The following is a 56,570-nucleotide window of genomic DNA, read 5'->3' as shown; positions in this document are numbered from 1 at the left end:
CACGGCGCGGGTGGCGATCGCCGAGCTGAGCGACGGCTCCGTCTTCCGGGACGAGGGCGAGGGCGGAGACGAGGGGCTCTTCAAGGGGGTCTTCTACCGCTACCTCGGCGAGCTCGTCGACGAGCTCGGAGAGCCCGGTCGCGCCGAGTTCGACGACTTCGTGCGGCGCGGCACCGACCGGCTCTGGGAGACGGCGTTCGACGGCGAGTGGCTGCGGCCGGCGAACGACTGGTCGGAGCGGTCCGACGAGTCGATCCCCTACTCGACGCAGGTGAGCGCGATCATGGCGATCGAGCAGCGCGTGCGCGTCGAGCGGACCGCGACGGCCTGACACGCCACGACGGCCTCACACCCCACGACGGTCTGACACGCCACGACAGGGGCGAGACGCGAGGGGGCGTCTCGCCCCTGTCGGCCGGCCCCCGTCGTCAGTGGGCGGGCGGTGCGGCGGTCGAGGCGCCCTCGACGAGCTCCGTCGGCAGGAGGATGCGTTCGATCGAGCCGGGGGCGGCGATCTGCGCGCGCACGGCCTCGATGGCCCGCTCGCCGATCGTGGTCTGCTGCTGTCGCACGTGCGTGAAGCGGAAGAGGCCGGCGTCGAAGGCGGCGTCGGGGTGGTCGAAGCACACGACGGAGATGTCGGCGGGGATGCTCAGGCCGAGCCGCCGGCACGCCTCCCGCAGCAGCAGCGCGATGTTGTATTCGCCCGCGAGGTACGCGGTGATGTGGGGATGCGCCGCGACGAACTCCTGGAGGCGCTCGATGTCCTGCTCGGCGCTCGTCGTGCTGCCGGGGATCGTGGAGTCGAGCGTGCGCAGCTCGGCGGTGTCGTCGAGGGTGTGGTGGAACGCGGCGTGCGCGTGCACCCAGCCGTTCCGGCGCTCCTCGCTCGAGGACACGTGGCTCGCGGCGCTCAGGAAGCCGACGGCCTCGTGGCCGAGTTCGAAGAGGTGTCCCGTCGCGCTCATCGCGCCGGAGAGGTTGTCGGAGCGCACGGCGGAGACCGGGATGCCGTCGAAGACCCGGTCGAGGATCACGAGGGGGAACTGCTTCGTCACGAGTTCGAGGGCGGCGGGCGGGATGAACTCCGAGGAGCTCGGCTGGAGCACGAGGCCGGCGACGCCCGAGTCGATGAGGGAGCGGATGCTCGCGTCCTCGAGGTCGTGGTCGCCCATCGACCGCATGAGGATCACGGGGTCGTCGACGCCGGCCCCGGAGAGCAGTCCCTCGACGACGCGGCTGCCGAAGGTGTCGTCGAAGTTCGTGACGACGCAGCCGATGAGGGGGCGCGTGCGCTGCACGGCGGGAGGTGTCGCCGCGCCCGTCGGCGTCGCGCTCGTCACGAAGGTGCCGAGACGGGGGCGGCGCACGATGAGCCCGTCGGTGCGGAGCAGGTCGAGCGCGCGCTTCACCGTGATCGAGCTGACCGAGTACTCCTCCGACAGCTCCGCCTCGCTCGGCAGCTTGTCCCCCACGGCGTGATCGCCGTCGATGATGCGTTTCCGCAGGGCGTCGTACACCTGGCGATAGAGCACGTGCGCCTCCGTTCCGGCGGTCTCGGCGGCCCCGATCGCGGGGCTTCGAATGAATATATTGAATCTACATCGCCCGTGGATGGCGCATCGCCGTCGTGGCGATCGCCAGGGGGCTAGTCCCGATCGAGGGCTACACCTGGGAGTGGCGCCCTCAAGGCTCAATTGCCGCCCTCAATCGCCGGGACGCGCCGCTGTCGTGTTCCTCGCGGTACTGTGCAGTGCGTGGTACTGTCCATTCCAGGAGGCACCATGGACACCACCCAATTGCTCAAAGGAGTCCTCGACGCCGCGGTCCTCGCGGTGATCGAGCAGGACGACGGCTACGGCTACGACGTGGTCCGCCGGCTGCGCACGGCCGGGCTCGACGACGTCGGCGAGGCGTCCGTCTACGGCACCCTGCGTCGCCTGTACGCCGCGGGCGCGCTCACCACCTACGTGGTGCCGTCCGACGGTGGACCGCACCGCAAGTACTACGGCATCAACCGGGAGGGCCGCGAGATGCTCGCATCGCAACGCGCCGCCTGGGCCGAATTCTCGGCCACTCTCACCCGCGTGATCGACGGCCCGCCCGCCGCCGACGCCCTCCCCACGATCGGAGTTTCACGATGACGTTCACCGGTACCCGCGGCGACACCCTCGACGGCGACGGCGACGGCGTCGCGGCCGCGGACGACGAGGTCGTCGCCTTCGCGGCCGCGGTCCGTTCCCACCTGGACGACCTGCCGGCCGACGACGTCGAGGACCTCGTCGACGGGCTCGAGGCCGACCTCTTCGATCGGCGGGAGGACTCGGACGAGCCCCTCGGAGACGCCCGCGCATATGCGGACGAGCTCCGCGCCGCGGCGGGACTGCCTCCTCGGCGCGAGCATGCGAGCGGGGAATGGTTCGGAGCGTACAAGCGGCTGGGGCGGAAAACCTCGGCGTGGGTGCGCGAGCAGCGGGACAACCCGGTCGTGGCGAGGACGCTCGACTTCCTCCTTGCGCTCCGTCCCGTGTGGTGGGTGCTGCGTGGCTGGGCGGTGTTCCGGCTGACCATCGGGATGAATGCGAGCGGCGACGTGCCGGACACCGCGGCCGGTTGGGGTCTGCTCGGGGTGTTCGTCGTGGCGAGCGTTCAGTGGGGGCGTGGCCGCTGGATGCCGTGGCCCTGGATGCGGATCGCGAAGACCATCGTGAGTGGTGTCGTCATTCTGGCCCTTCCCTTCATGATCGCCGCACCCGTCCGTGCTCTCGCGATCGGGACGCAGTACTCGTACAGCGTGGAGCAGGTGCCGATGGAGCAGCTGAGCGCCAACGGAATGTCCGTCACCAATGTGTTCGCGTACGACTGCGCAGGGAATCCGATCTCGGGAGTGCAGCTCTTCGACCAGGACGGGAACCCGCTCGAGGCCGGCGAGGCCGGTTCTGACGACTGGTTCATCACATACGACGAGGAGGGGAACGAGACGGCGGTGGTGCCCAACCCGGACACCAATCCCGGTTCCGGATGGAACGTCTTCCCGCTGTTCGACGCCCGATTCGGTCCCGGGGACGTCCGCCCCGATCCGGCCACGTTCGAGCAGGCGGCGTTCCCCTTCGTCGCAGTGCAGCCCCTCGCAGACTCCGGCGACACGTGCAGCACGATCGAGAACGGCTCGAGCGCGGACGAGTCGAACGCGGACGAGTCGAACGCGGACGAGCCGAACGCGGACGGCTCGAACACGGACGAGCCGAATTCGGCCGAGCCCACGAGCTCGGCCGAGCCCACGAGCCCGGCCGAGCCCACGAGCTCGACCGACGGCACCAATTAGCTGTCGAGGGCGCCACCTCTATGTGGCGCCCTCGCTCGGGAGTAGGGCCTTCGGGAAGCGGACGGGTCGGGCGGGCGTGCGCAAGTCCCTCCGCGAGTGGGGCGTGAGCGGCAGTATGGGACGTGCATCCGCTCCGCTGCGGTGAGCACACCCTCTCGACCTCCCGAGGAGACCCATGCCCCGCCCCGTTCCGCAGAAGACGCCGATCTCGACGTACCGGCTCCAGATCCACGAGGGATTCGACCTCACGCAGGCCGCCGAGGTCACCGACTACATCGCGTCGCTCGGCGCCGACTGGGTGTACCTCTCGCCCATCCTCCAGGCCGAGAAGGGCTCGACCCACGGCTACGACGTGACCGACCACTCCCGGGTCGACCCGGAGCGCGGCGGTGAGGGGGCGTTCCGCGCGCTCTCCACGTCGGCCCGCTCGCACGGTCTCGGCGTGCTCGTCGACATCGTGCCGAACCACGTGGGTGTCGCCACGCCCGTGCAGAGCGTGTGGTGGTGGGACGTATTGGAGAAGGGGCGCGACTCCCGCTACGCCGAGGCCTTCGACGTCGACTGGGACTTCGGGAACGGCAAGCTCCGCATCCCCGTGCTCGGCGACGACGACCCCGCGGACGCCGGTGGGGAGCTCGGCAAGCTCGAGCTCAAGACCACCGCCGACGGCGCGCTGCGCCTTTTCTACTACGACACCGAGTACCCCGTGGCCGAGGGCACGGCTCCGGACGGCGCCGACTCCGATCCCGTGCGGGTGCACGCGGCGCAGTCGTACGAGCTCGTCAACTGGCGTCGGGCGGACGCGGAACTGAACTACCGCCGCTTCTTCGCCGTCAACACGCTCGCCGCCATCCGCGTCGAGGTGCCGTGGGTGTTCGCGGAGTCTCACGAGACGATCGTCGGGTGGATCCGCGACGGCCTCGCCGACGGCCTGCGCGCCGACCACCCGGACGGATTGCGCGACCCGGGCGCCTACCTCGACGCCCTCGCCGAGGCGACCGGCGGCGCCTACGTGCTCATCGAGAAGATCCTCGCCCGCCACCGCGGTGTCGCCGAGCGCATGCCGGCTCACTGGCAGACCGACGGAACGACGGGCTACGACGCCCTCGCGACGATCGACCGCGTGTTCGTGGACCCGGCGGGGGAGCAGGCCCTCGACGCCCTCGACACGCGCCTCCGCGGCACCGATCCCGTGGTGTGGGCCGACATGATCCACGACGGCAAGCGTGAGGTGACCGACGGCATCCTCGGCTCCGAAGTCGCCCGCCTCGCCCGCGAGGTCGCCCCGCTCCTCGACGCCGATGCCGGCGGCGGATCGGGCGCCGACGCGCACGAGGCGATCGCGGAGCTCCTCGCGTGCTTCCCCGTCTACCGCTCCTACCTCGCCGCGCCCGTCGAGGGCGAGACGCCGACCGAGACGTACTCGGATGGGATCGACGACCTCTACACGGCCGCCGACTCGGCGCGCCGCCGTCGCCCGGAGCTCGCCGACGCGATCGACGCCCTCGTCCCCGTCCTCTCCGACCCCACGACCGACGTCGCGAAGCGCTTCCAGCAGACGTCCGGCATGGTCATGGCGAAGGGCGTCGAGGACCGCTCGTTCTACCGGTGGACGCGGCTCACGACCCTCACCGAGGTGGGTGCTGAGCCCGACGAGTTCGCGGTGGACGTCGCCGAGTTCCACGCGCGTCAGGCCGATCGGCTCGAGAACCTGCCGCTCAGCATGACGACCCTCTCCACCCACGACACGAAGCGCAGCGAGGACGTGCGCGCGCGCATCAGCGTGCTCGCCGAGATACCCGACGAGTGGACGCAGGCGCTCGACGCGCTGCGCGAGGCCGTCGGCACGAGCGACGGGCCGTTCGACAACCTCCTGGCCCAGGCGATCGTCGGCTCGTGGCCGACCGCCGCCGTGCTCGCGGACGAGACGGCGCTCGCCGAGTACCGGAAACGCCTCCACGCCTACGCCGAGAAGGCGTCGCGCGAGGCCGAGACGTCGACGGCGTGGACCGCGGCCGACGAGGAGTACGAGAAGACGATGCACGCCTTCGTCGACGCGACCCTTGACGACGCCGGTGCCCGGGGCGTCGTGGAGCGCATCGTCGAGCGTGTCCTCGGCGCCGGTCGCAGCAACTCGCTCGGCGTGAAGCTGCTCCAGATCACCGGGCCGGGCGTTCCCGACGTGTACCAGGGCAGCGAGCTGTGGGACCTGTCGCTCGTGGACCCCGACAACCGACGCCCCGTGGACTACGCGGAGCGTCGTGCGATCCTCGCCGCGATCGACGACGGCGAGGTGCCGGCGATCGACGACTCGGGAGCCGCCAAGCTGCTCGTGACCGCCTCCACACTGCGGCTCCGCCGCGACCGCTCCGACCTGTTCGGCTCCTACACGCCGCTCGACGTGGAGGGGTCCGCTGCGGATCACCTCGTCGCCGTCGCGTACGGTGACGGCGGATCCGGCGCCATCGCGCTCGCGACGCGGCTCCCGCTCGGTCTCGCCGAGCGCGGCGGCTGGGGCGACACCACGGTGACGATCCCGGCGGGTTCCTACGTCGACGTGCTCACCGGTCGCGGCGTCGACGGCATAGAGGAGGTCGCGCAACTGCTCGACCTGCTGCCCGTCGCGCTGCTCGCGCCCGTGCCGGACGACGACACGAGCGACGACTCGGACTCGAGCGACGAGACCCTCGACGAGACCGGATCCGATCCCGCCTCCCACAGCTCCTCCACCCAGAAGGCAGACCACTCATGACCCGACCCATCCTCGACGTGTGGGCGCCGAAGGCCCAGTCCGTCACCCTCCAGCTCGACGGCGCGCGCCTGCCGATGCGCGCCGACGGCGACGGCTGGTGGACGCCCGAGACGCCCGTCGTCCCCGGTCCGGAGGGGCACGACTACGGCTATCTCCTCGACGACGCCACCACGCCGGTCCCCGACCCGCGGTCGCGCCGGCAGCCCGAGGGCGTTCACGGCCTCAGCCGTACCGACGACCCGCTCGCGTGGGAGTGGAGCGACACGTCGTGGACGGGACGTCAGCTCGCAGGCGCCGTCATCTATGAGATGCACGTGGGCACGTTCACCCCGCAGGGCACGCTCGACTCCGCGATCACGCGCCTCGACCACCTCGTCGAGCTCGGGATCGACGCCGTCGAGGTGCTGCCCGTGAACGCCTTCAACGGAACCCACAACTGGGGTTACGACGGCGTGCTCTGGTACGCCGTGCAGGAGACCTACGGAGGGCCCGACGCCTACCGCCGCTTCGTGGAGGCCTGCCACGAGCGCGGGCTCGCCGTGATCCAGGACGTGGTCTACAACCACCTCGGACCGAGCGGCAACTACCTGCCGCAGTTCGCCCCGTACCTGCACGAGGGCAAGGCCAACACGTGGGGCTCGTCCCTCAACCTCGACGAGGAGCACTCGGACGAGGTCCGTCGTTACGTCGTCGACAACGTGCTCATGTGGCTACGCGACTTCCACGTGGACGGGCTTCGGCTCGACGCGGTGCACGCCCTCGTCGATCACCGGGCCGTGCACATCCTCGAGGAGATCGCCGAGGAGGTCGACGCTCTCTCAGCGCACCTGGGTCGTCCGCTCACCCTCATCGCCGAGTCCGACCTCAACGACCCGCGCCTCATCCGGTCGCGCGAGGCCCACGGCTACGGGCTCACGGCGCAGTGGAGCGACGACTTCCACCACGCCGTTCACGTGGCCGTGTCGGGCGAGACCACCGGTTACTACGAGGACTTCGAGCCGCTCTCCGCCCTCGGGCACGTGCTCGAGCGCGGCTTCTTCCACGCCCGGTCGCATTCGTCGTTCCGTGGCCGCGACCACGGTCGACCGATCGACCTCGAGCGGACCCCCGCCTGGAAGCTCGTCGTCTTCAACCAGGACCACGACCAGATCGGGAACCGAGCGACGGGCGACAGGCTCGCGGAGACGGTGGACCCGGGCGGCCTCGCGATCGCCGCCGTGCTCACCCTCACCGCCCCGTTCACGCCGATGCTTTTCATGGGCGAGGAGTGGGCGGCGTCGACGCCGTGGCAGTTCTTCACCTCCCACCCCGAGCCCGAACTCGGGAAGGCCACGGCCGAGGGGCGCATCGCCGAGTTCGAGAAGATGGGCTGGGACCCGGACGTCGTGCCGGACCCGCAGGACCCGGAGACGTTCACGCGGTCGAAGCTCGACTGGTCGGAGCCCTACCCGAGCGAGGGGGCGCTTCCGCTCGACGCCGACGGCGAGACGCTGCACCCGGACGAGGCCCAGGTGTCGGATGCGTCGTTCGCGCATGTCGCCGGCCACACGATGCGGCAGCAGGACACCGCGCATACGCGCATGCTCGAGCTCTATCGCGCTCTCATCGCGCTGCGTAAGGCGCGTCCCGAACTCACGGATCCGCGACTCGCCCGCACGTCCGTGGAGGTGGACGAGGGCGCACGCACTCTCGTCATCCACCGGGGCGCCGAGCCGGGTGACCTGACCATCGTCGTGAACCTCGGCGAGTCCACGGCGACACTCGACGTCACCGGACGTGTGCTCGTCTCCACCGACGGGACCACGGGCGTCGCCCGAGGCGCCTTCGAGCTGGGCGGGCGTGCCGCGGCGATCCTCACGCGCTAGTCACGTTCGAGGCGGCCGTCACCGGAAGGTGGCGGCCGCCTTCTCGATCCGCTCGCGATGCGCCGCCCAGTTCTCGGCCGTACGCCCGGCGATGTTCGGATCACCCGCGCCGTTGCCGAGAGCGCCGTCGAGCAGCTCGCGGAGGATGTCCGCATGCCCCGCGTGACGCGCGGTCTCCACGCACATGTGCACGAGGATCTGCTGCAAGGTGACCGTGGCCCGGTCGGCCGGCCACCACGGCACGCGGCCGGTGGCGTCGAGCGGGAGCTCCTCGATCGTGGCGTCGCTGACGCGGGCCGAGTAGTGGTGCAGCTCCACGACGCTCTCGCGGCTCTCATGCTCCGTGACCCACATGTCGGACTCGGGCTCGGCGTCGTCGGCCATCCACGGCAGCGATCGGGTCGGTCGATCGAAGACGACGCCGAAGTAGTCGAGCTCGCAACTCGCGACGTGTTTCACGAGCCCGAGCAGATTCGTCCCCGACGGCGTCAGCGGACGGCGCACGTCGTAGTCGGAGAGGCCGTCGAGCTTCGCGAGCAGGTCGCGGCGCCTGACGCGGAGGTAGGAGAGCAGGACCGTCTTGTCCGACGTGGTGTCCATGGGGACGGCGGGGAGGACGTTCGGGGGTGAAGTGACCGCGGTGGCCGGTCCGCCGGTTGCATCGTCAGTCATGCTGCGAGTATGCCCGCGACCTCCGACACCCGCCAGGGGCGTCAGCGTTCGTCGTGCGCGACGGCGGCCGTCGCCTCGGTCCGCTCAGCGGCGAGAAGGGAAGCGGCCGGACTCGAGCGAGCGATCGAGCGTCGACGGTTCGAGCACCTCGTCGATGACACGCATCGCTGCCCCGCGGACACCGGCCGACTCGCCGAGAGCCGTGACGATCAGCTGGAGGTCCTCACTGGAACGAGGGAGCGCCGATTGGTAGAGCCCCTCCCGGATGCCTGCGAACAGGACGGACTCGGCCCCCGTGAGATAGCCCCAGGTCGAGATGACGGCAGGATTCAGGAGGTTGACGATCGTCGAGAGGGCCTCCCCGATGCGGCGGCCCGCCTCTCGGACGGCGAGCAGTGCCTCGGGCTGGCCGACGTTGACCAGGCGGATCACATCCGAGACGTGGGTGATGTCGAACCCGGCAGCCTGGAGCTGCTTCACGAGCGCCCCTCCGCCCGCGACGGCGTCGAGGCAGCCGATCCCGCCGCACGTGCACGGTTCGACCGATCCAGCGACCTTGAGGTGTCCGAGCGCCCCCGCTGCGTTCCCGACACCGCGGATGGGGGTATCGTTCACCACGATGGCGGCATCGATGAGGGTGCCGAGCTTGACGCACACGAAGACCTCGACGTCCGGCCAGGTCGTGCGCCGCTCGGCCAGGGCGAGGAGATTGACGTCGAGGTCGACGAAGGCCGGCGCGTCGTACCGGCGCGACAACTCGTCGATGATTCCGGAGTCGTCCCAATCCGCGCCGGTGACGCCGAGCGAGCGCGAGTAGCTCAGCATCTCGATGGAACTCGGCATCCCGAGGCCGATGCCGACGACCGCAGACGGCTCGCGACCGAGCTCGCCGAGGATGTCGTCGTAGGCCGCGATCATGTCGGCTGTGAGTCGAGCGGGTCCGAGTCGGAGATCGACGTCGATGTAACGCGAACCGAGGATCTCTCCGGCCAGGTCGGTGACCGCGAGTCGGCAGCCCGTCATCCCGAGTTGCGCAGCGAGGAGGGCGGCGCTCGAGGGATCGAAGACGTACGAGGTGGCCGGTCTTCCCCGTGCTCCGTTCGCCGGGGCCTTCGCGACCACGAGCCCCGCGTCCACGAGGGCCTGGAGGCGCACCATGACTGTGGAGCGGGATGCGCCGAGACCAGCCGCCATCTCGGAGACCGTCGCGGTCTGTGCCGAGCGGATGAGGCCGAGCAGGTGGCCCGCCCCGTCCGCGCGCGCGGAGGGAAGGACCCGTGTCGTCGTGAGGGGCGCGGGTTGACTGTGGGTCATGGCTCCCTTCCTGGTCGGCGTCTCGGAGTGTCCCTTGGATTATGCCCGAATCATCGGAAGGAGGCGTCTATTCATTCAGAATAGATCATCTTTTCGTTGACAGCCAACATAAAGCGTCTTACGCTCATCACAATCCGCCCGGGTCCGACCCGGCGGCACGCGTCATCGCCGACGGCTCTCGATCGTCGCGGTGCGCGTCGGATCCCGAGTGAAGGAGCAATGACGCCCTGATGAAGAACTCCGCACGGCGAACGAAAGCCGCCATCGCGATCGGAGCGGTCGCGCTCCTGCCCCTGACGGGATGCGCGATCTCGTCGAACCCGTCCGGCGATTCCGACGGGAAGACCACGCTCACGTTCTGGTCCTACTACCAGGGAGCCCAGAAGACCTGGCTCGAGGGTCAGGTGTCCGAATTCGAAGACGCCAACCCCGACATCGACATCAACCTCGTCGAGACCGTCGGCGATCAGCAGGACCAGAAGCTCCTCGCCTCGGTTGCCACGGGGACCACACCCGACCTCTTCATCAACAACATCGTCGTCGACTTCCCGACCCTCGTCGCCGGGAAGGTCATGGCCGATCTCACGCCGTATTGGGAGGACTACGCCGATAGCGACCAGTTCCCCGATGGCGCGGTCTGGCAGAGCGACGGGAAGGTCTACAACCTCCTCCCCGCTACGAACCTCCTCGGGATGTACTACAACGAGGACATCCTCGCCGAATACGGGATCGAGCCCCCCACCACGCTGAGCGAGATGGAGAGCGCACTCGAGACGGTGACGGCCGATGGGACTCACGAAGGTCTCGCCCTGAGCGGGGCGCCCTCCGTCGAGGGGGCGTGGCTGTTCGCCCCCCAGCTTCTCGGCGAGGGGGTCGACTACTGCAACTTCGAGGGCAGCAAGGTGACCGCGGCCTTCGAGCGACTGGACGCGTGGTCCGACGCGGGCTACATCCCTCTGTCGGCAGCCACCTGGGACCAGAACGCCTCGTGGCAGCAGTTCGTGACCGGCAAGTACGCGTTCGCCTTCAACGGCAACTGGCAGCTCGGGAACGTCGCAGACGCCGGCTTCTCGTACGGCACCGCCCAGTACCCGGCCCCGGACGGCGGCAAGAGCCAGGTGTTCCCGGGAGGGGAGGGCTTCGCCATCGGCGCGCAGTCCGAGAACCCGGATCTCGCGTGGAAGTTCCTCGAGGAGGCCATTCTGACGCCGGACGCGTCCGAGAAGCTCTTCCAGTCCGCCGGATCCATCCCCATCCGTGCCGACTCCGCTGATCTGCCGGCCCTCGCCGACGACGAGTTCGTGCAGCCCTTCGTCGCGGCGGCGAGCGACCCGGCGACCTGGCCGAACAACGAGAACACCGCGGAGATGCAGACCGCCCTCGGCAAGGCCGTGAGCGCCGTGATCTCCGGGCAGTCGACGGGGGAGCAGGGCGCCGAGAGTGCCATCTCCGACATCGCCTCGGCAGCCGAGGAAGGGGGCGGGGACTGCTGATGACCGCCACCGTCACACGAGCAGGGGCGGAGCGACTGACCCGACAGCGCCCCGCCCCGCGGCAGCGGCGGCGATTCGCACGCCTCCCCGCCGTCTACCTCCTCCCCGCGGCCGCGATCCTCATCGGATTCGCCGTCTACCCGATGTTCGTGCTCCTCCGCATGTCGGTGAGCGACGTCGGCCCGACCAACATCGTCGGGGAGTGGGACTTCATCGGACTCCAGAACTTCGCGGAGGTCCTGTCGGGATCCGAGGTGTGGCAGTCGGCGCTTCGCACGTCCCTCGTGGCCGCCGTCCTTCTGGCGTCGAACCTCGTGCTCGGGTTCCTCGCCGCGTCGATCCTCGCCGTCGGGGGTCGGGTCACGAATCTGGTCCTCGGCATCATGGTGTTCGTGTGGGCGCTTCCCCCGATCGTCAGCGGAAGCGTCTGGAAGTTCCTCCTCGACGACTCCGGCGCCGTCAACGGGCTGATCGGTCTCGTCGGCGTCGAACCCGTCTCCTGGCTGAGCTCGCCGTCACTCGCCCTCTGGGCGGTCGCCGGCGTGGTCGCGTGGGCCTCCCTCCCGTTCTCCACGCTGATCCTCCGTGGGGGGCTACTCGCGATCCCCGCCGAGGTCATCGAGGCGGCCGCGATCGACGGAGCAGGCTATTGGCGCACGAGGTTCCAGATCGTCCTCCCCCTCCTCCGGCCGACGCTCTGGATCCTCGCGATCCTGACCGTCCTCTACGCCTTCAAGAGCTTCGACTTCTTCTACGTGCTCACGAAGGGCGGACCGGGTACAGCCACGAACACCCTCCCGGTGCAGTCGTACAACTCGGCGTTCATGAACTTCGAGATGAGCACGGGGGCCACGGTGGCGGTCGTCTCGATGCTCTTCGTCGTCCTCATCGCCATCCCCTACGTGCGCAGCATCCGATCGGAGGTGTCCGAATGATCACCTCGGGCATCAAGCGCCTCTTCGGCGTCCTGGCCGTCGTGCTCGGTCTCGCCTACCTGCTTCCGCTCCTCTGGATCGTCATCACCTCGCTCAAGACGAACACCCAGGTCCTCCGGGACCCCAACGCGATACTCTTCGCGCCCACGCTCGACACGTACGCGAACGTCATCGGTTCGGGTCTCGGTGCGATCGTGACGTCGCTCCAGATCGGCCTCATCGTCACCGCTGTCGTGCTCGCGCTCGCCGTCCCCGCGGCCTTCGCCCTCGCCCGTCGAATCAGCGACGGCTGGGCCCGGGTGATCGCCGTGGTCCTCGCCGCCCTCCTCGTGCTGCAGATGGTGCCGCAACCCATGACGGTCATCCCGCTGTACAGCGTCCTCGCCGGCTGGGGCATCCTCGGAACGCTCCCTGGCCTCATCCTCGCCGACATCGCTCTGCTGCTGCCGTTCGCCGTGATGCTGATGCGACCGTTCGTCCTGTCCATCCCTCCAGCGCTCTACGAAGCGGCCGAGATCGACGGAGCGAGCATGTTCCAGTCGTTCCGCCTCATCACGGTGCCCATGCTCACGAACGGCATCTTCACCGTCTTGAGCGTCATCTTCATCTCGGCGTGGGGCGAATTCGTCTACGCCATCAACTTCCTGCCGGAAGGGACCGTCCTCCCCGTGAGCGGACTCCTCGCCCAACAGAACACCACATACGCCTCGAACTGGAACTCGCTCATGGCGCTCGCGGTCCTCACGTCGCTCCCGCTTCTCGTCCTGTTCGTGTTCACGCAGAAGCGACTCATCAGCGGGTTGTCCCTCGGAGCGGTCAAATGACGCGGGGCACGGTGGTCTCGGCGCACGCCCGGGTCGTTCTCGCGGGGGCTCTCGATACGAAGTCCGACGAATACGCGTTCGTCCGCGACCGGCTCGCCGCATCCGGCATCGCGAGCACTGTCCTCGACTTCGGAGTCCTCGGTACCCCGGGGATGCACGCCGATATCGACAGGTGCGCCGTCGCGTCAGCCGGTGGCTCACCACTCGTCGACATCGCGTCCCGTGGTGATCGCAACGACGCCATGGTGGTGATGGCGTCCGGAGCCGCCGCCGAGATCCATCGTCTGTTCGATGCGGGGGAGGTCGCGGCCGTCATCGTGCTGGGAGGCTCCAACGCCGGCTACGTGATGGGCCGGATCTGCGAGGCGCTGCCCATCGGGATCCCGAAGATCCTCGTGTCGACGATCGTCGCCGGTGACACCCGCCCCTATGTCGGGACGAGCGACCTCACCATGATGTACCCGGTCGTCGACATCGCCGGGTTGAACTCGATCAGTGTGCCGGTCCTCGCCCGTGCGGCCGACGCCTGCATCGGGATGGTCTCCGGAGCGACGACGGCCGAGGGGGTGACCACGCGTTCCGTCGCCGCGTCGATGTTCGGGGTGACGACGGCGTGCGTGACCGCCGTACACGATGCGCTCGCGACCTCGTCGATCGAGACGCACGTGTTCCACGCAAACGGGACGGGTGGCCGGACGCTCGAGGCGCTCATCCGCTCCGGGATGTTCTCCGCCGTCGCCGACCTGACCACGACGGAACTCGCCGACGAGCTCCTCGGCGGGGTCTGCTCAGCGGGGCCCGGCCGCCTCGAAGCTGCCGCGGCCACCGGCACGCCGCAGGTCGTGAGCGTCGGAGCGCTCGACATGGTCAACTTCGGTGCGCGCGACTCCGTGCCGTCCGAGTTCGACGGTCGACTCCTCATCGCACACAACCCCGCCGTCACCCTGATGAGGACGAACGCGGAGGAATGCGCGGAACTGGGGGCGATCCTGGCGCGCAAGCTCAACGCCGCCGAGACCTTCACCGAGGTCCTCGTCCCCGCCGCCGGGTTCTCACAGATCTCCGTCGAGGGTGCGCCGTTCCACGATCCCGAGGCCGACCGGGCCCTCATCGAGGCCCTCCGGCGTGACCTCCACGACCACATCCCGCTGCGCGTCCTCGACACGCACATCAACGACCCGCGGTTCGCCGCGGAGGTCACACGAACGCTGAGCCGCGCGCTCGGCCTCACGGAAGGTACTGCATCATGACAACCAGGACAGAGATCCTCGCCTCGATGCGGGCGAAGATCGCGGACGGGCGGCCCATCATCGGAGGCGGTGCCGGGACGGGGCTCTCCGCGAAATGCTCGGAGGAGGCGGGCCTCGACTTCATCGTCGTCTACAACTCCGGTCGGTACCGGATGGCCGGTCGTAGTTCGATGGCCGGACTGATGCCGTACGGCGACGCGAACCAGATCGTCATGGACATGGGCTCGGAGATACTGCCCGTCGTCGATCACATCCCCGTCGTAGCGGGTGTCTGTGGCACCGATCCCTTCCGACTCATGCCGAAGTTCCTCCGCGATGTGAGGGACGCCGGTTTCTCCGGAGTGCAGAACTACCCGACGGTCTGCCTCTTCGAGGGGATCATCCGGGCGAATCTCGAGGAGACCGGACTCGGGTTCTACAAGGAGGCGGAGATGATCGCCGAGGCCCGTTCCCTCGATCTGTTCACAGCGAGTTACGTCGCGAACCTCGATGAGGCCGTCGCGATGGCCGAAGCCGGCGCGGACGTCATCGTGCCCCACATGGGCCTCACCACGTCCGGCATGATCGGCGCACAGACGGCGCTGAGCCTCGCGGACTCGAAGATCAAGGTCCGCGAACTCATGGAGGCGGCTCGCGAGGTCAACCCGGACGTCATCATCGTCTGCCACGGTGGGCCGATCGCGAGTCCGACGGAGGCCGCCGAGGTCATCAGGGACGTTCCCGGCGTCGACGGTTTCCTCGGCGCCTCGAGCATGGAGCGGCTGCCGACGGAGACCGCGATGATCGAGCACATGTCGAGCTATACGCGGATCGCGCTACCGGTGCGCGCCGGACAGGGGGCGTGAGATGTATCGGATGACGATCCTCTACTCCCCGCCGGCCGACGGGGACGTCGCCGCGTTCCGCCGATACTACGAAGCGACCCACATCCCCGTGGCCCAACGGATGGCGGGACTCACGGGCTGGAACCTGTCGTGGATCGACACCCCGGAGACCCCGTACATTCTCGTGGCCGAGCTGTACGCGAATTCGGCCGATGCGATGTCCGCGATCCTCGCATCGCCGGAGGGGATGGCCGCCAGCGCCGATCTCGACAACTTCGTGACCTCGCCGGTGCATTTCCTCACGGGCGAGGAGATCGAGGTGCGCCTCTCATGAGCGGCCTCACGATCGCCGTCGTCGGTCTGGGGTTCGGGCAGGACTTCGTCCCCATCTATCTGAGCCACCCCGCGGTCGCCACCGTCGTCCTCGTCGAACCGGACGCGCAGCGGCGAGCGGAGGTCGCCGGGCGATTCGGGCTGAGAGGCGGGTTCGCGGACATCGCCGATGCGCTCGCCGATCCGGCGATCGACGCCGTTCACATCCTCGCCCCCGTCTTCCTGCATGCCGACATGGCGGTGGCCGCGCTCGAAGCAGGCAAACACGTCGCCTGCGCCGTGCCCATGGCGACGACCCTGGACGATCTGGAGCGCATCATCGCCGCCAAGAACGCCGCAGGAACGACCTACATGATGATGGAGACCGCCGTCTTCGGGCGCGAGTATCTCGTCGTCGAGGAGATGCTGCGACGGGGGGAGTTCGGGGCGCCGACGCTTTTCCGCGGCTTCCACATCCAGAACCTCGACGGCTATCCGGTGTACTGGCAGGGTTTCCCTCCCATGCATTACCTCACCCACGCCCTCTCGCCCGTGCTCGGCCTGCTCGACACGACCGTGGAGTCGGTCACGTGCCTCGGCACCGGTCGACTCCCCGAGTCCCGACGGACGGGTGGCTTCGATAACCCGTTCCCCACCGAGGTCGGCCTCTTCACGCTCCGCGACCAGGACATCGTCGCGGACATCACGATGTCGTTCTTCCAGACGGCACGCGCGTACGTCGAGGGTTTCGCGCTGTACGGGGAGCACCTCGGCGTGGAGTGGCCACCGGACAACGAGGGCGACATGACCGTGTACCGGATGAGCGGACCGCGTCCAGGGTCGCGCGGCAACCAGGTCGTCAAGGAATCGCTCGCACCACGAGACTTCCCGGAACGTCTACCGGAGCCGCTCCGGCGATTCGTCCGTGAGACGGACGTGCATCTCCCGGGCATGCCCGCACCCGCTTCGGTGGGCGCCCATCACGGCGGGTCGCATCCCTTCCTCGTGCACGAGTTCGTGTCGAGCATCGTGGATGGCCGCGCACCGATCGTCGATGAGCGTCGTGCGGCAGACTTCACCGCTCCGGGCATCTGCGCCCATCGCTCCGCGCTCGCCGGGGGTGAACGGGTGGAGGTCCCGCAGTACTCCTGACCGAGCGAGCCCTGCCGGCCCGAGACGGCGACCGATCCGCCGGGTCACCGCGCGACGGCGGCCGTCGCCTCGATCTCCACGAGCTGGTCGTCGTAGCCCAGCACGGTCACGCCCATGAGCGTGCTCGGGACGTCGTGCGGGCCGAAGGCGTCGCGGACGACCTCCCAGGCGGTCACGAGGTCGTGCTGCCGGGTCGATGCGACGAGGACCCGTGTGCTCACGACGTCCTCGATCGTCGCGTCGGCCGCCGCGAGGGCGGTCCGCAGGTTCGCGACGCATGCGGCCGCTTGACCCGCGTAGTCACCGACCGCCACGGTGTTTCCGTCCGCGTCGAGGGGGCACGATCCGGCGAGGAAGATCAGGCGCGATCCGGCCGGGACGGTCGACGCATAGGCGTACTCCGCCACATCGGAGAGCGCGGACGAGCGGATGAGGGAGACGACGGAGGACACACCGCCATCCTCTCAGCCCGTTTCCACGTCCGCTTCCGTGGGGCGGCACCTCGTGTCGCCGATCGCCGTTGAACGGCGGGCGGAGGCGTCACCCCACGGAAGTCATCGCACCTGGATGAGGACGCGCTGCCAGCCGCTCGAACCGTTCGGCGCGATCGGGGCGCGCTCCTCCTCCTGGAGGGTTCCGTCCTTGTCCGTGGCGCGCACGCTCAGGTAGTGGGTGCCGGCGTCGGGCTCCCAGTCGATGTACCACTGCACCCACGTGTCGTCGTTGATCGGGGACGACATCGTGGCGGGCTGCCAGTCGCCGTCGTCGATGCGCACTTCCACCTTCTCGACGCCGACCGACTGGGCCCAGGCCATTCCGGCGACCTTTCCAGGACCCGCCTCGATCGCCTTGCCGGTGCGCGGAGTGTCGATGCGCGAGGACAGCTTGATGGGGGCCTCGGCGCTGTAGCCGCGCGGCGTCCAGTAGGCCTCGTCCTCGGCGAAGGTGGTGACCTTCAACTCGGTCAGCCACTTCGTCGCGGAGACATAACCGTAGAGGCCGGGAACGACCATGCGCACGGGGAAGCCGTGCTCGAGGGGGAGGGGCTCCCCGTTCATGCCGACCGCCAGGATCGCGTCGAGGCCGTCGTCCGTGAGGGACGCGAGCGGCGTGCTCGCGGTGTAGCCGTCGACGCTGCGGCTGAGGACCATGTCGGCGCCGGACTGCGGCGACGCCTGCGCCAGGATCTCGCGCACCGGGATGCCGAGCCAGCGGGCATTGCCGACGAGGCCTCCGCCGACCTCGTTGGACACGCACGTGAGGGTGATGACGAACTCGCGCAGGTCCATCGCGAGGATGTCGTCGAACGTCAACGTGACGGGGCTGTCGACCATGCCGGTGATGGTGAGGCTCCAGGTGGACGTGTCGACGTTCGGCACCGTGAGGGCCGTGTCGACGCGGTAGAAGTCCTCGTTCGGCGTGAAGAGCTCGGAGACGCCGTCGATGTCGAGCTCCGCGCCCTCGGGGATGGTGACCGTGGAGGACGGGGTCGGCAGGTTGACCGCGTTGCGGATGGCCGTGATCGACGAGGTGGCCGCGTTCGCGATACGTGCCCCGACGCCGACGACGATCGCTCCGGCGCTCGTGATGCCGAGGACGCGGAGGAAGCCACGACGGTCGAGGCGCGCTGGGGTGTTCTTTGCGTCGTCGCTCGTCTTTCCGTCGACCGGGTCCTTCGTGAGGGAGGGCTCCTGCGCGCTCCGGTACCAGCGGCGGAGGCGCGCGGCGAGGATGTGCAGGAGGACGGCGCCCGCGATCGTGCCGAGCACGCCGGGGAGAGCCGCGAGGGGTGTCGCGCCCGCACGCGTGACGGTCGCGACGGTGGTGCCAGCGCCTGCGATCGCGAGCAGGATGATGCCGAGTGGCGGGCGCACGTACTGGAGGATGCCGCCGATCGCGGCCGCGACCACGATGGCGACGCCGAGGCTGATGAGCAGGAAGAGCTTGTCGTTCTCGCCGAAGGTCGCGATGGCGAATTCCTTCGCCCACTGGGGGACGATGTCGATCACGAACGAGCCGAGGGCGAGCACGGGGCTGCCGTTGCGCGCCACGATGAGCGCGATCAGCTCGGCGACGGCGAGGAAAACGCCCGCGCCGACGATTCCGACGATCGCCGCCCACCCCCAGGGGTGGCGCGGGGCGCCGGGGGCGCGCTGAGCGCGTCGCGCGGACGAGCGACGGGTGTCGTCGCCGTCGGTCGTCTGGGTGTCCTGGGTGCGCACGTCTGCCTCCGAATGGTGCGGACAGGTCTGTCCGCTGATGGTGTGTTCGTCGCGGACGCCGTCGGCGGATCGGAACGCGTGAGCTGGAGCGCCGGTTCACGGGGCGTCAGGACGAGCGCAACGACGCACAGCGTCCGTTGCCAGAGTGCCGGTTGTCACCCGGTTCGGGTGAGGGGTGGTCCGGTGCGGGTTTTTGTGGTGTGTGTCCAGTCGGGGTGTCCGGGTCCTCGGACGTGGGGGACTCCGTTCGGCATGGTGAGTCGCCAGGGTCCGCTGTCGATGTTCTGGTGGTGACCCCAACAGAGGAGCACGCCGTTGTCGGTGTGCGTCTCCCCGCCGTCTCTCCAGGGGATGACGTGGTGGACTTCGCACCAGCCGGCGGGGGTGGTGCAGCCGGGGATGACGCACCCGCCATCCCGCGCCGTGATCGCCCTGCGTTGCGAGGAGGTGAAGCAGCGTTGCACTGATCCGAGGGCGAGGATGCGTCGGTTCGGGTTCATCGTGACGGTCTGGATGCCGCGGGAGTCGATGAGTTTCTCGATCGCCGCAACAGAGATCGGGGTGTCGACGCCATCGATGGTTCCGACCCCGCGCCCGTGATCGAGTGCCGCCTGCGTGACGGTGACGGTGATCGCGGGGGCGGTCCCGGCGAGCTCGGGCGCGTCCTTCACACGCGACGCGGCGCTGATGATGTCCGCGAGGGTGTCGTGGCGTCGCTGCGCGGGGGTGCGGTCGTCGAGGTGCTCGACAGGCTCTTCCCTTCCGGTGGGTTGGGTTGCGTCTTCCAGAGCGTGAGGGCCGTCGGTGAACGCGACCCTGCGAACGTGCGCGTCGATGAGGCGCTTCAGCGATGCCCCGATCTCTAACGTCAGCAACCCGTGGACGGGAATGAGCCCATCCCGTGTTTCGGGTCCGATCGTGAACCGCCGCTTCCGCCGTGCTAGTTCTTCCCGGGGGCGGACCCCGTCGGGATCGATCGCTTCGACGAACAGGTGCGCCTGTCCACGGACGAGGTCCCCGCGCAGGGGCGGATGGGTGTCTGAGCCGGCGGCGAGGTTGACGAGTGCCTCTTCGGCCTCGGCGATCACGACAGGATCGACCCGTGGTGAGACCCCGTCGAGGGCATCGGTGAGGATCGTCGCTGCATCGACACCAAGGTTCCCCGCGGACACGGCCTGAGCGACGGAGGGATGGACCGACCCGGTCTCCGCGCCGGTCAGCGACACCCCGGCGTTGAGCTTCCCGCCCAGACGGATCCGTCTCTTCGCATCCCGATCCGACAGTCCGGTGAGCGTCGCGACAGCGTCCACCGCGGACGCATACCCGACGGCAGCGAGGGCGTCGATCGGTCCGCCGGTGCGCTGTTCCGCGTCCCCGGCCAACGCGACGCGGGCCGCGTCGACCAGACGGCCGAGACGCTCCACATCCCTCAGCAACGTCACGTAGTCGGCAACAGGAATCCGACCTGGGACGAGCTCGGCCACGGGCTCGCGGAGGACCTCGGTCGCGACTGCGACCGCGTCCTGGAGAGCCGCGCCGTGGGTGGTCATGCGTCCAGTGAACACGACACCACCGACATTCGGACGGTATCCGGAAAAGGAGTCAGAAAGTCCCACGGATACTCGTTGTGGACGACAGGTTACGGCTCCGGCGTGGTGTCCTCCGACCGGATCGGGGGACCGAACCGCGACCGTGCGGGGCGGGCCCGCGGCCTCAGTCCATCGACTCCAGGCGCTCGCGCAGATCCGTCACGATTCTCGTCTCGCTGTCGTAGTACGCGAGCCCCCAGTCGGCGACGAGCGCCGCATAGCGTCTCGCGTGATCGTCGCCGAGCATGTCGCGCACGCCCTGCAGGTCGGCGCGACGCTCGGCGAGGTCGTCGAGGTGCTCCCCGAGCATCCCCTGCAGGTGTTCCGGAGTGGAGAGGCGGCCCATGAGCAGCCGCAGGGCCACCGGGTGCTTGAGGATCGGGAAGCCCACCTCGCCCTCGAAGAGCCAGCTCTGCAGTGCCTCGGCGCCGCCAGGCGTGACCCGATACCGAGTGGCCCCCTCCCCGGCCACCTCCGCCACGTATCCCTCGGTGGCGAGTCGTCGCAACTCGGAGTAGATCTGACTCATCGCGGGCGACACCCAGTAGTAGCGGAGGGTGAAGTCGGCGCGCTGCTTGAGCTCGTAGCCCGTCATGCCGCCCGATTCGGATGAGTTCGCGTCGAAGACGAGCAGTCCCAGGAGCGCGTAGGCGTTGGGGGGTAATCCCGGCATGGACACGATCGTATCTTCCTGCTAGGAATGTTCCTAACAGGAATACGCTGGTCCTGGCGTCCTGTCTGGAGGGCCCATGACCGATCTCGCCATCGAGACCCACGATCTCGTGAAGGTCTTCGGATCGAACCGCGCCGTCGACGGCGTCGACCTCGCCATCCCGCGGGGTGGAGTCCACGGCTTCCTCGGCCCGAACGGCGCCGGAAAGACCACCACCATCCGCATGCTCGCCACCCTCGCGAGACCGGACGGCGGCACCGCCCGCGTTCTCGGCCGCGACGTCGTGAGCGAGGCGAACGAGGTGCGCCGGCGAGTCAGCCTCACGGGTCAGTTCGCGTCGGTGGACGAAGACCTCACCGGGCGCGAGAACCTCCGCCTCATCGGGAGGCTCTTCGGCTACACCGGCCCGGCCGCCAAGCGTCGCGCCGATGAGCTGCTCGACGCCTTCGCCCTGAGCGACGCCGCCGACCGTCAGGTGAAGAAGTACTCGGGCGGCATGCGTCGACGCATCGACATCGCCGCGAGCATCGTCGTGACCCCCGAGCTACTTTTCCTCGACGAGCCCACGACCGGCCTCGACCCCCGCAGTCGCAACGAGGTGTGGGACATCGTGCGTGCGATGGTGTCGAGCGGCACGACCGTGCTCCTCACCACGCAGTACCTCGACGAGGCCGACCAGCTCGCCGATCGCATCAGCGTGATCGACCGGGGCAAGGTCATCGCGGAGGGCACGTCCTCGGAGCTCAAGGCGTCCGTCGGCTCGGGCTCCCTGCACGTGCGGGTGAAGGACCGCGCCGACCGCGAGTCCGCTCGTGCGGTGCTCGAACGCGAACTCGGTGTGGACGTGCGCGAGGAGGCCGACCCCACGGCCCTCGGGGCAAACGTCGACGAGCAGCGGCTCGTCACGCGAGCGCTCTCGGCGCTCGACGATGCGGGCATCCCGCTCGCTCAGTTCTCGCTCGGGCAGCCGACGCTCGACGAGGTGTTCCTCTCCCTCACCGGCCACCCGGCCGAGGAGTCCACCGAGACGGAGGAAGCGGCATGACCCTCGACGCCACGCGCACGGACGACGGCGCGGCACCCGACCCCGGTTCGAAGATCCTCTCGGCCCTCGCGAGCAGCGAGCGGCCGTCGCCTCCCGGCCCGCTCTCCACGTCGCTGACCTTCGGATGGCGGGCGCTCCTCAAGATCAAGCACGTGCCGGAGCAGCTCTTCGACGTGACGGTCTTCCCCGTCATGTTCACGCTGCTGTTCACCTTCCTCTTCGGCGGCGCGCTCGCGGGCAGCACGGTGGACTACATTCAGTTCCTCCTCCCCGGGATCATGGTGCAGGGCGTGATCATGATCACGATGTACACGGGCACCACGCTGCGCACCGACCTCGAGAAGGGCGTGTTCGACCGGTTCCGCTCCCTGCCGATCTGGCGCCCGTCGGCGCTCGTCGGCATGCTGCTCGGCGACGCCGTGCGCTTCACGATCTCGTCGATCGTCACGTCGCTGCTCGGCCTCCTGCTCGGGTGGCGACCGGAGGGCGGATTCCCGGGCGTCGCCACGGGAGTCCTCCTCATCCTCCTGTTTTCGTTCAGCCTCGGCTGGGTGTGGACGTTCTTGAGCCTCGTGCTCCGCACGTCGGGCGCCGTCATGGGCGTGAGCATGCTCGTGATCACCCCGCTCACGTTCGGCAGCAACATCTTCGTGGACCCGTCGACGATGCCGGGCTGGCTGCAGGCCTTCGTCGAGGTGAACCCCGTCTCGCACCTCGTCACGAGCGTCCGTGCCCTCATGAACGGCGTCGATCCGGGCGCGAGCCTGCCGCTCACGCTCGTGTGGTGCGCCGTGCTCGTCGCGGTCTTCGGCTCGCTCACCATGTGGCGCTACCGCGACGCGCGGTGAATTCTCCCCACCCTCCGGTCAACCCGGTGCGGGTGTCGGTGGTGGCTCGTACGCTCGGACGATGACATTGCAGCGACTGGTCATCGTCCGGCACGGGGAGAGCCTCGGGAACGAGGCGGCGTCGTTCGCCGAGAGCACGGGCGCACACGTCGTCGACATCCCCACGCGCGACGCGGACACCCCGCTCTCGCCCACCGGCGCGGAGCAGGGCAGCGCCGCGGGCGCCGCGCTCACGAACCTGGGGCTCGACGCCACGGCGGCGGTGTGGAGTTCGCCGTACGTGCGCGCCCGCCACACCGCCGAACTCGCGATCGCGGGCGCCGGACTCGGTACGGTGCCGGTGCTCGACGAGCGGCTGCGCGACCGCGAACTCGGCATCCTCGACAGGCTCACGAGCGCCGGCGTGCTCGCCCGCCATCCGGACGAGGCAGCGCGGAAGGCTCACCTCGGGAAGCTCTACTACCGGCCGCCCGGCGGCGAGTCGTGGGCCGACGTCGCGCTGCGGCTGCGGTCGTTCCTCGCCGACGCCGTGGCATCACCCGCCACCCATGGGGTCGTCTTCGCGCACGAGGCCATCGTGTACCTCGTCCGCTACGTGCTGGAGGGCTGGGACGAGGCCACGGTGCTCGCGGCCGCGCAGCAGGCGCCCGCCCGCAACGCCTCCGTCACGGTGCTGGAGCGCGACGATGCATCCGGCTCGAGGTGGCGCGCGACCCTCGTCGGCGACGTCGCGCACCTCGAGCAGTCCGGTGTGGAGAGCACCGTGCACGCGGGAGGCGACGATGCCCGCCCGCGCTGATCGCGTCACCCCTCGGCTGCTCAGGCGCTGGGGCCAGCCACAGCCGGGTGCGTCGAAGTACGACCGCGGCGTCGTCCTCGTGGTGGGCGGCGCGCGCCGGAGCCCGGGAGCCGTGGCGCTCGCCGGCGTCGCGTCGCTCCGCGTGGGGGCCGGGCGCCTGACCCTCGGCACCGCGGCGTCCGTGGCCGACGGACTCGCCATCGCCGTACCGGAGTGCGGGGTCGTGCCCCTCGCCGAGACCGAGTCCGGCAGCGTCCGAGGCGACGCGGCCGCCGCCCTCGCGCACGACCTCGAGGGCAGCGACGCCGTCCTCTTCGGCCCCGGCCTCGACGACGTCGATGCGGCCGCCGACCTCCTCGACGGCGTCGTCGACGGCGTGGGAGACGACACCATCGTGGTCCTCGACGCGTTCGCTCTCGTCGCTGTGCACGACGATCCGGGGCGGGTCGACGACCTCGGCGGCCATCTCATCCTCACCCCGAATCCCTCGGAACTCGCGATGCTCGCCGACGAGGACGAGCTCGAGAGCTCGGACACGCGCGCGGTGCTGCGAGCGGCCCGTGCTGTGGCCTCCCGGTTACGCGCCGTCGTGGCGACGCAGAACCTCGTCGTCGATCCGAGCGGATCGGCGTGGGTCGTGGCGGCAGGCAATCCCGGTCTCGGCACCTCCGGCAGCGGCGACGTCCTCGCGGGTGCGATCGCAGGTATGGCGGCTCGCGGTGTGGGGGCCACACGCGCCGCCGTCTGGGGCACGTACGTTCACGCCGCGGCCGGAGACCGGCTCGCCGAGACCGCTCCCGTCGGCTATCTCGCACGGGAGCTCTCCGACCACTTCCCCTCGATCCTCGCTGCGCTGCGCTGAGCGCAGTCGGGCGGGCATGCGGGTCGTCAGCTCTGCCGGAGCCGGGCGCGCCGCCACTCGTAGATCGCGAGGTACGGCTTCACGGCGAGGAGCTCGCCGAACCTGTAGTCACGGCCGCGGCGGATTCGGGGGCCGAGATCGGGCGCCTGCGTCGCGAGGTAGCGTCGCGCCCGTCGCGCGTGGAACGTGTTGGACGCGATCACGATGGACTCCGCGTCGAGAGCGCGGAGCACGGGGATCGAGAACGCCACGTTCTCCCACGTGGTGCGCGATTCCTCCTCGAGTACGACGCTGCCCGCGGGGATGCCGACCTCGTCGATCGCGTACCGCGCCATGAGCGCCGCCTCCGACGACGGACCGCGGGTCGTGCCGCCCGAGAAGACGAAGGTCGCGGCGCGGGAATCCGTCGAGCGGGCGGCGATGCGCACCCGCCAACGCTGGATGATGTTCGTGCGGCCGTGCGCGCTCGAACGGAAGCCGAGCACGAGCACCACGTCGCCCGCACGAGGTCGCGGGTCGAGCCCCGTCCGGGGGATCGCGTCGCGCGAGGCGCGCCACGTGACCCACTCGCTCCACGCCACGAGCCCCACCGCAGCCGTCGCGGCGAGTCCCGCGGCGACCGCCGCGACGAACGCCGGAACGCGCGGGGTCACGCGGAGGGGCCGCCGGCTGGTGCGTCGGGGTCGTGGGCGTCGCGCCCGAGCCGCGGATCGTCGATGCCGTCGAGCGGTCGCGGGCCTGTCGCCTCGGCGAGTCGTATGCGCAGCAGACGGATGGAGAGCACGAGCGCCACGATCGCGAGGACCACGAGCACGGCGATCGCCGCGAAGAGGAGGAGGTAGAACACCATCACGATGATCCCCATCGTTCCCATGCCCGAGACCATACGTTCCTCCTCCATCGCCGGCGTCCGCCACGCGGCTGACCCTGTCAACGCTACGGCAGTCGACCCGAGGTCGCTCGGTAGGTCTGCTCGAGATCGCCCACGTCCCACTCGTCGAGGGCGGCGTGCGAGCGTTCGTACGCCGTCGCGGCCATGGTGCGGAACACGGCGGAGCGTTCCGGATCGGTGCGCGCGAGTGCGTCGAGGCACTTCTGCAGTCGGATCTGGACCTCGACGACGGACGCGCCGTCACGGGCGAGGGGCCGGAACGCGTCGGTGACGAGGTCCGGCAGGACGACCGGACGCACGAAGACGTGCTCGTGGGCGACGTCGTCCGACGGGGTGCACGAGAGCACGGTCTCGAACACGCGCTGGAGCGCAGCGATGACGTCGATCGCGGTACCGGGGTCGTTGGTCGCGGGGGAGAGCGCACGGCTGCCGATCTCCGCGAGTGCGATCACGCCGAGCCGCGGGTCCTGCTCGTAGTCGCGGTGGGGTCGCACACGGACGGCTCGGATGAGGGCGGCACGGTCCGCATCTTCGAGGGGAGCGGTCGTGGCGACGAGCGGTGTCCGGGCGTCCACCATCGAGCCGGGCAGAGCGAGGATGTAGACCCCGAGGTCAGCGCGCGCCGCGACGCGCTCGATGACAGCGATATCGATGAACGTCACGTAGCCGGACGCGTCGCCGCGCACCGCGGAGGTGCCCGTCGGGAGTTCGGTGAAGCGGCGCGCGCCGAGTGTCGGAGACTCGGCGTGCGTCGTGAGCGTGCGCAACGCCGCCGTCTCCACGCGGTCGATCACGTCGGCCATGCGACCGAACGTCGACAGGTGCGCGATCCACCGCAGGAGCGTCACCACGATGAGGGCGACCATGACGAGGGTTCCGAAGAAGAGGATCGTGCGCCCCTGCTCCCCGTAGTACCCCGTCGAGAGGGCGATGAGGCCGACGAGCGAGAAGGCGAAGCCGCCCACGAACGTGGACAGGGCGTTCTGCGACGTCCGGTCCTCGATGAGGAGCTGCGTGGCGCGCGGCGTCGCCGTCGTCGTGGCGGCGGAGTACGCCGTGACCATGGCCGTGAGCGAGAAGGTCGTGACGGTGAGCATCGAGCTCGCGATGATCTGCAGGATCGTGCCGACCGAGTCCTGTCCGAGGTCGACGACGACGCGGAACGGCACGAGGGTGCCGACCGCACCGGCGGCGAGGGCGAACACCACCGAGGCGATCGTGTAGAGGGCGGCGCGCGCCCAGACCTGTCTGCCGATGCGCCCGAGGACGGCGCCGATCCCTGTGGTCATCCTCGTCCTCTTCCCTCGGCCGCGTCGCCGCCGTGGTCCCATCATCCCCCGCGTGAGAGGTGTCGACCCGCGTCCGATCTCCGCCGGGTCCGCCCGATCCGCGACAGGATCGATGCATGGACGACGACGTGGTGGTGCGGGTCGCGGGCCCGACCGAGATCGCCGAGGCCGCGCGGATGCGGTGGACCTGGGTCGTGGATGAGAAAGGCGGGGAGCCTCACGGGAGCGAGGCCGAGTTCGTCGAGGGGACGGTCGCGTGGGCCGAGCGGAACGCCGACACGCACACGTGCTTCGTCGCCGAGATCGACGACGAGGTCGTCGGCATGGCCTGGATGGCCGTCGCACCGCGGGTCCCGAGCCCTCGAGCGTTCGAGCGGCGGAACGCCGACGTGCAGAGCGTGTACGTGTCACCGTCCGTCCGCGGTCGGGGTGTCGGTGCGCAGCTCATGCGCGCGCTCGTCGACGCGGCGGCGTCGGTCGGGGCGGAGCGGGTCACCGTGCACAGCAGCCCGGAGGCGGTCCGGATGTACGAGCGGGCCGGGTTCTCCGTGGATCCCCTCCTGCTCGATCAGTCGCTCCCGAAGCGGTGACGCCGGGGCGTCCGTCCGCCGTTCCGTCGTCCACAGCAGTGTGGACGCGTCCCCCGTGCACACCGCCGTGGCGAGCCGTTCGCGATGTCGGTGGTGCTCGGTAGCGTCGCTGCATGGACATCATCCTCGTACCCGGATTCTGGCTCGACGCGTCCTCCTGGGAGGACGTCACACCCGCCCTCGAGAGGGCCGGTCATCGCGTGCATCCGCTCACGCTCCCCGGTCTCGAGTCGGTCGAGGCCGACCGCGGCGGAATCGGCCTGCGCGACCACATCGACGCGGTCGCGGCCGTCGTCGATCGGCTGTCGGAGGACTCGGGGGAGAAGGTCGTCCTCGTGGGGCACTCGGGCGGAGGGGCGATCATCCACGGCGTCGTCGATGCCCGTCCGGATCGTGTCGCGCGAGCCGTCTACGTGGACAGCGGCCCGCTCGGCGAGGGAGGCGTCATCAACGACGAGCTCCCCTCGGACGGCGATGACGTGCCGCTCCCGCCCTGGGAGCTGTTCGAGGATGCCGATCTCACCGACCTCACCGACGAGCTGCGGGTGCGGTTCCGGTCGCGCGCCATCCCCGAGCCGTTGCGCGTCGCCTCCGATCCGCAGCGGCTGTCGGACGAGCGCCGATACGACGTTCCCGCCACGGTCATCGCGTGCGAGTTCCCCTCGGCGACGCTGAAGGAGTGGATCGCGGGCGGCCACCCGTACGTCGGGGAGCTCGGACGTATCCGCGACGTGGAGTACGTCGATCTCCCCACGGGTCACTGGCCCCAGTTCACGAAGCCCGTCGAACTCGGTGAGGCGATCAGGGCGGCCGTCGATCGCGATCGGTGATCCGCCGCTGACGGCGTCGCTGCTACAGGCGTGGATCGAGCGGATCGGACTCGAGGGCCAGCACGGCGAACACCGCCTCGTGGCGGCGCCACAGCGGCTCCCGTTCCACGAGCCGGCGGAGCGCCTCCAGTCCCAGCGCGTACTCGCGCACCGCGAGCGAGCGCTTCCGTCCCGTGTCGCGCTCCCGGAGTCGCGCGAGCTTCTCGGGCACGGTGTAGTCGGGGCCGTAGATGATCCGGAGGTACTCGCGGCCGCGCACCTTGATGCCGGGCTGGGCCAGGTTCTTGGAGGTGCGGGTGAGATTCGCGAACGGCTTCACGACCATGCCCTCCCCACCGGCCTCGGTGAGCTCGGTCCACCACGCGATCGCCGCGGCGATCGACGTCGGCTCGGACAGGTCCACGCGCAGCCGCGCGGTGGGGGACACCAGGTCGGGCGCCGCGGTCACGAGCCTGTCGGCCAACGCCAGGTGCCAGCCGTGATCCCGGGTCTCGAACGTCGCGCCTTCGGCCGCGAGCACCTGGAACGGTGCGAAGCGCACCTCGGTCTCGGGTCCCACGTAGCGGCGGTAGGCGTCACGGAATCGCACAGAGTCGTTGGACCTCACGCGGTTCCGCTCGGCGAGCGACGACACGTCGACGCCGTTCGCGATCGCCCGGTCGAGCACCACCGAGGCGGCGCTCATCGCCGCGATGGCCGAGGCGCCGACCGACGCGTAGAGATCCCTGATGAGATCGCCCGCCTTGAGCGACCACGGCAGGATCTCCCCGTCGAGCAGGATCCACTCGGTGCCGAGCTCGTCCCAGATCCCCGTCGCATCCGCTGCGCGGTGCAGCTCGTCGAGGAACACCCTCTCCCGGTCGGCCGGGAAGAACGGGCGTCCGGTGCGGGTGTGCACCACGCCGCGCCAGCCGTCGGGCGCATCGAAGCGCGCAGGATCCCGCGCCAGCAGCACCACGGCACGCGAGCCCATGTGCTTCTCCTCGCAGACGAGGTCCGTCACACCCTGATCGCGATAGGACGCGAACGCTTCGGCCGGGTGCTCGAGGTAGCCGGGCTCGGCCGCGGTGCTCGGCGGCGACATCGTCGGCGGCAGGTACACGAGCCACCGCGGATCCGTCGCCCACCGGCTCATCACCTCGAGCCCGCCGGCCGACTGAGCCTCGGAGATGCCCACGCGGCCGTGGTCCGCCGTCTCCACGACGAACTTGCCGCTCACGTCGTCGATCGTGAGGTGCGCTCCGGTGCGCTCGGCCACGGGCGGTACGAGCGGCTTGACCGACTCGTACCAGACCCGCTCGGCCGGCACCGAGACGACCTCGCGCTCGGGGTAGCGCATGGCGCTGAGCGCTCCGCCGTAGACGCAGCCCGTGTCGAGGCACGCCGTGTTGTTGATCCACTCGACCGTGGGCACCGGCGTGTGTCCGTAGAGCACCGTCGCGGAGCCGCGGTAGTCCTCGGCCCACGGGTAGCGGATGGGGAGACCGAATTCATCGGTCTCACCCGTGGTGTCACCGTAGAGGGCGAACGCGCGCACCCGCCCGGACGCGCGCCCGTGGTACTGCTCCTTCAGTCCCGCGTGGGCCACCACGAGCCGTCCGCCGTCGAGCACGAGATGCGACACGAGGTCGTAGCAGAAGGCGGTCACGGCCTCGCGGAACTCGGGCGTCTCGCCCGCGAGCTGGGCGAGGGTCTCCTCGAGCCCGTACGAGACGGTCACCTTCGCGCCGCGGAGCGCCCGCACGAGCTTCGCCTCGTGGTTGCCGGGCACCGCGAGAGCGTTCCCCGAGGCGACCATGCCCATCGCGAGGCGCAGCACGCCCACCACGTCGGGGCCGCGGTCCACGAGGTCGCCCAGGAAGATCACGCGGCGACCCTCCGGGTGGGCGGCGTCGATGGGGCGTCCCTCGGCGTCGCGCTCGATCGTGTAGCCGAGCTTCCCGAGCAGGGTCTCGAGCTCCGAGCGGCAGCCGTGCACGTCGCCGATCGCGTCGAACGGCCCCGTCTCGTCGCTCCGGTCGTTCAGCAGCGGGTCGCGCCGCACGGTCGCGTCGGCGACCTCGTCCTCCGAGCGCAGCACGTGGACCTTCCGGAAACCCTCCTTGCCGAGGCCCCGGAGCCCGCGCCGCAACTGGTCGAGCTGCCGGCGCACGACGCGCGCGGGGATCTCACGATCGGTGCGCTCTGCATTGCGCGCGACGCACACGCCCTCCGGCAGGTCGAACACGATCGCCACGGGCAGGAGGTCGTGCTCCTTCGCGAGCGAGACGAGGCTCTTCCGGGCCTCGGGCTGCACGCTCGTGGCGTCGATCACGGTGAGGAGGCCGGCGTCCAGGCGTTTGCCTGCCACGAAGCGCAGCGCCTCGAACGCCGCAGCCGTCGCGGACTGGTCGCTGTCGTCGTTCGAGACCATGCCGCGGAACGTGTCGCTCGACAGCGTCTCGAAGGCACCGAAGTGCTGCGCGGCGAACGTGGACTTGCCGGAGCCGGACGGCCCCACGAGCACGACGAGGGAGCGGGCGGGGATGTCGAGAACGGTCATGCGGACCTCCGTCGGAAGAGGGCGAGCTGCGTGGGCGAACCGAGGGCCGGATCCTCGGCCCCCACGGGACGGAACTCCACCTCGTATCCGCGACGCGAGGCCACGGCCGACGCCCATGCCCGGAACTCCTCGCGCGACCACTCGAAGCGGTGGTCGTCGTGACGGAACGCGCCCTCCGCGAGGTTCTCGTAGAGCGGGTTGTAGTCGGCGTTCGGTGTGGTCACGACCACGCTGCCAGGGCGCGCATGCTCGAACACGGCGTCCTCGAGCGCGGGGAGGCGCGACTCGTCGACGTGCTCCACGACCTCCATGAGCACCACGGCGTCGAAACCGCGCACGCGGTCGTCGCGATACACGACGGAGCCGTGGAGCAGGCGGACCCTCTCGCGTTCCGCGTCCGACGCCTCGCGGAGACGGAGCACGCGTTCGGCCGCCTCCAGCGCACGGACGGAGACGTCGGTGCCCACGATCTCGGTGAACGACCGGTCCTTCGCGAGGCGCGTGAGAAGAGCACCCGGTCCGCAGCCCATGTCGACGACGCGGTGAGCGTGCACGTCGGCGAGGGCGCGCAGAACGGCCTCGGCACGGGCCGCCCGCAACGGTTCGGGTGCTGCCGCTGCGACCACCGGCTCGGCACCTCCGTCCGGCACCGCCGACTCCTCGCGCGGACCGTCGAACCTCTCGACGAGGGACGACTGGTGAGCCAGGTACCGGCGTGTCACGAGCTCTCGTTCGGGATGCTCGGCGAGCCACCCCTCCCCGGCGCGGGTGAGCTTCGCGACCTCGTCGTCGCCCACCCAGTAGTGCTTCGCGTCGTCGAGCACGGGGAGGAGCACGTAGAGCTGACGGAGAGCGTGGGCGAGCAGCACCCGCCCGCTCAGGACGAGGCTGCTGTAGCGCGACGGGCCCCACTCCGGGTGCTCGGCGTCGAGGGGGATCGGCGTCTCCTCCACCTCCCACCCGAGCGGCTCGAAGAGGCGGTGCACCAGGCCGGCTGCGCCGGAGCCGCGCGTCGCCACCACGGGCAGCTCGACTCGGAGGGGGAGCGGGGTCGCGGCGAGCTCGGGGTAGGTGTCGCTGCGACCCGTCATCGCCGTGCGGAAGACCGAGCCGAGGGCCACGGCGAACATGCTCGACGCCGTGTAGGGACGGTCGTTGACGTAGTGGGAGAGGGCGAGCGCGTCTCCGCGGAAGCGCTTGTCACGCGCGAGGCCGACGGCGTCGACCTCGAGCAGCACGGCCACCGTGCAGCGCTCGGGCGAGGCCTCCGGATAGAACACGTGGATGTCGCCGACGGGGGCGGTGAACGTCTGCACGCGGCCGGGGTGCTTGTGCACGAGGTAGCCGAGCACTGTCGCGTCGGTATCCGTCGCGTCGGTACCCATCGGGTCGGAGTCCGTCGCGGGATCGGGCTCGAAAGTCAGCGTCATCAGCATTCCTGCGGCCTCCGTTCGTGTCGATCCACCCTATTCCCCGGCGGTCCGCCGACCGCCGCGACCCCGGGTTTCCGGTGGTGGACGGGAGTGCCTAGGAGCGGCGTTCCGTGTGCACGTACTCCGAGAACACGACCCCCGACTCGAACACCGTGGTCCCGACCTCATCGAGGTCCCGCGGTGCGTACGCACCCGGCTCGAAGAGCGGGATGCCGGCGCCGAAGAGGACCGGATTCCGCTTCAGCGCGAGGCGATCGATCTCCTCGCCCAGTGCGCTCGCGAGCGATCCTCCTCCGCACAACCAGATGGCACTGCCGGGTTCCGACTTCAGCCGCCGCACCACGTCGACGGGGTTCTCGGACGTCAGGGTGATGCCGTCGGTATCGCCGGGGATGTCGGCCGTCGTGCGGGTCCGCGAGAACACGACCTGGCGCAGGTGCCGGTACGGGCTCGCCACACCGGCGTCGAGCCCCACGGCATAGGTGTTCCAGCCCATCAGGACGGTGTCGAACATGGTGCCGGGCTGCGGGATGTCCAGCGCCGTGGCGATGTCGGTGGGGATGGCGTCGCCGAATCTCTCGGTGAGGGACCGCATGTGGTCGCCCTCCCCGAGGAAGCCGTCGAACTGACCGTCGGGGCCGGCGATGTAGCCGTCGAGGCTGACGGCGACGTAGTACACGAGTTCTCGCATGGCGATCTCCAATCACAACATCCGTAGTGATTGAGAGTACAACATCTGTAGTGGTTCGCGATATCATCGGGTATGGCCAAGAACGACGAACGCCGGAGGCTGCTCGCCGACGCCGGTCTCGGGGTGCTCGCCGCCGAGGGTTCGCGTGGTCTCACGCATCGCGCCATCGATGAAGCCGCGGGTGTGCCGCGCGGCACCGCCTCGAACTACTTCCGCACGCGCGAGCTCCTCATCGCCGGACTCGTCGAGCGCATCGGCGAGCGACTCGCCCCCTCCGCCGAGGATCTGGCGCGTCGGGCGCCGGAGACCCCGAGTCGAACGCTCTTCGCCGCGTACCTCCGCGACATCGTCCGACGTCTCACGACCGAACGGGAGGTCACACTGGCGCTCTTCGAGCTGCGGCTCGAGAGCACGCGCCGACCCGAGATCGCCGCCGTCCTCGGCGCCTGGCGGCGGGCGGGCTTCGAGGCGGACGCCGCTTTCAACAGCGACGCCGGCCTGCCCGGCGGACCAAGCGAGATCGCCCTCTTCCACTACGCGATCGATGGATTGCTGCTCGACCGTCTCACCACACCGATCGATCCCGAGGAGCCCACCGATCGGATCATCGACGCTCTCGTGAGGGGACTGCTCCCGGAGCACTGACCCGCTCCGGATCGCAACGGTTCGGCCCGGAGCCGCGGCGGCGTGTCGCGGGCGGTGCGGTCGCCATCCTGACGCGATGCCCCGGCGATTCGTACGCGCACCTGGGCTCGTTCATAGGGTTCGCATAGGGCCGCGCGGCTGACTGGAACTCGTCCCACACCGCCTCCGGAAGGTCGACCATGTCACTCCTCCTCACGATCGCCATCGATCTCACCGCGATCGCCGTCCTCGCCTTCGCGCTCTACTTCCCGCGCCATCACCGCCGCGACCTCGTCACGGCGTTCCTCGGCATCAACATCGGGGTGCTCGCCGTCTCGCTCACGCTCGGCTCGAGCACGATCGGGGCGGGACTCGGACTCGGACTCTTCGGCGTGCTGTCGATCATCCGGCTCCGCTCGGACGAGATCGCGCAGCACGAGGTGGCCTACTACTTCGCGGCGCTCGCCCTCGGCCTCATCGCCGGCCTCAACCCCGAACCCACGTGGACGATGGCCGGCCTCATGCTGCTCGTCATCGCCGTGATGTTCGTGGCCGACCACCCGCGACTCTTCCGCCGCTACCGCCAGCAGACCATCGAACTCGACCGCGCGTTCACCTCGGAGGACGAGCTCGGCCGTCACCTCGGCAACATCCTCGACGCGCGTATCCGGTCCGTGCAGGTGCGTCACCTCGACCTCGTGAACGACACGACCCTCGTCGACGTGCGCTTCCAGCCCAATCCCGCGCCGCCCGCCCCGGCGGGTTCCTCCCGCGGCATCCCCGCCGGTCACCCCGAGGCGGTGGCCCGATGAGCGCCCCGATCCGTCCGCGGTCGGCCCTCGCGCCCCTCGAGGCGCTCGACCCCATCGGCCTCGACGAGCTCCTCGAGCGAGCGGCCCTCCAGACCCGCGTCGATCGGAAGTACATCGTGCCGACCGAGGCGCTCGCCGACGTGCTGGGCGACCTCGACGACGCGAGTCGTGTGCTGCAGATCGACGACAGGCGCGCGTTCGCCTACGAGTCGGTCTACTTCGACTCGCCCGATCTCGTGAACTATCGTGCTGCCGCTCTCTCGCGTCGTCGCCGGTCGAAGATCCGCACCCGCACCTACGTGGACGCCCACGAGAGCTACCTCGAGGTGAAGACGCGCGGCGCCCGCAGCACCACGGTGAAGGACCGCCTGCCGTACGACCCCGACGCGCGCGGCGCCCTCACGCCCGACGGCGTCGAGTACGTGGACGGCATCCTCTCCGAGGCGTCGATCCCGGGCGCACAGCCGGACGCGATGCGGTCCGTGCTCACCACGCGCTACGACCGCACGACCCTCTTCGTGCCCGGTTCCGAGAGCCGCGCCACGATCGACACGGCCCTGGAGTGGGAGCTCGAGGGCGGATCGATCCTCCACCTCGACGACATCGTGATCGTGGAGACGAAGTCCGGTTCGCGCGCCTCAGACGTCGACCGACTCCTCTGGGCCCACGGCCATCGACCCGTCGGCATCTCCAAGTACGGAACCGGCCTCGCCGCGCTCCGACCCGACCTCCCCTCGTCGAAGTGGGCGCGCGTGATCCGCCGCTACTTCGACACCCGACCCGAAAGGAGCGCAGCCTGATGCGACGCTTCACCAGAACCGACCAGAGCCCGGCCGACGAGAACCCGGCTCTTCAGAACCGCGCCGACCAGAACCCGTCCGACCGCGAGGATGGCGACAAGAAGGGCAGCGCCTTCCGCCGGGTCTCGCGCACGCTCGCCCTCCCCGCTGCCGGGCTCGCCTTCGCGCTCGTCGTCGCCGGTTGCGCGACCGCCGCGACCACGGCGTCCACCTCCTCCGAGACCGTGACGCAGGCCGCCGTGTCCGTGGACGCCGCCCAGACCGCGGCCGAGGTGCTCGCCGCGAACGGCGAGATCGCCGAGGCCGGTTCCGCCGCATGGGATGCCGCGGATGCCGTGGCCATCGCCCTCGACGGCGACAGTGCGACTGCTTCGGGTACCGGCTCGGATGCCGTCACGATCGACGGCGACACGGTGACGATCACCGCTGCCGGCGACTACGTCCTCTCGGGCGACTTCACCGGCCAGGTCGTCGTGAACAGCACGGGTGGCGGCACGGTGCGCCTCATCCTGAACGGCGTCGACATCGCGAGCTCCACGGGCGCGGCGATCGCCGTGACCGACGCCGACGACGTCACGGTCGTGCTCGCCGACGGCACGACGAACAGCCTCGCCGACGCGAGCGAGTACACCGACGCCGGAGGCGCGCTCGACAGCTCCGCCGACCTCACGATCACGGGCGACGGCTCGCTCGACGTGACGGGCAACGCGAACGACGGCATCGTGAGCTCCGACGGCCTCACGATCTCGTCCGGCACGGTGACCGTGACGGCCGTCGACGACGGCATCCGCGGCAAGGACTATCTCGTGATCGACGGCGGCACCATCACGGTGACGGCCGGAGGCGACGGCCTGAAATCCGACAACGAGGACGACGAGATGCTCGGTTTCGTCGCCGTCTCGGACGGCGACATCGACATCACCGCGGACGGCGACGGGATCGCCGCGCAGACCGACGTGGTGGTGACGGGCGGCGACCTGTCCATCGTGACCGGCGGCGGATCGACCGCCACCCTCGCGGAGGACGCGTCGGCGAAGGGCATCAAGTCGGGAGTCATCACCGTGATCGAGGGCGGATCGTTCGCGATCGACGCGGCCGACGACGCCCTCCACTCCGACGGCGGCGTGCACCTGTCGGGAGGGGACCTCGAGCTCGCGTCCGGCGACGACGGCGTGCACGCCGAGTACGCGCTCACGATCGACGGCGGCTCCGTCGACATCACGACCTCGTACGAGGGTCTCGAGAGCAAGGCCATCACGATCGCCGACGGCACCGTGAACGTCGTCGCGAGTGACGACGGTCTCAACGCGGCGGGCGGTGACTCCGAGACGACCGATGAATCCGAGAGCTCCGACACCGCGGCCGAACCCGGCGGAATGGGCGGCGGCGAGATGGAGGCGGGCGACCAGACCGTGACGATCACGGGCGGCACGCTCACGGTCGACGCCGACGGCGACGGCCTCGACTCCAACGGCTCGATGACCATCAGCGGCGGCACCGTCGTGGTCGCGGGGCCGACGAACGACGGCAACGGCGCGCTCGACGTGAACGGCGCGTTCACCGTCTCGGGCGGAACCCTCCTGGCGGCGGGCAGCTCTGGGATGATGGTCTCGCCGGGCACGGATTCCGAGCAGGCGTGGATCTCCGCGGCCCTCGGCACGACGGAGTCCGCCGGCACTCTCGTGCAGATCGTCGCGTCCGACGGCACGGTGGTGGCCTCGTACGCGTCATCGAAGGACTTCTCATCCGTCGTATTCTCGTCCGACGCGATCGTGGACGGCGAGACCTACTCGATCCTGGTCGGCGGCACCGCGGCGGGCGAGGCCGTGGCCGGCTACTCGGCGGGCGGATCGACCGACGGCGCCACCGAGGTGACGACGGTCACGGCGGGCGAGGCCGCCGCCGGCACCATGGGCGGCGGCGGCGGCGGTGGCGGTGGCGGCGCCGGCGCCCCGGGCGGCGACGGCGGCGGCTCCCGCCCCTGATCCCGTCCCCTCAGCCGCGATGTGCGGACGTCGATCACCTGATTCCCCCTGGGGCGACCGAGGTCCGCACATCGCGGCGTTTCAGCGGGACGGGCGGTGGCGGGCGACCTCGATGAGGGAGCGGATGAGGTCCGCGTAGGACATGCCGGCCGCGCGCACCATGGCCGGCACTTGCGAGTGCTCCGTCATCCCCGGCATCGTGTTGACCTCGTTGAATACGAGACCGCGATCGTCGAGGAAGAAGTCCACCCGCGCGAGTCCGCGGCAGCCGAGGGCCCGGAAGATCGCCATGGCGGCGGCCGAGATCGTCTCGAGCTCGAGCGCCGAGAGCGGCGCGGGCACGAGGAAGCCGGGATCGCCCCCGTACTTCGCGTCCACGTCGAACACCGAACCCGGCTCGCGCGGGATCTCGAGGGCCGGTGCGACGGACAGGCTCCCGTCAGCCTCCTCGAGCACGGCCACGTCGATCTCCCGGCCCACGACGACCTCCTCGATCATCACGTCAGCACCTGTTGCGGCGAGCGCTCGCTCGAACTCCGGCAGCGTGCGCGCGAGGGACACCCCGTGGCTCGACCCTCCGGTGACGGGCTTCACGATCACCGGCAGCGTTCCCCGCCCCCGCACCTCGGACACGGGCACGTCCCGCGCCACCCGCACGCCGACACTCTGCGCGACGAGCTTGGTGGCGCGCTTGTCCATCGCGATCGCGCTCGCGACCACCCCCGATCCCACGTACGGCAGGCCGATGATTTCCAGGAATCCGGCGATCGCGCCGTCCTCGCCGTTCACGCCGTGGAGTGCCGGGAACGCCACGTCCGCACGCAGCACCTCGGCGACGGCCACGGAGGCGCTCACGCGGCGGCGGTCGCCGATCGTCCACGAGCCGTCGCGGCCGATGCGCACGTCGAGCACGTCGTAGTCGTCGGCGAGGGCGCGACGTATCCCTGCAGCCGAGGCGAGGGAGACGTCGTGCTCGGAGTTGCGTCCGCCGGCGATCACGGCGACGGTGGGCCGCGTCATCGAGCGACCGCCGCGACGGGCGCCGTCGTCGATGCGCCTGCAACGTCTGCGTCCTCCGCGTGCCACGGCACGTGCTCGCGGTGGACGCGCGGGCCGATGCCCGTGACGATCTCGTGCTCGATCGTCCCGGCCCATCCGGCCCATTCGCCCGCCGTCGGCTCCCCGTGCGCGCCGGGGCCGAACACGACGGCGCGCTCCCCTTCCGCGACGCCGAGGTCGCCGACGTCCACGACGAGCTGGTCCATCGAGATCACCCCGACGACGGGTCGTCGTGCGCCCCGCACGCTTACACTCGCGCGGTGCGAGGCTGCACGCGGGACGCCGTCGCCGTAGCCGACGGGCACGAGCGCGAGCCGTGTGTCGCGGTCGGTGCGATGGCTCAGCCCGTAGCCGACCCCCGTTCCCGCCTTGACGTCGCGCACCGAGACGATCGGAGCGTCGAGGGTCATCGCGTGCTCGAGCACCGTGTGTCCCGACGGGTCGATGCCGAACAGTCCGGCGCCCACGCGTGTGAGGTCGAAGCGCGTGTCGGGCCGCGAGAGAGCGGCGGACGTCGCGGCCAGGTGGCGCACGCCGGGTCGCAGTCCGGCGCGTACGGCCATGCGGCATCCGTTCACGAACCGCATCCGCTCGACGGTCGTCTCCTCGTCAGCGGGGTCCTGCGCCGACGAGAGGTGCGCCATCACGCCGATCACCCGGATCGCGCCGCGTTCCTCCCACGCGCGGGCGAAGTGCATGAGCGTCCTCCAGTCGTCCGGCGCCGCGCCGTCCCGGGACATGCCCACGTCGAGGTGCAGGTGCACGCGCGCGGTGAGCCCCACCGCGAGAGCCGCGCCCGCGATCGCGAAGAGGTGCGAGAGTCCCGGCGCGGCGAGGTCGACACCGCTGCGCACGGCCTCGGCCCAGTCCGCGTCCACGGGGTTGAGCCAGCTGAGCACGGGCGCGCGCACGGCGGACGAACGGAGTGCGAGCGCCTCCTCGATGGTCGTGACCCCGATGGACGATGCACCCGCTCCGAGCACGACGTCGGCCTGGGGTCCGTGGCCGAACGCGTCGGCCTTGAGCACGGCCATGAGCGGGGTTCCGGTCGCGCGGATGATGCTCTCGACGTTGCGGGCGATGGCGCCGTCGTCGATGACGAGGCGTGGGGGGACGTCCATGTGCTGCTCCGTTCCGACCGCCCTCTCGGGCGGTCGGTTCACGTTACGAGCGCGCCATGCCGGCCCACGTCAGCCCAGAGGCCGAACCGGCGCGACCGCCGTCCGCCCAGAGGATGAACCGCGCCACGCCGTCCGGGCGCACCGGGGGTCCGGCGGGGACGCGGAGCACGAGACGATCGGTGTTTGACAGATGGTCAGACCAACGAGTACCGTCTCCTCTATCGATGGTCTGACCATCAGCCGACACAGAACGACCGGCGCCTCACACCGTGGTGGGCCTGTCTACGAAGGAGTAGAAACGTGAACCTCTTCTCGCTCATGCAGAAGCGCACAGCCGAGGCCGGACCCATCCGCGTCGGCGTGATCGGGGCCGGCAAGTTCTCGTCGATGTTCCTCACGCAGGCCGTCGGAAGTACGAACATCCACGTGGTCGGCGTCGCCGACATCGACGTGACCAAGGCCAAGGGTGCGCTCGCTCGCACCGGATGGCCCGAGGAACGCTACGCGGCCTCCTCGCTCGACGAGGCCGTGCGCACGGGCGGCACCGCCGTGATCGACAGCTCCGACGCGCTCCTCACCCACCCGGCCATCGAGGTCATCCTCGAGATCACCGGCAACCCGCTCGTGGGCACGTATCACGCGGTCACGGCGATCGACAACGGCAAGCACGTCATCATGGTCAACGTCGAGGCGGACTGCATGGTCGGCCCGATCCTCCAGCGCCGCGCCGAGGCGGCCGGCGTCATCTACGCGATGGCCTACGGCGACCAGCCGGCCCTCATCTGCGAGCTCGTCGACTGGTGCCGCACCGTCGGCTTCGACGTCGTCGCGGCCGGCAAGGGCACGAAGTACCTCCCCGAATACAACTACTCGACGCCCGACACGGTGTGGAACTACTACGGCTTCACCGAGGAGCAGCTCGCCTCGGGCGACTACAACCCGAAGATGTTCAACTCGTTCCTCGACGGCACGAAGTCGGCGATCGAGATGGCCGCCGTCGCCAACGGCACCGGCCTGCTCCCGCAGGAGGAGGGGCTCCTCTTCCCCGCCGCGAGCAAGGACGACCTGCCCACGGTGTTCCGCGAGAACCGTTTCGACGGCGGCAGCCTCACACGTCGCGGCACGGTCGAGATCGCCTCGAGCATGTACCGCGACGGCACCGAGGTGCCCGACAACCTCCGCTGGGGCGTCTACGTGACCTTCGAGGCCACGACCGACTACGCCGTGCAGTGCTTCGCCGAGTACGGCGTGCACACCGATGCGACCGGCCGCTACGGCTCGCTCTACCGTCCGTACCACATGATCGGGCTCGAGCTCGGGGTGTCGATCGCCGCGGCCGTGCTGCGAAACGAGGCCACCGGATCGCCCACCGGGTTCCGCGGCGACGTCGTCACGACGGCGAAGAAGGACCTGCGCGCCGGCGACACGCTCGACGGCGAGGGCGGCTACACCGTCTTCGGGAAGCTCGCCCCCGCGCACCTCTCGCTCAGCCGCAACGCCCTGCCGCTCGGCCTCGCCCACGGCGCGAAGCTCATCCGCGACGTGCCGAAGGACCAGACGGTCTCGTGGGACGACGTGCAACTCGACGAGTCGCAGTTCGCCGTGCAGATCCGTCGCCAGCTCGAGGCGGAGTTCCGCGCCGAGCACCAGGCCGCCGGCCCCCTCGTCACGGCCTGATCGCCGGTTCTCGCGAAGGTCTGACCCTCGAACCATGGAGACTACGATGGACGCACCAGCCCGCCACGGGGCGAGCCGGCGACCCGGGGAGTTGACGCGAGGTGACCGCGAACGATCGGTGGGAGCCCGTCCAACGGCTTCGCACGTACGAACAGGTGATGGCGCAGATCGAGCAGCGCATCCTCGACGGGCGGCTCAAGGCGGGGGATCACCTGCCGAGCGAGCGCGAACTCGCGGTCTCGCTGGGCGTCTCACGGCCCTCCCTGCGGGAGTCGTTGCGGGTGCTCGAGGCCCTCGGCATCGTGGAGATCCGGCGCGGGGGAGAAGGCGGGGCCGTCCTCGTCCAGACGCCCGGCTCCGGCATGGTCAACCTCCTCAAGCTCCAGATCGCCCTCGCCCAGTTCTCCTGGACGGACGTGCTGGAGACGCGCCTCGCCCTCGAGACGTGGTCCGTCGAGGAGGCCGCCTATCGAGCGACTGACGACGACCACCGGGAACTCGCCGCGATCCTCGACCGGATGGACGACCCGTCCATCGAGGCCCCCGAGTTCAACAGCCTGGACGCCGCCTTCCACATGAGGATCGCGGAATCCACCGGGAACGCCCTCACCGCCCACTTCATGGGTTCGCTCCGCACCGCGATCCACCGCCAGATGGTGGAGATGTACGCGGAGCTCACGGACTGGCGGCGGACCGCGATCACCGTGAGACGCGAGCATCGCGAGATCCTCGAGCTCATCGTCCGGCGGGACGGGAAGACGGCCGCGAGGGCCGTGCACACGCACATCAGCGACTTCTACAAAATCGGAGCGATCGACGGGGCTCACGCCCCCGGGTGACGCGGGAGGTTCGACTCCCGGTCGATCACGGACGAGACGCCTCTCGTCCTTATCAAGGGAGATATGGACCAACGATGACGACCACGACGACGCCCGCACCATCCCGGGCACGCGACGGATCACCCGACAAGCTGCGCACCGCCATCGGCAGCGCCGTCGGAACGACGATCGAGAACTACGACTTCCTCGCCTACGGCACGGCCGCGGCCCTCTACTTCAACACGGTGTTCTTCCACGCGGAGGACCCGGCCATCGGCCTCCTCCTCGGCTTCGCCACCTTCGGCGTCGGCTTCGCGGCCCGCCCCATCGGCGGCCTTCTCGGCGGGTACCTCGGCGACAAGATCGGCCGGAAGCCCGTGCTCGTCGGTGCGCTGCTCCTCATGGGCATCTCGACCGTGGCGATCGGCGTCCTGCCGACGTACGCGCAGGTCGGCCTCCTCGCCCCGATCCTCCTCACGCTCATCCGCATCATCCAGGGCCTCGCCTTCGGAGCGGAGTGGGGCGGCGCGATCCTCATGACCTTCGAGCACGCCCCGTGGAAGAAGCGCGGGCGCTACACCGCGATCCCGCAGGCCGGCGTTCCGCTCGGCCTCCTGCTCGCGAACCTTGTGTTCCTCTGGTCGAGCACGCTCGACAGTGAGCTCGCGTGGCGCATGCCCTTCCTCCTGAGCGCCGTGCTCATCATCGCCGGACTCATCATCCGTGCGAAGGTCTCCGAGTCGCCGGAGTTCGAAGAGACGAAGAGCGCGGGACTCGTCGTGAAGAACCCCCTCAAGGAGGTCTTCAAGAACGACTGGCGCACGATCCTCCGCGTCATCTCCCTCCGCCTCGCGGAGTCCGGCGGCTTCTACGTGATCGTCACGTTCATGCTCTCGTACCTCACGAGCGGCGACGAGCCCCTCGCGGAGAGGTCGACGGCGCTCACGGGACTCATCATCGCCGCGGCCATCGGCGTCTTCTCGACGATGCTCTTCGGCCGGCTCTCGGACCGCGTGGGTCGGAAGCCCGTCTACCTCACGGGATCGCTCCTCGTGATGGCGTTCGCCTTCCCGATGTTCCTGCTCGTGAACACGGGGAACTCGATCCTCATCGTGCTCGTCTACATCATCGGCATGGCGGTCATCCACGACTCCCTCGCCGGAACGCAGGGCGCCTGGTTCTCCGAGCTGTTCGACACGAACACGCGCTCCTCCGGAGCCTCGATCGGCTACCAGTTCTCCGCGGCGATCTCGGGCTTCATCCCGCTCATCGCCACGGCCATCGCGATCCCGCTCGGCTGGGGCGGCGTGGCGCTCGTCTACATGGGCGTCGGACTGCTCGGCGTGATCGGCACCCTCGTCACCAAGGAGACCTGGGGTCCGACGCGACGCGCAGAGATCGACGCACTCATCAACCGTTCCTGAGACGTGCGGCGGGCGGGTGACGACCTCCTCGCCCGCCGCGCCCTCCGTCCTCCTCAGCTCGGCCCGGAAGGCACCATGAAGACCATCGTCCTCGACGACGACCCCACCGGCACCCAGTCGGCGACCGGCGTGACCGTGCTGCTCGACAGCGACGCCGACCTCATCGCCGACGTGCTCTCGCACGCCGACGCCGTGTACGTGCAGACCAACAGTCGTGCGCTTGACGAGGCCGCCGCGACGGCCCTCGTCTCCCGCGTGCGGGCGGACGGCGAGGCGGCGGCCGCGCGGCTCGGGGAACCCGTGCGGTTCGTCCTGCGCGGCGATTCGACCCTGCGCGGGCACGTCTTCGCCGAGACGGAGGTGTTCCTCGACGGCGACGCCGTGATGCTCTTCGTGCCGGCCTTCCCCGACGGCGGCCGGACGACCGTGGGCGGCGTGCACCTCGTGCGGGTCGCCGGCGAGCTCTTCCCCGCGCACCAGACGGAGTACGCGGAGGACCCCGTCTTCCCGTTCTCGACCGGGGTGCTCGTCGACTACGTCGCTGAGAAGTCGTCGCGACCCGCTGTGGCCGCCGGGATCGACACCGTCCGCTCGGGCGGCCTCGCCGAGGTGCTCTCGACCGCGGCCCCCGGTTCCGTCGTCGTGCCCGATGCGGAGACCGCCGCGGACATCGCGGCGATCGCCGTGGCCGTCGACGCGGCGATCGAGGCCGGAGCGCGGATCGTCGTGCGGTCGGCCGCCCCGCTCGCCGCAGCGCTCGCTGGTGTGTCGAGCACTGGCCTTCTCGCGGTCCCGCTCGTACCCGAGCCGCGGCCGACGCTCCTCGTGTGCGGATCGCACACCGCGGGGGCGACCGCGCAGCTCGCTCCGGTCGTCGACGCGTGGGGCGCTCCCGCGGTGGTCGACACCTCCGATGCTCTCGGCGACCCGTCGGCGGCGGGCCGGCGGGCCGCCGAGTCTGTGCTCGAACAGCTCGGAGACGGGCTCCTCGGCATCGTCACGACCGAGCGCGTGCGCTCGAGCGACCACGGCACCCTCGACCACGGCGAGCGCGTCATGGCGGCCCTCACGACCGCCGTCCGCGGCGTGCTCCCGGCCGTCGACGTCGTGGTCTCGAAGGGCGGTATCACCTCGGCGGAGGTCGCCCACACGGGCATCGGCGCCTCGTCGGCCGTCGTGCTCGGGCAGGTGCTCCCCGGCGTCTCCGTCTGGTCGATGACGGCGCACGACGGTCGTGCGATCCTCTACGTCGTCGTCCCGGGCAACGTCGGCGAATCCGACACCCTCACGCGGGTACTCGAGGCGCTCTCGCTCTAGGCTCGCTCCCATGGGACTCTTCAGCCGACGGTCGAAGCGGAGTGCAGCGGTCGTGCCGGCCACCGGCAACGCGGACGACGATCACCTGCTCGCCCTCCTCGCGTCGACACCCGGAGGGCTCGACGCCCCACGTGACTGGATCCACTACCTCTACTGCGCGACGGGCGACGGGGCCGCGGCGATGGAGCGGGCGGCGGTCGCCGCCGGCTGGACGGTGAGACGGGTCCACGAGGGGGAGGGCATCGTGGCGTCCCGTCAGGATCTCGCGGTCACCCCGGTGGCCGTCGTCGAGACCCGTGAGTTCTTCGAGGCGCTCGCCGCGTCCGTCGAGGGTGGGGAGTACGACGGCTGGGAGGCTTCCGCCGGCTGATCGCGTCGGCGTCTCCCTGTCGTGGCGCCCGCCTTCGGCGGTACTGTGTTCCCCTCCGGACCCCTCGCGGGCTCTCGATTTCCCGCGGGTGTGATCCGAGACGAGGTGTGATCCGAGACGACGCGACGAGGTGGACGCGATGGCTGCGCACGTGGTGAGACCACTCACGGACGAGACGTTCCCGGCGTGGCTGGCGCTCGCGCAGAAGCACAACGGGGTCTGGGGCGGGTGCTACTGCTCGTACTTCCACTCCGACACGGAAGACACCGTCAAGAGCGAGTACGACGGGCCGACCTTCAAGCGGCGGCTCGTGGCGGAGGGCGTCGCGCACGCGGCCCTCGTCTTCGACGGCGACGACGCGATCGCGTGGTGCGAGTACGGGAGCCCGGTCGAGCTGCCGAACATCTACCACCGCAAGCAGTACGACGCGGGCGAGACGAGACCGGCGCCGTGGCGGATCACGTGCTTCTTCGTCGACCGCGACCACCGGCGGTCGGGCGTGGCTCGCGAGGCGCTCGACGGGGCCCTCGACCTCATCGCGCGAGCGGGCGGCGGCGAGGTGGTGTCGTTCCCGAACGAGCTCGTTCCCGGTAAGAGGACGTCGTCCTCGTTCCTCCACAACGGGACGCGGGCCATGTTCGAGAAGGCGGGGTTCACGTTCGAGCGCCACATCGGGAAGAGCAAGACGGTGATGCGGCGGACGATCGCTCCCGCCGTCGAGGGCGACACATCGGTGCTGAGGGCGCCAGGTGTACGTGGCGCCCTCGATCGGGAGTAGCCCTCTCGGGAGGGGAGTGGGGAAGGGGTGGTGTTTGCGCGGATTGCGTTGTACGGTGTCTAAACCGGTTTAGACCAGAATGGTCGTTGAGCCGGATCTGATCACCTCGACGCGGAGGCACCGATGACGGAACGGGATGCGGAGACGCAGCGCCGATCGGGCGCGGGCGGAGCGCGCCCCACGATCGCCGACGTCGCCCGGCTCGCCGGCGTGAGCAAGGGGCTCGTCTCCTTCGCCCTCAACGACCGGCCCGGCGTGAGCGCCGACTCCCGCGACCGCATCCTCTCCGCCGCCGCCGAGCTCGGCTGGTCGCCCAACATGCGGGCCCGCTCGCTCAGCACCAACCGGGCCTTCGCCATCGGGCTCGTGATCGCCCGCGAACCCGACATCGTGGCGGCGGACCCCTTCTTCCCCACCTTCATGGCCGGTGTCGAGACGGAGCTCTCCGGAGCGGGCCAGGCCCTCGTGCTCGCGACCGTGACCCCCGGCCGCCAGGAGGCCGACACCTACCGCAGCCTCGCGCTCGACAAGCGGATCGACGGCGTCATCCTCACCGACCTCCGGGCGGACGACGAGCGCATCGCCCTCATCGGCGAGCTCGGCCTCGCCGCCGTCACGCTCGGCCACCCCGACACCGACTCGCCGTTCCCCGCCGTCTCGATCGACGACGAAGCGGGCGTCACCGCCACCGTCGACCACCTCGTGCAGCTCGGACACCGCTCCATCGCCCACGTGGCCGGACCCTCCTCCATGCTGCACGCGGCACGCCGCCGTCGCGCGTTCGAGCGGGCCGCGGACGCGCACGGCATCACGGCGCGCACGGTCGAGACCGACTTCAGCGCGACGGAGGGTGCGGCGGCCACACGCCACCTCCTCGGCGACGTCGCGGAACGGCCCACCGCGATCGTCTACTCGAACGACCCGATGGCGTTCGCCGGCCTCGCCGTCGCGCAGCGCGCCGGCCTGAGCGTGCCGCGCGACCTCTCCATCACGGGCTTCGACAACACCGACCTCGCCGAGCACGTCTACCCGTCGCTCACCTCCGTGGCGACCGACGTCGCCGCGTGGGGAGCGATCGCCGCGCGTGTCCTCCTCGCCACGATCGCGTCAGAGCCCGTCGACAACACCGACCTCCCGCCCGCGCGCCTCGTGACGCGCGAGTCCACCTCCCACGCCCCCGCATCCCCAGCCCCCACACCCCCAGCCCCCACGAAGAACGGTCGCTGAGCCCCACCGGGCGCGTGACCAACGAAAGGACCCCACCATGCAACGTCGCATGACAGCCGCAGCCCTCGCGGCCGCCGGCCTCCTCGCCCTCACCGGATGCACGTCCGGCGGAGGCGGCGGTGCAGCCGGCGCCGCGAACGACTCCCGCGGCGACATCACCATCTGGTACTCCAACAACGCCGCAGAGATCGAATGGGGCGAGCAGATGGTCGAGGCCTGGAACGCCGACCACCCCGACGAGCAGATCGAGGCCCAGGAGATCCCCGCCGGCAAGAGCAGCGAAGAGGTCATCGGCGCCGCCATCACCGCCGGCAACGCGCCGTGCCTCGTGTTCAACACGTCACCGGCCGCCGTGCCTCAGTTCGAGAAGCAGGGAGGACTCGTCTCGCTCTCCTCCTTCGAGGGCGGCGACGACTACATCACCGAGCGCAGCGGCGACATCGCCGAGCAGTACGCGTCGGCCGACGGCTCCTACTTCCAGATGCCGTGGAAGTCGAACCCCGTCGTGATCTTCTACAACAAGGCGATGTTCGCCGATGCCGGGCTCGACCCCGAGGCGCCGGCCCTGTCGACCTACGACGACTTCCTCGAGACCTCCCGCACCCTCACCGAGGCGGGAGTGGCCCCCTACGCGATCAGCCCCGCACCGACGAGCGAGTTCTACCAGAGCTGGTTCGACTTCTACCCGCTCTACGCGGCCGAGACGGGCGGCGACCTGCTCGTCGAGGACGGCAAGGCCACCTTCGACTCCGACGCCGGGAAGGCCGTCACCGACTTCTGGTCGACGATGTACTCGGAGGGCCTCTCCAGCCAGGAGCAGTACCAAGGCGACTCGTTCGTCGACGGCCAGACCGCGATGTCCATCGCCGGACCGTGGGCCATCGACTACTACGGCGACACCGTGGACTGGGGCGTCGCCACCGTCCCGACCTCCACGGGCATCTCGCCGGAGGAGACCTACACCTTCAGCGACGCGAAGAACATCGGACTGTACTCCGCGTGCGAGAACCAGGGCACCGCGTGGGACGTGCTCCAGTTCGCCACGAGCGAGGAACAGGACGGCAAGCTCCTCGAGCTCACCGGCCAGATGCCGATCCGCCAGGACCTGACGGACACCTACGCCGACTACTTCGCGGCGAACCCGGCGTACGAGATCTTCGGAGACCAGGCCACCCGCACCGTCGAGGTGCCGAACGTGGCCAACTCGGTGGAGGTCTGGCAGACCTTCCGCGACGGCTACTCGAAGTCGGTCATCTTCGGCGGCGGTGACGTCCCCGCCTTCCTGACGGACACTGCGGCGAAGATCGACGACCTCGTCGCCCAGGGCTGACGGACCGCATCATGACCGCCACGTCGCCGGTCGCGCCCCCGGGCGCCACCGCATCGGGCACGGCACCACGCCGGGGGACCTCGTCCCCCGGCGGGGCCCGGCGGAAGCGGAAGCTGCTCGGCGCCAACCCGCTCGGGCTGCTCTTCTCCGCCCCGTACCTCGCCTTCGTCCTGCTCGTCTTCGCCTACCCGCTCGTGTTCGCGGTGTGGATGTCGTTCCAGGACTACTTCTTCGCGGCGCCCGGCGCCGTGGTCGACCGCCCGTTCGTGGGCCTCGACAACTATGCCCGCGTCCTCCAGGACCCCGCCGTGTGGCAGGCGTTCGGGAACGTCGGCGTGTTCCTCATCATCAACGTCCCGCTCACCGTGGTGCTCAGCCTCCTTCTCGCCTCGGCGCTCAACCGGATCGTCCACGCCCGCGTGTTCTTCCGGGTGGCGTACTACGTGCCGTACGTCACGGCGTCCGTCGCGATCGTGGGCGTGTGGCTGTTCCTCTTCAGCGGCGGCGGACTCGTGAACAACCTCCTCGGACCGCTCGCTCCGACGCCGTCGTGGCTCATCAACAGCCAGCTCGCGATGCCGTCGATCGCGCTGTTCGTCACGTGGAAGCAGCTCGGGTTCTACATCCTGCTGTACCTCGCGGCGCTGCAGAACGTCCCGAAGGAGCTCTACGAGTCGGCGTCGACCGACGGCGCCGGTGCGGTGCGCTCGTTCTTCTCCGTCACGATCCCGAGCGTGCGACCGGCGACGGTGCTCGTGCTGCTCCTGTCCACCATCACCGGGGCGAACCTCTTCACCGAGCCGTATCTGCTCACCGGCGGCGGCGGGCCGAACGGCGCCTCCGCATCGCCCGTGCTGCTCATGTACCAGCGCGGAATCCAGCAGGGCAACCCCGACGTGGCCGCCGCGATCGGCGTGATCCTCGTGGTGCTCGTCCTGATCATCGCGTTCCTGCAGCGCAAGTTCGCCGGAGGTGACGAATCATGAGTGCAGACGTCTCCACCCGGAAGCGCCAGACACCTGGACAGCGCCAGACGTCCGGACGCGGGGCCGCCGTGCTGCGCGGCGTCGTGCTGTCGATCGGCGCGCTCGTGTTCCTCTTCCCCTTCTACTACATGGTGATCGGGTCGCTCCAGCGCACCCCGGACGCCACCGTGGCCGGCGCGTTCCCGAACATCGCCAACCTCACCCTCGACAACTACGCGGCCATCAACAGCCGCATCGGGTTGCTCACCGGCCTCGTGAACTCTGGCATCTTCACCGGAGGGGTGATCCTCGGCACCGTCGTCTTCGGCATGCTCGCGGGCTACGCCCTCTCGGTGCTGCAGTGGCGGGGTCGCGGAGTCACGTTCGCACTCGCGCTGCTCGTGCAGGTCGTGCCGTTCCAGCTGCTCATGATCCCGCTGTACGTGCTCATCGCACGCGACTACAGGCTCGCCGACACCCACATCGGGATGATCCTGCCGTTCCTCATCAACTCGACGGCCGTCATCATCTTCCGGCAGTACTTCCTGCAGGTGCCGAAGGAACTGTTCGACGCGGCCCGGATCGACGGGGCGAGCGAACTGCGGGTGCTGTGGAACGTCGCGATCCCGCTCGTGCGGCCGGCGCTCCTCACCGTGGTGCTCGTCACCTTCATCGGACCGTGGAACGAGTTCCTCTGGCCCTTCCTCATCACGAAGGACACGTCGCTTCAACCGCTCGCCGTGTCCCTCGCCAACTACATCTCCTCCGTCGCGGCGTCTGCGGCCAACCCGTTCGGCGCCGTGCTGGCCGGGGCGGTCGTCCTCGCCGCACCCGCGGTGGCGCTGTTCATCGTGTTCCAGCGCTACTTCACCTCCACCGACATCGGCTCCGGCGTGAAGGGCTGACGATGCCCCCCTCCGCCACATCCACCACCACCGTTCCCTCGACACCGGCCCCGGCGTGAAAGGTTGACCATGACCATCTCTTCCATCACCACCACCACCGTTCCGTACACGCTCACGCGTATGGGGGTCGTGATGACCCCGGAACCCGGGAACTCCCTCGAGGCGGAGGGGGTCCTCAATCCCGCCTCCGGGCGCGGACCCGACGGCGAGCTGTACCTGCTGCCGCGGCTCGTGGCCGAGGGCAACGTCTCGCGCGTCGGCCTCGCCCGCGTGCTCGTCGAGGACGGCGTACCCTCGGGCGTCGAGCGGCAGGGCGTCGTGCTCGAGCCCGACCGCACGTGGGAGCGCGGCGAGGGCAACGCGGGTGTCGAGGACCCCCGCGTCACCTGGATCGCCGAGCTCGAGCTGCACGTCATGACGTACGTCGCGTACGGTCCGCTCGGCCCGCGCACGGCCGTCGCCGTCTCCGAGGACCTGCGCTCGTGGCGGCGACTCGGCCCCGCACTGTTCGCCTACAACGACACCCTCGACACGGACCTCAACCTGTTCCACAACAAGGACACGGTGTTCTTCCCCGAGCCCGTGACCGGGCCGGACGGCGTGCGTAGCTTCGCGGTGCTGCACCGGCCGATGTGGGACATCGGCGAGATCCGTCCGGGACAGGGCGTGCGGGTTCCCCCGGGGACGCCCGACCGTCGCCAGTCGATCTGGATCGCGTACGTGCCCGTCGATGCCGTGAAGGAAGACCTGAGCGCCCTCACGCTGTGGAAGCACAGCCGATTCCTCGTCGGTCCCGAGTTCCCCTTCGAGGAGGTGAAGATCGGCGGCGGCCCAGCGCCCCTGCGGGTGCCCGAGGGCTGGCTGCTGCTCCACCACGGCGTCACGGGCGTGATCGACAACGCGTTCGCGCAGCAGCAGAACGTGAACTACGCGGCCGGCGCGATCCTCCTCGACGCCGACGATCCCACGATCGTGCTCGCCCGCACCTCGGAACCGCTGTTGCAGGCGGAGACGGAGGACGAGCGCAGCGGCATCGTGCCGAACGTCGTCTTCCCCACGGCGATCGAGGAGATCGACGGCCACCACTACGTGTTCTACGGAATGGCCGACTCCAAGATCGGCGTAGCCCGCCTGGACCACACATAACCCCACCCCCCGCCCGCATCTCTCCCCGTCCCCCTCCAGATCCAGCTTTTGAGCGCGTTTGCACCGGTATACCGCAGGAAACGCGCTCAAAAGCTGCATCTCGGGGCACACAGAAAGGCAGTTCAATGACGAACTCCAGCACCACGCGACGGAAGCGCGGCCTCCTCGCCGCCGCGATCGCCGTCGCGGCCCTCACGGGCGGTGTCGGCCTCACGGCCCCCGCCGTCGCGGCGCCCGCGCCGCTCACGAACCTCGCCCACCTCGACTTCCTCCTCGACACGGCGACCCCCGCCGAGGTCCCCGGTCACACGACCTACCGCCTCGCCGAGGAGCCGGACCTCGTCCTCCCGTGGACCTACGCGGACGCCCGCGACGGCGGCACGTTCGAGCGCGTCGGAGGCGGACCCCTCGACCCCGCCACGGGCGACTGGGGTCAGGGCGCCTACAACGCCGACGACGTCTCGCGCGCCGCCGTCGTGTACCTCCGCCACTTCGAGCAGACGGGTGCCGAGTCGAGCAAGGACTCCGCGTACGAGCTGCTCCGCTCGCTCGCCTACATGCAGACGGCCGACGGGGAGGACGCCGGCAACGTCGTGCTGTGGATGCAGCCAGACGGCGAGCTCAACCCGAGCGCCGAGCCCGTGGAACTCCCCGACCCGTCCGACTCGGACGAGAGCTACTGGCTCGCCCGCACCGTGTGGGCGTTCGGCGAGGGCTACGCGGCGTTCCGCGCCGAGGACCCCGAGTTCGCGTCGTTCCTGCGCGACCGGCTCACGCTCTCCCGCGAGGCCATCGACCGCCAGTCGCTCGCCCGCTACGGCGAGTGGGAGGTCTCCGACGGCAAGAAGGTGCCGGCGTGGCTGATCGTCGACGGTGCCGACGCGTCCGCCGAGGCCGTGCTCGGCCTGGCCGCCTACATGCAGGCGGCTCCCGACGACACCGCCGCCCGCTCGACGATGCGGAAGCTCTCCGAGGGGATCGCCGCGATGGGCGGCGGCGATGTGAGGTCGTGGCCCTACGGCGCGGTGCTCCCGTGGACGCATTCGCGGTCCATGTGGCACGCGTGGGGTTCGCAGATGCCGGCGGCGCTCGCCGAGGCCTCGGCGGTGCTCGCCGACGAGAAACTCCTGAAGCCGGCCCTGGCGGACGCGGCCGTCTTCACGACGACGCAGCTCATCTCCGACGGACCGGACAACGGCTGGTTCCCGACTCCGGCGGACAAGGTCCAGATCGCGTACGGCGCGGACTCCCGGCTGCAGTCACTGCTCGCCGTCGGTGAGGCGTCCGGCTCGGAAGCGTTCGACGAGCTCGCCGCGGTTCAGGCCGCGTGGTACTTCGGTGCCAACCGTTCCGGATCGCAGATGTACGACCCGGCGACGGGTATCACGTACGACGGTCTGCAGGCCGACGGCTCCGTGAATCGCAACAGCGGCGCGGAGAGCACCATCCACGGACTCCTCTCGATGATCGCGCTCGACGCGCACCCGGAGGTCGCCGAGCGCGCCCTCGGTGTGGCGGGCGTCGACTCGCGCGACGGTCTGCGTCTCGTGGAGGCTGAGGCGGCCACGAGCACGACGGGCGAGGTCGTGACCCCCGCGTCCGCGTGGACGGAGGAATCGCTGTATTCGGGCGACACCCTCGTGCTCGATCGGGGCGAGAAGGCCACGTTCGATCTCGGCACCGCGAGCACGTCGCGACTCGTCGAGCCGGTGCTGTGGATCTCGAACGAGCAGCGGTCGACGTCGCTCTGGAAGACGGGCAAGCTGCCCGTCGGTCTCGTGACGGCGAAGGCCGGTGCGCAGGGCGTGAGTCCGGTGCCCGGCGTGCTGCTCCCGCAGTCGCTCCTCCTCCCGGTATCCGGGAAGACCTCGCAGCTGAGCGTCTCCGCGGTGTCGGGGACGACGACGCTCGACGCGCTGCTCGTCCGGCCCACGGTCGCGCGGCTGCAGCTCTCGGGCGACGGCGGGGCGACGGAGATCGTGCAGGTGTCCGGACTGCTGCCGCAGAAGGTCAAGGTCGGCGTCGCCGGCCAGTCGTCGACCGTCCACGTCTACGACAAGACCGGCAAGCGCGTCACGGACCGCACGGTCACGGGCACGACGACGATCACGATCCCGGCCTCGGGCTTCGCCGTCATCACCCGCTGACCCCGCGCCCCGCACCCCCACCCCTCCGCCACAGACAGCTTTTGAGCGTGATTGCACCGTTGTACCGGTGTGATCACGCTCAAAAGCTGCAAGTGACGGGCGGGGTGTCGAGACGGCGAGGCGCGCGCGTACGATCGGGCCATGTCGTTGAGGTGGGAAGAGGTCGTCGTCGATTGTCGTGACCAGGTCGCTCTGAGCCGGTGGTGGATCGAGGTCCTCGGCTGGGAGGTCGTCGACGCCGACGAGGACGAGACGGAACTCCGGAACCCGGAGGGTGGTGCGACCATCCTGTTCGCGAACGTGCCCGAGGCGAAGACGGTGAAGAACCGCATCCATCTCGACTTCGTGCCCGACGACCAGGACGCGGAGGTCGCGCGGCTCCTCGCGCTCGGCGCCTCACGTGTCGACGTGGGTCAGGGCGACGAATCCTGGGTGGTCCTCGCCGACCCCGAGGGCAACGAGTTCTGCATCCTGTCCGCGCGCTGACGCGTCCTCCCTCCGCGCGCTGCACGTCCGCTCGGCGCGACACCCGCCGGCCGCACGTCACGCATCGTGTCCGGGAGATGCAGCGTTTGAGCGCGTTCACACCGATATAGCGGTGTAAACGCGCTCAAAAGCTGCATGTGGTGAGGGGCGGGTGCGGGGCGAGACGGGTCAGCGCGAGTGCGGGTGGGGGAGGCCCACGTACATCGAGTCGTGGAGTTCCGCGACGTGGGTGAAGGCGAGGCGGGAGGCCGTGGCGGCGTCGCCCGCGCGGAGGGCGTCGACGAGGAGGACGTGCTCGTCGTTCGATGCTCGGAGGTAGTCGATGCGGTACGGGATGAAGTACGCGTACAGCTCGTGCGAGACGCGATGGTGCAGGTCCGTCGTGCCCGGGAGGCCGGCGAGGGCGGCGAGCTCGGCGTGGAAGGCGGTGTCCGCCTCACGGAAGCCCGCCCAGTCGGGCACCGTCCGCATGGTCTCGACGAGCGCGTCGAGTCGGGAGAAGCGATCGGATGAGGCTTGCGACCCCTCCATCGCGTCTCCCGCAGCACCGCTAGCACGGCTCGCCACACCCGCCGCGCCGGCCGCAGTGGAAGCGCCGCCGGCAGAGTTCGCGGTCGCACCACCTGCCGCGCCACCTGCCGCGCCGCCCGCCGCGCCGCTCGCAGAGTTCGCGGCCGCACCACCCGCCGCACCGCCCGCCACGATCGCCGCGAGTCCGGCCTCGAGCGTCGCGCGCTGGTCGATGAGGGCGTGCACGTGCGCGGCGTCAGCGCGGTACGCGTAGATCTCGGTCACGGTGCCCGCCGGCGGAGTGTCGGCGATGAAGGTGCCGCCCGAGTTGCCCCGCCGACGCACCACGACGCCCTCATCGCCGAGCGCGCGGTAGGCGCGTCGCACGGTCATCTCGCTCACCTCGAACGCACGCGCCGTCTCCTCCGGGGCGGGCAGCCGCTGGCCGGGGGCGAGCATGCCGAGCTCCACGGCGAGGGAGATGCGCGCACGCACCGTGTCGACGGCCGTCGTGCGGCGGATCGCGCCGAGGGAGGGGGACGCCAGATCCATGTGTGTCCCCCTCCTTCGGTCGTCGCGCGACCGTCGTCGTGCCTGTGGTCCGCTCAGCTCCCGGCGGTCTTCGTGGCGGGAACCGCCGCGGTCTCGTCCACGGGCTCGGCGTCGAGCGGGAAGCGTCTCCCCAAGACGATACCGATCACCATGGCGGCGACGGGCACGAGGGCGAGCCCCACGCTCACGGCGACGCTTCCGCCGGTCACGAGGGTGAAGTTCGACAGCACGAGCCACAGCGCGAACGCGAGTCCCACCACCGCGAGGATGGGGAACACCCGGGCGCCCCACACGCGTCCACCCGCGAGCTCCGGGCGCCGCGCGAAGAACACGAGTACAGCGATCGACGTGGTGAGCATGAGCAGCACCATCCCGACGGTCGCGACACCGGCCATCGAACCGAAGACGCCGACGAGCGGGTCGAGGCCGAGCAGGGCGAGCACCGCGAGGACGATGACGGCCGTGATGGTCTGGACGATCGAGGAGAACGACGGCGAGTGGTGGACGCCGTGTCGCCGCCCGAGCCGCGCGGGCAGCACCGACTTCTGCGCGAGCGTGAACTGGTAGCGCGCGATCACGTTGTGGAACGACAGCACGCACGCGAACAGGCTCGTGATGAGGAGCACCTGGATCACGTCGCGCATGATCGGGCCGAGGTAGGTCGTGGCCGTGTCGAGCAGCAGGTTGCCGTCGCCGGCGAGCGTCTGCTGCGCGACGGCGACGGCATTGCTCGCGCCCACGCCCGTGACGAGGGCCCAGCACGAGATGGCGTAGAAGACGCCGATGATGAGAACCGCGAGGTACGTCGCGCGCGGGATGGTCTTCTCCGGAGTGCGAGCCTCGTCGCGGAACACGGCCGTGGCCTCGAAGCCGATGAACCCGGTGAGGGCGAAGAGCACGGCGACGCCGATCCCGCCCGTGAAGATGTTCGACGGGTCGAACGTCTCGACCGCGATCCCCTCCGCTCCGCCGGTCGCGAAGATCACGATGTCGAGCACGACGACGACGAGGATCTCGAGAGCGAGCGCCACGCCGAGCACTTTCGCGCTCAGATCGATGTGCCGGTATCCGAGCACGGCGACGATCGCCATCGTGGCGAACGAGTACAGCCACCACGGCAGGCTCGGGCCGCCGAAGAAGGTCACGAGGTCGTCGACCGCCCAGCCCATGTAGCCGTACACGCCCACCTGGATCGCGGTGTACGCGACGAGCGCCGTGAACGCGGAGCCGAGTCCGAGCCGCGAGCCGAGTCCGGCCGTGACGTAGGAGAAGAAGGCGCCGGCCTCGCGCACGAACGGCGTCATCGTGACGAAGCCGACGGAGAAGACGAGGAGGATGACGGCGGCGAGCGCGAAGCCGATGGGCGCTCCGGCGCCGTTGCCGGTGCCGATCGCGATGGGCACGTTGCCGCCGATGACGGTGAGGGGTGCGGCGGCGGCGATCACCATGAAGACGATGGCGCCGGTTCCGAGTTGTCCGTCGAGGCGCTGGCGC

52 protein-coding genes (2 of these 52 cut by a window edge) are annotated in these 56,570 nt (G+C 70.0%); 35 read left to right on the top strand and 17 right to left on the bottom strand.

Annotated features, from left to right (window positions below):
* A protein-coding gene (locus CLV49_RS06610; protein ID WP_106562833.1) for a glycoside hydrolase family 76 protein crosses the window boundary here: on the top strand, window positions 1-331 show its end. Its footprint begins 767 nt before the window's first position; only the last 331 of its 1,098 coding nucleotides appear in the window; its start codon lies off the left edge, out of view; it ends in the stop codon at window positions 329-331.
* A 97-nt stretch (window positions 332-428) separates the two neighbouring features.
* Here CLV49_RS06610 and CLV49_RS06605 read toward each other — a convergent pair whose 3' ends face one another.
* Entirely contained in the window at window positions 429-1,535 is a 1,107-nt protein-coding gene (locus CLV49_RS06605) for a GntR family transcriptional regulator (protein WP_158261922.1), read from the bottom strand.
* 249 nt (window positions 1,536-1,784) lie between these two features.
* Here CLV49_RS06605 and CLV49_RS06600 point away from each other — a divergent pair, with 249 nt between their 5' ends.
* The 4 genes from CLV49_RS06600 to treZ all read left to right on the top strand — a co-directional run bounded on the left by CLV49_RS06600 (window position 1,785) and on the right by treZ (window position 7,942).
* A complete protein-coding gene (locus tag CLV49_RS06600; RefSeq protein WP_106562831.1) occupies window positions 1,785-2,144 on the top strand; it encodes a PadR family transcriptional regulator in 360 nt (119 codons plus the stop codon).
* Window positions 2,141-3,325 (top strand): hypothetical protein, encoded by a 1,185-nt coding sequence (locus tag CLV49_RS18305; RefSeq protein WP_158261921.1) that lies wholly within the window; start codon window positions 2,141-2,143, stop codon window positions 3,323-3,325. Before CLV49_RS06600 ends, CLV49_RS18305 begins: the two co-directional genes overlap by 4 nt.
* A gap of 175 nt (window positions 3,326-3,500) precedes the next feature.
* Window positions 3,501-6,077 (top strand): malto-oligosyltrehalose synthase, encoded by a 2,577-nt coding sequence (gene treY, locus CLV49_RS06590; RefSeq protein WP_106562829.1) that lies wholly within the window; start codon window positions 3,501-3,503, stop codon window positions 6,075-6,077.
* The gene (gene treZ, locus CLV49_RS06585) at window positions 6,074-7,942 is read left to right on the top strand and encodes a malto-oligosyltrehalose trehalohydrolase (protein ID WP_106562828.1); all 1,869 of its coding nucleotides are present in this window, start codon (window positions 6,074-6,076) and stop codon (window positions 7,940-7,942) included. Before treY ends, treZ begins: the two co-directional genes overlap by 4 nt.
* Before the next feature lie 18 nt (window positions 7,943-7,960).
* Here the strand turns inward: treZ and CLV49_RS06580 are convergent, their stop codons facing one another.
* The gene (locus tag CLV49_RS06580) at window positions 7,961-8,542 is read right to left on the bottom strand and encodes a DinB family protein (protein ID WP_106562827.1); all 582 of its coding nucleotides are present in this window, start codon (window positions 8,540-8,542) and stop codon (window positions 7,961-7,963) included.
* A 156-nt stretch (window positions 8,543-8,698) separates the two neighbouring features.
* Window positions 8,699-9,928, bottom strand: a complete 1,230-nt coding sequence (locus CLV49_RS06575) for an ROK family transcriptional regulator (protein WP_106562826.1) — start codon at window positions 9,926-9,928, stop codon at window positions 8,699-8,701.
* A 230-nt stretch (window positions 9,929-10,158) separates the two neighbouring features.
* On the opposite strand from CLV49_RS06575, the gene CLV49_RS06570 reads away from it, so the two are divergent.
* Genes CLV49_RS06570 through CLV49_RS06540 form a run of 7 tightly spaced genes read left to right on the top strand, consistent with a single transcriptional unit; the run spans window position 10,159 to window position 16,718 of the window.
* A complete protein-coding gene (locus CLV49_RS06570; protein WP_106562825.1) occupies window positions 10,159-11,421 on the top strand; it encodes an ABC transporter substrate-binding protein in 1,263 nt (420 codons plus the stop codon).
* Window positions 11,421-12,356, top strand: a complete 936-nt coding sequence (locus tag CLV49_RS06565) for a carbohydrate ABC transporter permease (RefSeq protein WP_106562824.1) — start codon at window positions 11,421-11,423, stop codon at window positions 12,354-12,356. The genes CLV49_RS06570 and CLV49_RS06565 overlap by 1 nt, the downstream gene beginning before the upstream one ends.
* Window positions 12,353-13,180 (top strand): carbohydrate ABC transporter permease, encoded by an 828-nt coding sequence (locus CLV49_RS06560; RefSeq protein ID WP_106562823.1) that lies wholly within the window; start codon window positions 12,353-12,355, stop codon window positions 13,178-13,180. Before CLV49_RS06565 ends, CLV49_RS06560 begins: the two co-directional genes overlap by 4 nt.
* Window positions 13,177-14,430, top strand: coding sequence for a Tm-1-like ATP-binding domain-containing protein (locus CLV49_RS06555; protein WP_106562822.1), 1,254 nt, complete (start codon window positions 13,177-13,179; stop codon window positions 14,428-14,430). Before CLV49_RS06560 ends, CLV49_RS06555 begins: the two co-directional genes overlap by 4 nt.
* Window positions 14,427-15,275, top strand: a complete 849-nt coding sequence (locus CLV49_RS06550) for a phosphoenolpyruvate hydrolase family protein (protein ID WP_106562821.1) — start codon at window positions 14,427-14,429, stop codon at window positions 15,273-15,275. The genes CLV49_RS06555 and CLV49_RS06550 overlap by 4 nt, the downstream gene beginning before the upstream one ends.
* 10 nt (window positions 15,276-15,285) lie before the next feature.
* Window positions 15,286-15,588 carry an EthD family reductase gene (locus CLV49_RS06545; RefSeq protein ID WP_208019818.1) on the top strand — a complete coding sequence of 101 codons (303 nt, stop codon included), beginning with the start codon at window positions 15,286-15,288 and terminating at the stop codon, window positions 15,586-15,588.
* A complete protein-coding gene (locus CLV49_RS06540) occupies window positions 15,585-16,718 on the top strand; it encodes a Gfo/Idh/MocA family protein (RefSeq protein ID WP_106562819.1) in 1,134 nt (377 codons plus the stop codon). Before CLV49_RS06545 ends, CLV49_RS06540 begins: the two co-directional genes overlap by 4 nt.
* A 44-nt stretch (window positions 16,719-16,762) precedes the next feature.
* Here CLV49_RS06540 and CLV49_RS06535 read toward each other — a convergent pair whose 3' ends face one another.
* The 4 genes from CLV49_RS06535 to CLV49_RS06520 all read right to left on the bottom strand — a co-directional run bounded on the left by CLV49_RS06535 (window position 16,763) and on the right by CLV49_RS06520 (window position 21,202).
* Entirely contained in the window at window positions 16,763-17,170 is a 408-nt protein-coding gene (locus CLV49_RS06535) for a RidA family protein (RefSeq protein ID WP_106562818.1), read from the bottom strand.
* Between the two features lie 102 nt (window positions 17,171-17,272).
* Window positions 17,273-18,829 (bottom strand): molybdopterin-dependent oxidoreductase, encoded by a 1,557-nt coding sequence (locus CLV49_RS06530; RefSeq protein WP_243696715.1) that lies wholly within the window; start codon window positions 18,827-18,829, stop codon window positions 17,273-17,275.
* A gap of 266 nt (window positions 18,830-19,095) precedes the next feature.
* A complete protein-coding gene (locus CLV49_RS06525; protein ID WP_106562816.1) occupies window positions 19,096-20,490 on the bottom strand; it encodes an HNH endonuclease signature motif containing protein in 1,395 nt (464 codons plus the stop codon).
* A 163-nt stretch (window positions 20,491-20,653) separates the two neighbouring features.
* Window positions 20,654-21,202, bottom strand: a complete 549-nt coding sequence (locus tag CLV49_RS06520) for a PadR family transcriptional regulator (RefSeq protein ID WP_106562815.1) — start codon at window positions 21,200-21,202, stop codon at window positions 20,654-20,656.
* Between the two features lie 76 nt (window positions 21,203-21,278).
* Here CLV49_RS06520 and CLV49_RS06515 point away from each other — a divergent pair, with 76 nt between their 5' ends.
* The 4 genes from CLV49_RS06515 to CLV49_RS06500 all read left to right on the top strand — a co-directional run bounded on the left by CLV49_RS06515 (window position 21,279) and on the right by CLV49_RS06500 (window position 24,756).
* The gene (locus CLV49_RS06515; RefSeq protein WP_106562814.1) at window positions 21,279-22,247 is read left to right on the top strand and encodes an ATP-binding cassette domain-containing protein; all 969 of its coding nucleotides are present in this window, start codon (window positions 21,279-21,281) and stop codon (window positions 22,245-22,247) included.
* A complete protein-coding gene (locus CLV49_RS06510; protein WP_106562813.1) occupies window positions 22,244-23,095 on the top strand; it encodes an ABC transporter permease in 852 nt (283 codons plus the stop codon). Before CLV49_RS06515 ends, CLV49_RS06510 begins: the two co-directional genes overlap by 4 nt.
* Before the next feature lie 61 nt (window positions 23,096-23,156).
* On the top strand, window positions 23,157-23,894 hold the full coding sequence (locus CLV49_RS06505) for a histidine phosphatase family protein (protein ID WP_106562812.1): 738 nt from the start codon (window positions 23,157-23,159) through the stop codon (window positions 23,892-23,894).
* The gene (locus CLV49_RS06500) at window positions 23,878-24,756 is read left to right on the top strand and encodes an NAD(P)H-hydrate dehydratase (RefSeq protein WP_106562811.1); all 879 of its coding nucleotides are present in this window, start codon (window positions 23,878-23,880) and stop codon (window positions 24,754-24,756) included. The genes CLV49_RS06505 and CLV49_RS06500 overlap by 17 nt, the downstream gene beginning before the upstream one ends.
* A gap of 26 nt (window positions 24,757-24,782) precedes the next feature.
* Here CLV49_RS06500 and CLV49_RS06495 read toward each other — a convergent pair whose 3' ends face one another.
* The 3 genes from CLV49_RS06495 to CLV49_RS06485 are packed head-to-tail and all read right to left on the bottom strand — an operon-like array spanning window position 24,783 to window position 26,937.
* Entirely contained in the window at window positions 24,783-25,409 is a 627-nt protein-coding gene (locus CLV49_RS06495; protein WP_106562810.1) for a YdcF family protein, read from the bottom strand.
* Window positions 25,406-25,657, bottom strand: a complete 252-nt coding sequence (locus tag CLV49_RS06490; RefSeq protein ID WP_127054430.1) for a hypothetical protein — start codon at window positions 25,655-25,657, stop codon at window positions 25,406-25,408. The genes CLV49_RS06495 and CLV49_RS06490 overlap by 4 nt, the downstream gene beginning before the upstream one ends.
* A gap of 35 nt (window positions 25,658-25,692) precedes the next feature.
* Window positions 25,693-26,937: a DUF2254 domain-containing protein gene (locus tag CLV49_RS06485; protein WP_158261920.1), complete on the bottom strand. Its 1,245-nt coding sequence runs from the start codon at window positions 26,935-26,937 to the stop codon at window positions 25,693-25,695.
* A 116-nt stretch (window positions 26,938-27,053) separates the two neighbouring features.
* Here CLV49_RS06485 and CLV49_RS06480 point away from each other — a divergent pair, with 116 nt between their 5' ends.
* On the top strand, window positions 27,054-27,527 hold the full coding sequence (locus CLV49_RS06480; protein WP_106562807.1) for a GNAT family N-acetyltransferase: 474 nt from the start codon (window positions 27,054-27,056) through the stop codon (window positions 27,525-27,527).
* 113 nt (window positions 27,528-27,640) lie between these two features.
* Entirely contained in the window at window positions 27,641-28,357 is a 717-nt protein-coding gene (locus CLV49_RS06475) for an alpha/beta fold hydrolase (protein ID WP_106562806.1), read from the top strand.
* A 22-nt stretch (window positions 28,358-28,379) separates the two neighbouring features.
* Here the strand turns inward: CLV49_RS06475 and CLV49_RS06470 are convergent, their stop codons facing one another.
* The 3 genes from CLV49_RS06470 to CLV49_RS06460 all read right to left on the bottom strand — a co-directional run bounded on the left by CLV49_RS06470 (window position 28,380) and on the right by CLV49_RS06460 (window position 33,023).
* Window positions 28,380-30,899 (bottom strand): polynucleotide kinase-phosphatase, encoded by a 2,520-nt coding sequence (locus CLV49_RS06470; protein ID WP_106562805.1) that lies wholly within the window; start codon window positions 30,897-30,899, stop codon window positions 28,380-28,382.
* Window positions 30,896-32,335, bottom strand: a complete 1,440-nt coding sequence (locus CLV49_RS06465) for a 3' terminal RNA ribose 2'-O-methyltransferase Hen1 (protein WP_424978702.1) — start codon at window positions 32,333-32,335, stop codon at window positions 30,896-30,898. Before CLV49_RS06465 ends, CLV49_RS06470 begins: the two co-directional genes overlap by 4 nt.
* Before the next feature lie 91 nt (window positions 32,336-32,426).
* Complete coding sequence (locus CLV49_RS06460; protein ID WP_106564927.1) at window positions 32,427-33,023, bottom strand: dihydrofolate reductase family protein; 597 nt, start codon at window positions 33,021-33,023, stop codon at window positions 32,427-32,429.
* 72 nt (window positions 33,024-33,095) lie between these two features.
* On the opposite strand from CLV49_RS06460, the gene CLV49_RS06455 reads away from it, so the two are divergent.
* The 4 genes from CLV49_RS06455 (at window position 33,096) to CLV49_RS06440 (ending at window position 37,244) form a co-directional block, all read left to right on the top strand.
* A complete protein-coding gene (locus CLV49_RS06455) occupies window positions 33,096-33,668 on the top strand; it encodes a TetR/AcrR family transcriptional regulator (protein ID WP_106562804.1) in 573 nt (190 codons plus the stop codon).
* Window positions 33,669-33,847: 179 nt separating this feature from the next.
* Entirely contained in the window at window positions 33,848-34,459 is a 612-nt protein-coding gene (locus CLV49_RS06450) for a DUF4956 domain-containing protein (RefSeq protein ID WP_106562803.1), read from the top strand.
* Window positions 34,456-35,259, top strand: coding sequence for a polyphosphate polymerase domain-containing protein (locus CLV49_RS06445; RefSeq protein WP_106562802.1), 804 nt, complete (start codon window positions 34,456-34,458; stop codon window positions 35,257-35,259). Before CLV49_RS06450 ends, CLV49_RS06445 begins: the two co-directional genes overlap by 4 nt.
* Window positions 35,259-37,244, top strand: a complete 1,986-nt coding sequence (locus CLV49_RS06440) for a carbohydrate-binding domain-containing protein (RefSeq protein ID WP_106562801.1) — start codon at window positions 35,259-35,261, stop codon at window positions 37,242-37,244. Before CLV49_RS06445 ends, CLV49_RS06440 begins: the two co-directional genes overlap by 1 nt.
* A gap of 81 nt (window positions 37,245-37,325) precedes the next feature.
* Here CLV49_RS06440 and CLV49_RS06435 read toward each other — a convergent pair whose 3' ends face one another.
* Together CLV49_RS06435 and alr are read right to left on the bottom strand one after the other, a co-directional pair.
* Entirely contained in the window at window positions 37,326-38,264 is a 939-nt protein-coding gene (locus CLV49_RS06435) for a D-alanine--D-alanine ligase family protein (RefSeq protein ID WP_106562800.1), read from the bottom strand.
* Window positions 38,261-39,424, bottom strand: a complete 1,164-nt coding sequence (alr, locus tag CLV49_RS06430; RefSeq protein WP_106562799.1) for an alanine racemase — start codon at window positions 39,422-39,424, stop codon at window positions 38,261-38,263. Before alr ends, CLV49_RS06435 begins: the two co-directional genes overlap by 4 nt.
* Before the next feature lie 300 nt (window positions 39,425-39,724).
* Between alr and CLV49_RS06425 the strand changes: the two genes are divergently transcribed.
* The 13 genes from CLV49_RS06425 to CLV49_RS06365 all read left to right on the top strand — a co-directional run bounded on the left by CLV49_RS06425 (window position 39,725) and on the right by CLV49_RS06365 (window position 54,014).
* Window positions 39,725-41,101, top strand: coding sequence for an NAD(P)H-dependent oxidoreductase (locus CLV49_RS06425; protein ID WP_106562798.1), 1,377 nt, complete (start codon window positions 39,725-39,727; stop codon window positions 41,099-41,101).
* A gap of 101 nt (window positions 41,102-41,202) precedes the next feature.
* The gene (locus tag CLV49_RS06420) at window positions 41,203-41,940 is read left to right on the top strand and encodes a FadR/GntR family transcriptional regulator (protein ID WP_106562797.1); all 738 of its coding nucleotides are present in this window, start codon (window positions 41,203-41,205) and stop codon (window positions 41,938-41,940) included.
* Window positions 41,941-42,014: 74 nt separating this feature from the next.
* Window positions 42,015-43,343: an MFS transporter gene (locus CLV49_RS06415; RefSeq protein ID WP_166426853.1), complete on the top strand. Its 1,329-nt coding sequence runs from the start codon at window positions 42,015-42,017 to the stop codon at window positions 43,341-43,343.
* Between the two features lie 75 nt (window positions 43,344-43,418).
* Window positions 43,419-44,660 carry a four-carbon acid sugar kinase family protein gene (locus tag CLV49_RS06410; RefSeq protein WP_106564926.1) on the top strand — a complete coding sequence of 414 codons (1,242 nt, stop codon included), beginning with the start codon at window positions 43,419-43,421 and terminating at the stop codon, window positions 44,658-44,660.
* Window positions 44,661-44,670: 10 nt separating this feature from the next.
* Complete coding sequence (locus CLV49_RS06405) at window positions 44,671-45,030, top strand: ribonuclease E inhibitor RraB (RefSeq protein ID WP_106562796.1); 360 nt, start codon at window positions 44,671-44,673, stop codon at window positions 45,028-45,030.
* Between the two features lie 139 nt (window positions 45,031-45,169).
* Window positions 45,170-45,808, top strand: coding sequence for a GNAT family N-acetyltransferase (locus CLV49_RS06400; protein WP_106564925.1), 639 nt, complete (start codon window positions 45,170-45,172; stop codon window positions 45,806-45,808).
* Between the two features lie 123 nt (window positions 45,809-45,931).
* Window positions 45,932-47,035 (top strand): LacI family DNA-binding transcriptional regulator, encoded by a 1,104-nt coding sequence (locus tag CLV49_RS06395; RefSeq protein WP_106562795.1) that lies wholly within the window; start codon window positions 45,932-45,934, stop codon window positions 47,033-47,035.
* A 37-nt stretch (window positions 47,036-47,072) separates the two neighbouring features.
* Entirely contained in the window at window positions 47,073-48,365 is a 1,293-nt protein-coding gene (locus CLV49_RS06390; protein WP_106562794.1) for an extracellular solute-binding protein, read from the top strand.
* Window positions 48,366-48,376: 11 nt separating this feature from the next.
* Window positions 48,377-49,351, top strand: coding sequence for a carbohydrate ABC transporter permease (locus CLV49_RS06385; RefSeq protein ID WP_106562793.1), 975 nt, complete (start codon window positions 48,377-48,379; stop codon window positions 49,349-49,351).
* A complete protein-coding gene (locus CLV49_RS06380) occupies window positions 49,348-50,235 on the top strand; it encodes a carbohydrate ABC transporter permease (RefSeq protein ID WP_106562792.1) in 888 nt (295 codons plus the stop codon). The genes CLV49_RS06385 and CLV49_RS06380 overlap by 4 nt, the downstream gene beginning before the upstream one ends.
* Window positions 50,236-50,304: 69 nt before the next feature.
* Entirely contained in the window at window positions 50,305-51,381 is a 1,077-nt protein-coding gene (locus CLV49_RS06375) for a glycoside hydrolase family 130 protein (protein WP_106562791.1), read from the top strand.
* A 125-nt stretch (window positions 51,382-51,506) separates the two neighbouring features.
* The gene (locus CLV49_RS06370; protein ID WP_106562790.1) at window positions 51,507-53,528 is read left to right on the top strand and encodes a hypothetical protein; all 2,022 of its coding nucleotides are present in this window, start codon (window positions 51,507-51,509) and stop codon (window positions 53,526-53,528) included.
* Window positions 53,529-53,669: 141 nt separating this feature from the next.
* Window positions 53,670-54,014, top strand: coding sequence for a VOC family protein (locus CLV49_RS06365; protein ID WP_106562789.1), 345 nt, complete (start codon window positions 53,670-53,672; stop codon window positions 54,012-54,014).
* A 168-nt stretch (window positions 54,015-54,182) separates the two neighbouring features.
* Here CLV49_RS06365 and CLV49_RS06360 read toward each other — a convergent pair whose 3' ends face one another.
* Window positions 54,183-55,076, bottom strand: coding sequence for a FadR/GntR family transcriptional regulator (locus CLV49_RS06360; RefSeq protein WP_106562788.1), 894 nt, complete (start codon window positions 55,074-55,076; stop codon window positions 54,183-54,185).
* A gap of 53 nt (window positions 55,077-55,129) precedes the next feature.
* Window positions 55,130-56,570: the 3' portion of an APC family permease gene (locus CLV49_RS06355; RefSeq protein ID WP_106562787.1), read on the bottom strand. 26 nt of this gene lie beyond the right edge of the window; only the last 1,441 of its 1,467 coding nucleotides appear in the window; its start codon lies beyond the right edge, outside the window; the stop codon is at window positions 55,130-55,132.

The organism is Labedella gwakjiensis (assembly GCF_003014675.1).
Lineage (GTDB): Bacteria > Actinomycetota > Actinomycetes > Actinomycetales > Microbacteriaceae > Labedella > Labedella gwakjiensis.
Note: the sequence above shows the minus strand (reverse complement) of the source record. Positions and strands in the feature narration are given on the sequence as shown.

Coding starts and splice junctions, on each gene's coding strand:
- CLV49_RS06480 (WP_106562807.1), top strand. CDS start 27,054: ATGGACGACGACGTGGTGGTGCGGGTCGCGGGCCCGACCGAGATCGCC.
- CLV49_RS06505 (WP_106562812.1), top strand. CDS start 23,157: ATGACATTGCAGCGACTGGTCATCGTCCGGCACGGGGAGAGCCTCGGG.
- CLV49_RS06440 (WP_106562801.1), top strand. CDS start 35,259: ATGCGACGCTTCACCAGAACCGACCAGAGCCCGGCCGACGAGAACCCG.
- alr (WP_106562799.1), bottom strand. CDS start 39,424: ATGGACGTCCCCCCACGCCTCGTCATCGACGACGGCGCCATCGCCCGC.
- CLV49_RS06560 (WP_106562823.1), top strand. CDS start 12,353: ATGATCACCTCGGGCATCAAGCGCCTCTTCGGCGTCCTGGCCGTCGTG.
- CLV49_RS06570 (WP_106562825.1), top strand. CDS start 10,159: ATGAAGAACTCCGCACGGCGAACGAAAGCCGCCATCGCGATCGGAGCG.
- CLV49_RS06525 (WP_106562816.1), bottom strand. CDS start 20,490: ATGACCACCCACGGCGCGGCTCTCCAGGACGCGGTCGCAGTCGCGACC.
- CLV49_RS06575 (WP_106562826.1), bottom strand. CDS start 9,928: ATGACCCACAGTCAACCCGCGCCCCTCACGACGACACGGGTCCTTCCC.
- CLV49_RS06455 (WP_106562804.1), top strand. CDS start 33,096: ATGGCCAAGAACGACGAACGCCGGAGGCTGCTCGCCGACGCCGGTCTC.
- CLV49_RS06515 (WP_106562814.1), top strand. CDS start 21,279: ATGACCGATCTCGCCATCGAGACCCACGATCTCGTGAAGGTCTTCGGA.
- CLV49_RS06500 (WP_106562811.1), top strand. CDS start 23,878: ATGCCCGCCCGCGCTGATCGCGTCACCCCTCGGCTGCTCAGGCGCTGG.
- CLV49_RS06540 (WP_106562819.1), top strand. CDS start 15,585: ATGAGCGGCCTCACGATCGCCGTCGTCGGTCTGGGGTTCGGGCAGGAC.
- CLV49_RS06555 (WP_106562822.1), top strand. CDS start 13,177: ATGACGCGGGGCACGGTGGTCTCGGCGCACGCCCGGGTCGTTCTCGCG.
- CLV49_RS06460 (WP_106564927.1), bottom strand. CDS start 33,023: ATGCGAGAACTCGTGTACTACGTCGCCGTCAGCCTCGACGGCTACATC.
- CLV49_RS06520 (WP_106562815.1), bottom strand. CDS start 21,202: ATGCCGGGATTACCCCCCAACGCCTACGCGCTCCTGGGACTGCTCGTC.
- CLV49_RS06580 (WP_106562827.1), bottom strand. CDS start 8,542: ATGGACACCACGTCGGACAAGACGGTCCTGCTCTCCTACCTCCGCGTC.
- CLV49_RS06485 (WP_158261920.1), bottom strand. CDS start 26,937: ATGACCACAGGGATCGGCGCCGTCCTCGGGCGCATCGGCAGACAGGTC.
- CLV49_RS06435 (WP_106562800.1), bottom strand. CDS start 38,264: ATGACGCGGCCCACCGTCGCCGTGATCGCCGGCGGACGCAACTCCGAG.
- CLV49_RS06410 (WP_106564926.1), top strand. CDS start 43,419: ATGAAGACCATCGTCCTCGACGACGACCCCACCGGCACCCAGTCGGCG.
- CLV49_RS06445 (WP_106562802.1), top strand. CDS start 34,456: ATGAGCGCCCCGATCCGTCCGCGGTCGGCCCTCGCGCCCCTCGAGGCG.
- CLV49_RS06600 (WP_106562831.1), top strand. CDS start 1,785: ATGGACACCACCCAATTGCTCAAAGGAGTCCTCGACGCCGCGGTCCTC.
- CLV49_RS06470 (WP_106562805.1), bottom strand. CDS start 30,899: ATGACCGTTCTCGACATCCCCGCCCGCTCCCTCGTCGTGCTCGTGGGG.
- CLV49_RS06395 (WP_106562795.1), top strand. CDS start 45,932: ATGACGGAACGGGATGCGGAGACGCAGCGCCGATCGGGCGCGGGCGGA.
- treZ (WP_106562828.1), top strand. CDS start 6,074: ATGACCCGACCCATCCTCGACGTGTGGGCGCCGAAGGCCCAGTCCGTC.
- CLV49_RS06390 (WP_106562794.1), top strand. CDS start 47,073: ATGCAACGTCGCATGACAGCCGCAGCCCTCGCGGCCGCCGGCCTCCTC.
- CLV49_RS06380 (WP_106562792.1), top strand. CDS start 49,348: ATGAGTGCAGACGTCTCCACCCGGAAGCGCCAGACACCTGGACAGCGC.
- CLV49_RS06565 (WP_106562824.1), top strand. CDS start 11,421: ATGACCGCCACCGTCACACGAGCAGGGGCGGAGCGACTGACCCGACAG.
- CLV49_RS06385 (WP_106562793.1), top strand. CDS start 48,377: ATGACCGCCACGTCGCCGGTCGCGCCCCCGGGCGCCACCGCATCGGGC.
- CLV49_RS06550 (WP_106562821.1), top strand. CDS start 14,427: ATGACAACCAGGACAGAGATCCTCGCCTCGATGCGGGCGAAGATCGCG.
- CLV49_RS18305 (WP_158261921.1), top strand. CDS start 2,141: ATGACGTTCACCGGTACCCGCGGCGACACCCTCGACGGCGACGGCGAC.
- CLV49_RS06545 (WP_208019818.1), top strand. CDS start 15,286: ATGACGATCCTCTACTCCCCGCCGGCCGACGGGGACGTCGCCGCGTTC.
- CLV49_RS06405 (WP_106562796.1), top strand. CDS start 44,671: ATGGGACTCTTCAGCCGACGGTCGAAGCGGAGTGCAGCGGTCGTGCCG.
- CLV49_RS06490 (WP_127054430.1), bottom strand. CDS start 25,657: ATGGAGGAGGAACGTATGGTCTCGGGCATGGGAACGATGGGGATCATC.
- CLV49_RS06450 (WP_106562803.1), top strand. CDS start 33,848: ATGTCACTCCTCCTCACGATCGCCATCGATCTCACCGCGATCGCCGTC.
- CLV49_RS06360 (WP_106562788.1), bottom strand. CDS start 55,076: ATGGATCTGGCGTCCCCCTCCCTCGGCGCGATCCGCCGCACGACGGCC.
- treY (WP_106562829.1), top strand. CDS start 3,501: ATGCCCCGCCCCGTTCCGCAGAAGACGCCGATCTCGACGTACCGGCTC.
- CLV49_RS06465 (WP_424978702.1), bottom strand. CDS start 32,335: ATGCTGATGACGCTGACTTTCGAGCCCGATCCCGCGACGGACTCCGAC.
- CLV49_RS06415 (WP_166426853.1), top strand. CDS start 42,015: ATGACGACCACGACGACGCCCGCACCATCCCGGGCACGCGACGGATCA.
- CLV49_RS06375 (WP_106562791.1), top strand. CDS start 50,305: ATGACCATCTCTTCCATCACCACCACCACCGTTCCGTACACGCTCACG.
- CLV49_RS06365 (WP_106562789.1), top strand. CDS start 53,670: ATGTCGTTGAGGTGGGAAGAGGTCGTCGTCGATTGTCGTGACCAGGTC.
- CLV49_RS06370 (WP_106562790.1), top strand. CDS start 51,507: ATGACGAACTCCAGCACCACGCGACGGAAGCGCGGCCTCCTCGCCGCC.
- CLV49_RS06510 (WP_106562813.1), top strand. CDS start 22,244: ATGACCCTCGACGCCACGCGCACGGACGACGGCGCGGCACCCGACCCC.
- CLV49_RS06475 (WP_106562806.1), top strand. CDS start 27,641: ATGGACATCATCCTCGTACCCGGATTCTGGCTCGACGCGTCCTCCTGG.
- CLV49_RS06400 (WP_106564925.1), top strand. CDS start 45,170: ATGGCTGCGCACGTGGTGAGACCACTCACGGACGAGACGTTCCCGGCG.